This is a genomic window from Streptomyces sp. NPDC102259 (assembly GCF_044766465.1).
Classification (GTDB): Bacteria; Actinomycetota; Actinomycetes; order Streptomycetales; family Streptomycetaceae; genus Streptomyces.
Genome location: NZ_JBIWMA010000009.1, coordinates 1 through 54,596, shown reverse-complemented (window position 1 = coordinate 54,596; position 54,596 = coordinate 1). Strand labels below are relative to the sequence as shown.

59 protein-coding genes and 4 tRNA genes (1 of these 63 running past the window's edge) are annotated in these 54,596 nt (G+C 69.3%); 29 read left to right on the top strand and 34 right to left on the bottom strand.

The window, feature by feature from the left end; genetic code table 11:
- The 4 genes from fusA to ACIRPU_RS21715 all read right to left on the bottom strand — a co-directional run.
- A protein-coding gene (fusA, locus tag ACIRPU_RS21730; RefSeq protein ID WP_403869643.1) for an elongation factor G crosses the window boundary here: on the bottom strand, window positions 1-374 show its start. It extends 1,753 nt beyond the left edge of the window; only the first 374 of its 2,127 coding nucleotides appear in the window; the start codon lies at window positions 372-374; its stop codon lies beyond the left edge, outside the window.
- 39 nt (window positions 375-413) lie between these two features.
- Window positions 414-884, bottom strand: a complete 471-nt coding sequence (gene rpsG, locus ACIRPU_RS21725; RefSeq protein WP_020132641.1) for a 30S ribosomal protein S7 — start codon at window positions 882-884, stop codon at window positions 414-416.
- Window positions 885-887: 3 nt separating this feature from the next.
- Entirely contained in the window at window positions 888-1,259 is a 372-nt protein-coding gene (gene rpsL, locus ACIRPU_RS21720) for a 30S ribosomal protein S12 (protein ID WP_003948652.1), read from the bottom strand.
- 256 nt (window positions 1,260-1,515) lie between these two features.
- Window positions 1,516-2,634, bottom strand: coding sequence for a glycosyltransferase family 2 protein (locus ACIRPU_RS21715; RefSeq protein WP_403869640.1), 1,119 nt, complete (start codon window positions 2,632-2,634; stop codon window positions 1,516-1,518).
- 141 nt (window positions 2,635-2,775) lie between these two features.
- Between ACIRPU_RS21715 and ACIRPU_RS21710 the strand changes: the two genes are divergently transcribed.
- Window positions 2,776-4,053, top strand: a complete 1,278-nt coding sequence (locus ACIRPU_RS21710; protein ID WP_403869637.1) for a hypothetical protein — start codon at window positions 2,776-2,778, stop codon at window positions 4,051-4,053.
- 77 nt (window positions 4,054-4,130) lie between these two features.
- On the opposite strand, the gene ACIRPU_RS21705 is transcribed toward ACIRPU_RS21710, so the two are convergent.
- The 3 genes from ACIRPU_RS21705 to ACIRPU_RS21695 are packed head-to-tail and all read right to left on the bottom strand — an operon-like array spanning window position 4,131 to window position 5,366.
- Entirely contained in the window at window positions 4,131-4,397 is a 267-nt protein-coding gene (locus tag ACIRPU_RS21705) for a hypothetical protein (RefSeq protein ID WP_403870146.1), read from the bottom strand.
- Window positions 4,394-5,056 carry a hypothetical protein gene (locus ACIRPU_RS21700; RefSeq protein ID WP_384110776.1) on the bottom strand — a complete coding sequence of 221 codons (663 nt, stop codon included), beginning with the start codon at window positions 5,054-5,056 and terminating at the stop codon, window positions 4,394-4,396. Before ACIRPU_RS21700 ends, ACIRPU_RS21705 begins: the two co-directional genes overlap by 4 nt.
- On the bottom strand, window positions 5,049-5,366 hold the full coding sequence (locus ACIRPU_RS21695) for a WhiB family transcriptional regulator (RefSeq protein ID WP_403869634.1): 318 nt from the start codon (window positions 5,364-5,366) through the stop codon (window positions 5,049-5,051). The genes ACIRPU_RS21700 and ACIRPU_RS21695 overlap by 8 nt, the downstream gene beginning before the upstream one ends.
- Before the next feature lie 221 nt (window positions 5,367-5,587).
- Here ACIRPU_RS21695 and ACIRPU_RS21690 point away from each other — a divergent pair, with 221 nt between their 5' ends.
- From ACIRPU_RS21690 to ACIRPU_RS21670, 5 genes are all read left to right on the top strand, one after another.
- The gene (locus ACIRPU_RS21690; RefSeq protein WP_403869631.1) at window positions 5,588-6,073 is read left to right on the top strand and encodes a helix-turn-helix domain-containing protein; all 486 of its coding nucleotides are present in this window, start codon (window positions 5,588-5,590) and stop codon (window positions 6,071-6,073) included.
- Window positions 6,074-6,697: 624 nt separating this feature from the next.
- Window positions 6,698-7,111, top strand: coding sequence for a hypothetical protein (locus ACIRPU_RS21685; RefSeq protein WP_403869628.1), 414 nt, complete (start codon window positions 6,698-6,700; stop codon window positions 7,109-7,111).
- A 146-nt stretch (window positions 7,112-7,257) separates the two neighbouring features.
- Complete coding sequence (locus tag ACIRPU_RS21680; protein ID WP_355705269.1) at window positions 7,258-7,860, top strand: phage tail protein; 603 nt, start codon at window positions 7,258-7,260, stop codon at window positions 7,858-7,860.
- 94 nt (window positions 7,861-7,954) lie between these two features.
- Window positions 7,955-8,245, top strand: a complete 291-nt coding sequence (locus ACIRPU_RS21675) for a hypothetical protein (protein WP_384110762.1) — start codon at window positions 7,955-7,957, stop codon at window positions 8,243-8,245.
- Between the two features lie 116 nt (window positions 8,246-8,361).
- On the top strand, window positions 8,362-8,715 hold the full coding sequence (locus ACIRPU_RS21670) for a hypothetical protein (protein WP_403869625.1): 354 nt from the start codon (window positions 8,362-8,364) through the stop codon (window positions 8,713-8,715).
- Window positions 8,716-8,925: 210 nt separating this feature from the next.
- Here the strand turns inward: ACIRPU_RS21670 and ACIRPU_RS21665 are convergent, their stop codons facing one another.
- Complete coding sequence (locus ACIRPU_RS21665) at window positions 8,926-9,714, bottom strand: hypothetical protein (RefSeq protein WP_403869622.1); 789 nt, start codon at window positions 9,712-9,714, stop codon at window positions 8,926-8,928.
- A 435-nt stretch (window positions 9,715-10,149) separates the two neighbouring features.
- On the opposite strand from ACIRPU_RS21665, the gene ACIRPU_RS21660 reads away from it, so the two are divergent.
- Window positions 10,150-10,359 (top strand): hypothetical protein, encoded by a 210-nt coding sequence (locus ACIRPU_RS21660; RefSeq protein ID WP_384110755.1) that lies wholly within the window; start codon window positions 10,150-10,152, stop codon window positions 10,357-10,359.
- A gap of 92 nt (window positions 10,360-10,451) precedes the next feature.
- On the opposite strand, the gene ACIRPU_RS21655 is transcribed toward ACIRPU_RS21660, so the two are convergent.
- On the bottom strand, window positions 10,452-10,643 hold the full coding sequence (locus tag ACIRPU_RS21655; protein WP_403869619.1) for a hypothetical protein: 192 nt from the start codon (window positions 10,641-10,643) through the stop codon (window positions 10,452-10,454).
- 156 nt (window positions 10,644-10,799) lie between these two features.
- On the opposite strand from ACIRPU_RS21655, the gene ACIRPU_RS21650 reads away from it, so the two are divergent.
- From ACIRPU_RS21650 to ACIRPU_RS21585, 14 genes are all read left to right on the top strand, one after another.
- Window positions 10,800-11,513 carry a hypothetical protein gene (locus ACIRPU_RS21650; protein ID WP_403869616.1) on the top strand — a complete coding sequence of 238 codons (714 nt, stop codon included), beginning with the start codon at window positions 10,800-10,802 and terminating at the stop codon, window positions 11,511-11,513.
- 21 nt (window positions 11,514-11,534) lie between these two features.
- Window positions 11,535-12,728, top strand: coding sequence for a phage tail protein (locus ACIRPU_RS21645; RefSeq protein ID WP_403869613.1), 1,194 nt, complete (start codon window positions 11,535-11,537; stop codon window positions 12,726-12,728).
- Window positions 12,725-13,996, top strand: a complete 1,272-nt coding sequence (locus ACIRPU_RS21640; RefSeq protein WP_403869610.1) for a tape-measure protein — start codon at window positions 12,725-12,727, stop codon at window positions 13,994-13,996. Before ACIRPU_RS21645 ends, ACIRPU_RS21640 begins: the two co-directional genes overlap by 4 nt.
- A 19-nt stretch (window positions 13,997-14,015) precedes the next feature.
- Window positions 14,016-14,936: a phage distal tail protein gene (locus ACIRPU_RS21635; RefSeq protein ID WP_355705261.1), complete on the top strand. Its 921-nt coding sequence runs from the start codon at window positions 14,016-14,018 to the stop codon at window positions 14,934-14,936.
- Between the two features lie 4 nt (window positions 14,937-14,940).
- A complete protein-coding gene (locus tag ACIRPU_RS21630; RefSeq protein WP_403869606.1) occupies window positions 14,941-16,257 on the top strand; it encodes a hypothetical protein in 1,317 nt (438 codons plus the stop codon).
- A gap of 73 nt (window positions 16,258-16,330) precedes the next feature.
- Entirely contained in the window at window positions 16,331-17,545 is a 1,215-nt protein-coding gene (locus tag ACIRPU_RS21625; RefSeq protein WP_403869603.1) for a hypothetical protein, read from the top strand.
- 26 nt (window positions 17,546-17,571) lie between these two features.
- Complete coding sequence (locus ACIRPU_RS21620) at window positions 17,572-18,759, top strand: hypothetical protein (RefSeq protein WP_403869600.1); 1,188 nt, start codon at window positions 17,572-17,574, stop codon at window positions 18,757-18,759.
- Between the two features lie 43 nt (window positions 18,760-18,802).
- Window positions 18,803-19,906, top strand: coding sequence for a hypothetical protein (locus ACIRPU_RS21615; protein WP_403869597.1), 1,104 nt, complete (start codon window positions 18,803-18,805; stop codon window positions 19,904-19,906).
- On the top strand, window positions 19,903-21,096 hold the full coding sequence (locus tag ACIRPU_RS21610) for a hypothetical protein (protein ID WP_403869594.1): 1,194 nt from the start codon (window positions 19,903-19,905) through the stop codon (window positions 21,094-21,096). The genes ACIRPU_RS21615 and ACIRPU_RS21610 overlap by 4 nt, the downstream gene beginning before the upstream one ends.
- Entirely contained in the window at window positions 21,096-21,836 is a 741-nt protein-coding gene (locus tag ACIRPU_RS21605; protein WP_403869592.1) for a hypothetical protein, read from the top strand. Before ACIRPU_RS21610 ends, ACIRPU_RS21605 begins: the two co-directional genes overlap by 1 nt.
- A 29-nt stretch (window positions 21,837-21,865) precedes the next feature.
- The gene (locus ACIRPU_RS21600) at window positions 21,866-22,414 is read left to right on the top strand and encodes an ATP-binding protein (protein WP_403869589.1); all 549 of its coding nucleotides are present in this window, start codon (window positions 21,866-21,868) and stop codon (window positions 22,412-22,414) included.
- Window positions 22,415-22,514: 100 nt separating this feature from the next.
- Window positions 22,515-23,408, top strand: coding sequence for a peptidoglycan-binding protein (locus tag ACIRPU_RS21595; protein ID WP_403869586.1), 894 nt, complete (start codon window positions 22,515-22,517; stop codon window positions 23,406-23,408).
- A 15-nt stretch (window positions 23,409-23,423) separates the two neighbouring features.
- Window positions 23,424-23,672, top strand: a complete 249-nt coding sequence (locus tag ACIRPU_RS21590) for a hypothetical protein (RefSeq protein ID WP_403869583.1) — start codon at window positions 23,424-23,426, stop codon at window positions 23,670-23,672.
- Window positions 23,669-23,929 carry a hypothetical protein gene (locus tag ACIRPU_RS21585; protein ID WP_403869580.1) on the top strand — a complete coding sequence of 87 codons (261 nt, stop codon included), beginning with the start codon at window positions 23,669-23,671 and terminating at the stop codon, window positions 23,927-23,929. Before ACIRPU_RS21590 ends, ACIRPU_RS21585 begins: the two co-directional genes overlap by 4 nt.
- Before the next feature lie 80 nt (window positions 23,930-24,009).
- On the opposite strand, the gene ACIRPU_RS21580 is transcribed toward ACIRPU_RS21585, so the two are convergent.
- The 11 genes from ACIRPU_RS21580 to ACIRPU_RS21530 form a co-directional block, all read right to left on the bottom strand.
- Window positions 24,010-27,909 carry a DNA-directed RNA polymerase subunit beta' gene (locus ACIRPU_RS21580; protein WP_355705250.1) on the bottom strand — a complete coding sequence of 1,300 codons (3,900 nt, stop codon included), beginning with the start codon at window positions 27,907-27,909 and terminating at the stop codon, window positions 24,010-24,012.
- Between the two features lie 97 nt (window positions 27,910-28,006).
- Entirely contained in the window at window positions 28,007-31,492 is a 3,486-nt protein-coding gene (gene rpoB / locus ACIRPU_RS21575) for a DNA-directed RNA polymerase subunit beta (protein WP_384110718.1), read from the bottom strand.
- Between the two features lie 557 nt (window positions 31,493-32,049).
- Complete coding sequence (rplL, locus tag ACIRPU_RS21570; RefSeq protein ID WP_355705248.1) at window positions 32,050-32,436, bottom strand: 50S ribosomal protein L7/L12; 387 nt, start codon at window positions 32,434-32,436, stop codon at window positions 32,050-32,052.
- 111 nt (window positions 32,437-32,547) lie between these two features.
- On the bottom strand, window positions 32,548-33,078 hold the full coding sequence (gene rplJ, locus ACIRPU_RS21565) for a 50S ribosomal protein L10 (RefSeq protein ID WP_355705247.1): 531 nt from the start codon (window positions 33,076-33,078) through the stop codon (window positions 32,548-32,550).
- A 295-nt stretch (window positions 33,079-33,373) separates the two neighbouring features.
- On the bottom strand, window positions 33,374-34,195 hold the full coding sequence (locus ACIRPU_RS21560) for an LppX_LprAFG lipoprotein (RefSeq protein WP_403869575.1): 822 nt from the start codon (window positions 34,193-34,195) through the stop codon (window positions 33,374-33,376).
- 93 nt (window positions 34,196-34,288) lie between these two features.
- Entirely contained in the window at window positions 34,289-35,206 is a 918-nt protein-coding gene (locus ACIRPU_RS21555) for a hypothetical protein (RefSeq protein WP_403869572.1), read from the bottom strand.
- Window positions 35,207-35,352: 146 nt separating this feature from the next.
- On the bottom strand, window positions 35,353-36,078 hold the full coding sequence (gene rplA, locus ACIRPU_RS21550; RefSeq protein WP_171398899.1) for a 50S ribosomal protein L1: 726 nt from the start codon (window positions 36,076-36,078) through the stop codon (window positions 35,353-35,355).
- Window positions 36,079-36,164: 86 nt separating this feature from the next.
- Window positions 36,165-36,599, bottom strand: a complete 435-nt coding sequence (rplK, locus tag ACIRPU_RS21545; protein ID WP_020132675.1) for a 50S ribosomal protein L11 — start codon at window positions 36,597-36,599, stop codon at window positions 36,165-36,167.
- A 216-nt stretch (window positions 36,600-36,815) separates the two neighbouring features.
- Window positions 36,816-37,685, bottom strand: coding sequence for a transcription termination/antitermination protein NusG (gene nusG, locus ACIRPU_RS21540; protein WP_403869569.1), 870 nt, complete (start codon window positions 37,683-37,685; stop codon window positions 36,816-36,818).
- 80 nt (window positions 37,686-37,765) lie between these two features.
- Window positions 37,766-38,053, bottom strand: a complete 288-nt coding sequence (gene secE, locus ACIRPU_RS21535; protein ID WP_355705243.1) for a preprotein translocase subunit SecE — start codon at window positions 38,051-38,053, stop codon at window positions 37,766-37,768.
- Window positions 38,054-38,166: 113 nt separating this feature from the next.
- Window positions 38,167-38,239: transfer RNA gene (locus ACIRPU_RS21530), tRNA-Trp, on the bottom strand.
- Between the two features lie 216 nt (window positions 38,240-38,455).
- On the opposite strand from ACIRPU_RS21530, the gene ACIRPU_RS21525 reads away from it, so the two are divergent.
- Both ACIRPU_RS21525 and ACIRPU_RS21520 read left to right on the top strand, forming a co-directional pair.
- Window positions 38,456-39,682, top strand: a complete 1,227-nt coding sequence (locus tag ACIRPU_RS21525) for a pyridoxal phosphate-dependent aminotransferase (RefSeq protein ID WP_403869565.1) — start codon at window positions 38,456-38,458, stop codon at window positions 39,680-39,682.
- A 200-nt stretch (window positions 39,683-39,882) separates the two neighbouring features.
- The gene (locus ACIRPU_RS21520; RefSeq protein ID WP_403869563.1) at window positions 39,883-40,929 is read left to right on the top strand and encodes an adenosine deaminase; all 1,047 of its coding nucleotides are present in this window, start codon (window positions 39,883-39,885) and stop codon (window positions 40,927-40,929) included.
- Here ACIRPU_RS21520 and ACIRPU_RS21515 read toward each other — a convergent pair.
- The 8 genes from ACIRPU_RS21515 to ACIRPU_RS21480 all read right to left on the bottom strand — a co-directional run bounded on the left by ACIRPU_RS21515 (window position 40,926) and on the right by ACIRPU_RS21480 (window position 45,925).
- On the bottom strand, window positions 40,926-41,981 hold the full coding sequence (locus tag ACIRPU_RS21515) for a UDP-N-acetylmuramate dehydrogenase (protein WP_403869560.1): 1,056 nt from the start codon (window positions 41,979-41,981) through the stop codon (window positions 40,926-40,928). The two genes, ACIRPU_RS21520 and ACIRPU_RS21515, sit on opposite strands and share 4 nt — an antisense overlap.
- Before the next feature lie 166 nt (window positions 41,982-42,147).
- A complete protein-coding gene (locus ACIRPU_RS21510) occupies window positions 42,148-43,620 on the bottom strand; it encodes a DHA2 family efflux MFS transporter permease subunit (protein WP_403869557.1) in 1,473 nt (490 codons plus the stop codon).
- 134 nt (window positions 43,621-43,754) lie between these two features.
- Complete coding sequence (locus ACIRPU_RS21505) at window positions 43,755-44,324, bottom strand: TetR/AcrR family transcriptional regulator (protein WP_403869555.1); 570 nt, start codon at window positions 44,322-44,324, stop codon at window positions 43,755-43,757.
- 103 nt (window positions 44,325-44,427) lie between these two features.
- A complete protein-coding gene (locus ACIRPU_RS21500; RefSeq protein ID WP_403869552.1) occupies window positions 44,428-44,856 on the bottom strand; it encodes a MaoC family dehydratase in 429 nt (142 codons plus the stop codon).
- Between the two features lie 7 nt (window positions 44,857-44,863).
- Window positions 44,864-45,346: a MaoC family dehydratase N-terminal domain-containing protein gene (locus ACIRPU_RS21495; RefSeq protein ID WP_403869549.1), complete on the bottom strand. Its 483-nt coding sequence runs from the start codon at window positions 45,344-45,346 to the stop codon at window positions 44,864-44,866.
- Between the two features lie 134 nt (window positions 45,347-45,480).
- Window positions 45,481-45,645, bottom strand: a complete 165-nt coding sequence (gene rpmG / locus ACIRPU_RS21490; RefSeq protein ID WP_018834916.1) for a 50S ribosomal protein L33 — start codon at window positions 45,643-45,645, stop codon at window positions 45,481-45,483.
- An 88-nt stretch (window positions 45,646-45,733) separates the two neighbouring features.
- Window positions 45,734-45,806 (bottom strand) — tRNA-Met (locus ACIRPU_RS21485).
- A gap of 46 nt (window positions 45,807-45,852) precedes the next feature.
- Window positions 45,853-45,925, bottom strand: a tRNA-Thr gene (locus tag ACIRPU_RS21480).
- Window positions 45,926-46,212: 287 nt separating this feature from the next.
- On the opposite strand from ACIRPU_RS21480, the gene ACIRPU_RS21475 reads away from it, so the two are divergent.
- Window positions 46,213-47,481, top strand: a complete 1,269-nt coding sequence (locus tag ACIRPU_RS21475) for a hydrolase (protein WP_403869545.1) — start codon at window positions 46,213-46,215, stop codon at window positions 47,479-47,481.
- A gap of 96 nt (window positions 47,482-47,577) precedes the next feature.
- Window positions 47,578-48,234 carry an SDR family oxidoreductase gene (locus tag ACIRPU_RS21470; protein ID WP_403869542.1) on the top strand — a complete coding sequence of 219 codons (657 nt, stop codon included), beginning with the start codon at window positions 47,578-47,580 and terminating at the stop codon, window positions 48,232-48,234.
- A gap of 13 nt (window positions 48,235-48,247) precedes the next feature.
- On the opposite strand, the gene ACIRPU_RS21465 is transcribed toward ACIRPU_RS21470, so the two are convergent.
- A complete protein-coding gene (locus tag ACIRPU_RS21465; protein WP_403869539.1) occupies window positions 48,248-48,469 on the bottom strand; it encodes a hypothetical protein in 222 nt (73 codons plus the stop codon).
- Between the two features lie 98 nt (window positions 48,470-48,567).
- On the opposite strand from ACIRPU_RS21465, the gene ACIRPU_RS21460 reads away from it, so the two are divergent.
- Window positions 48,568-48,879, top strand: a complete 312-nt coding sequence (locus ACIRPU_RS21460) for a hypothetical protein (protein WP_403869537.1) — start codon at window positions 48,568-48,570, stop codon at window positions 48,877-48,879.
- 89 nt (window positions 48,880-48,968) lie between these two features.
- Here the strand turns inward: ACIRPU_RS21460 and ACIRPU_RS21455 are convergent.
- Window positions 48,969-49,050 (bottom strand) — tRNA-Tyr (locus ACIRPU_RS21455).
- Between the two features lie 225 nt (window positions 49,051-49,275).
- On the opposite strand from ACIRPU_RS21455, the gene ACIRPU_RS21450 reads away from it, so the two are divergent.
- Entirely contained in the window at window positions 49,276-49,764 is a 489-nt protein-coding gene (locus tag ACIRPU_RS21450; protein ID WP_355704917.1) for a YajQ family cyclic di-GMP-binding protein, read from the top strand.
- 145 nt (window positions 49,765-49,909) lie between these two features.
- On the opposite strand, the gene ACIRPU_RS21445 is transcribed toward ACIRPU_RS21450, so the two are convergent.
- On the bottom strand, window positions 49,910-50,176 hold the full coding sequence (locus tag ACIRPU_RS21445) for a GlsB/YeaQ/YmgE family stress response membrane protein (protein ID WP_020132690.1): 267 nt from the start codon (window positions 50,174-50,176) through the stop codon (window positions 49,910-49,912).
- Between the two features lie 185 nt (window positions 50,177-50,361).
- On the opposite strand from ACIRPU_RS21445, the gene ACIRPU_RS21440 reads away from it, so the two are divergent.
- A complete protein-coding gene (locus ACIRPU_RS21440; protein ID WP_403869533.1) occupies window positions 50,362-51,615 on the top strand; it encodes an APC family permease in 1,254 nt (417 codons plus the stop codon).
- Window positions 51,616-51,682: 67 nt separating this feature from the next.
- Here ACIRPU_RS21440 and ACIRPU_RS21435 read toward each other — a convergent pair whose 3' ends face one another.
- Together ACIRPU_RS21435 and ACIRPU_RS21430 are read right to left on the bottom strand one after the other, a co-directional pair.
- Window positions 51,683-52,255 (bottom strand): SMI1/KNR4 family protein, encoded by a 573-nt coding sequence (locus tag ACIRPU_RS21435; RefSeq protein ID WP_403869530.1) that lies wholly within the window; start codon window positions 52,253-52,255, stop codon window positions 51,683-51,685.
- A gap of 151 nt (window positions 52,256-52,406) precedes the next feature.
- On the bottom strand, window positions 52,407-52,706 hold the full coding sequence (locus tag ACIRPU_RS21430) for a YccF domain-containing protein (protein ID WP_403869527.1): 300 nt from the start codon (window positions 52,704-52,706) through the stop codon (window positions 52,407-52,409).
- 108 nt (window positions 52,707-52,814) lie between these two features.
- Between ACIRPU_RS21430 and ACIRPU_RS21425 the strand changes: the two genes are divergently transcribed.
- Window positions 52,815-53,216 carry a YccF domain-containing protein gene (locus tag ACIRPU_RS21425; protein WP_403869524.1) on the top strand — a complete coding sequence of 134 codons (402 nt, stop codon included), beginning with the start codon at window positions 52,815-52,817 and terminating at the stop codon, window positions 53,214-53,216.
- A gap of 6 nt (window positions 53,217-53,222) precedes the next feature.
- Here the strand turns inward: ACIRPU_RS21425 and ACIRPU_RS21420 are convergent, their stop codons facing one another.
- Complete coding sequence (locus ACIRPU_RS21420; RefSeq protein ID WP_403869521.1) at window positions 53,223-54,140, bottom strand: hypothetical protein; 918 nt, start codon at window positions 54,138-54,140, stop codon at window positions 53,223-53,225.
- Window positions 54,141-54,596 lie beyond the last annotated feature (456 nt).

Genomic DNA, 54,596 nt, shown 5'->3' with positions numbered 1-54,596 from the left:
CACACGGTCTCGGACTGGGGCTCGACACCCGCGACGCCGTCGAACACCGTCACGGCACCGTCGAGCACGCGAAGCGAACGCTCCACCTCGACGGTGAAGTCGACGTGGCCCGGGGTGTCGATGATGTTGATGGTGTGGTCGACGTCGGCCAGCGGCCAGTGACAGGTGGTGGCAGCAGAGGTGATCGTGATGCCACGCTCCTGCTCCTGCTCCATCCAGTCCATGGTCGCGGCGCCGTCGTGGACCTCACCGATCTTGTAGGAGACGCCGGTGTAGAACAGGATCCGCTCGGTGGTGGTCGTCTTGCCCGCGTCGATGTGGGCCATGATCCCAATGTTGCGGACCTTGGCCAGGTCAAGTGAAGTGGTAGCCATAAGGCTTTCGTCTTCTCTCGGTCTCGATGTGGGTAGCGACTACCAGCGGTAGTGCGCGAAGGCCTTGTTCGACTCGGCCATCTTGTGGGTGTCCTCGCGCTTCTTCACAGCGGCGCCGAGGCCGTTGGACGCGTCGAGAAGCTCGTTGAGGAGGCGCTCGGTCATGGTCTTCTCGCGACGGGCGCGGGAGTAACCGACGAGCCAGCGCAGCGCCAGGGTGCTCGCGCGACCCGGCTTGACCTCGATCGGGACCTGGTAGGTCGCGCCACCGACACGGCGGGACTTGACCTCGATGGTCGGCTTGATGTTCTCGAGAGCGCGCTTCAGCGTGATGACCGGGTCGTTGCCGGTCTTCTCGCGCAGGCCCTCCATGGCGCCGTAGACGATGCGCTCGGCGGTGGAGCGCTTGCCGTTCAGCAGCACCTTGTTGATGAGCGACGTGACAAGAGGAGAACCGTAGACCGGGTCGATGATGACCGGGCGCTTCGGGGCAGGGCCCTTACGAGGCATTGTTTACTTCTCCTTCTTGGCGCCGTAGCGGCTGCGGGCCTGCTTGCGGTTCTTGACACCCTGGGTGTCGAGCGAACCGCGGATGATCTTGTAGCGAACACCGGGCAGGTCCTTCACACGGCCACCACGCACGAGCACGATGGAGTGCTCCTGCAGGTTGTGTCCCTCACCCGGAATGTAAGCAGTGACCTCGATACCGCTGGTCAGACGCACACGCGCGACCTTACGCAGGGCCGAGTTCGGCTTCTTCGGGGTGGTCGTGAACACACGCGTGCAGACGCCGCGACGCTGGGGCGAACCCTCGAGTGCGGGCGTCTTGTTCTTCTCGACCTTGTCCTGCCGGCCCTTCCGGACCAGCTGCTGGATCGTAGGCACTACTTCTCCGGTTTCTGTGTGCCGAATGGTGAAGCTAACCTGGAACTCGCCGACCCACGCGGTCGGGTGTGTCGAATCCAGCGAACTTCCGCCGTAAGGCAGGAAGAGGCGCAGATCACGGTGGCCGCTAGCTAGGCCCCGTGTGCGGTTGAAGACACGCACGAGGGCCAGGGCACACCCCAGGCACAAGGTCTGAGCGTACCTAGCGCAATCACTCCGGTCAAAACAGAACCCCCGCTCCCGACACGCCGGAGGTTTACGAGCGCCGCCCCAGCCCCTGTGATACCGGGGTCGCCGGGTCCGCGGAGCCCTCCGGGGGCGACGCCGGGGAGGGCACGGCCGGGTCGCCGGCCCGCGACGTCCGCTTCGCGGCGCCCGCCGCCGGATCACCCGCCGCGTCCGCCGCCGTGTCCGCCGCGTCCGCCGCCGTGTCGTGACCGATGAAGTAGGTCGGACGGTTCTGGACGGCCGTGTAGATGCGGCCGACGTACTCGCCGAGCAGGCCGACGCAGATCAGCTGGACCGCGCCGATGAACAGCACGCCGATGAAGAGGGACGTCCAGCCGGGGACGGTGTGCTGGAAGGCGTGAGCGCTCAGGGTGTAGACCATCAGGCCCAGGCAGACCAGGAACGCGAAGCCGCCCAGCCAGGTGGCGATGCGCAGGGGCGCCGCGGAGAAGCCCGTGACGCTGTCGACGGCCAGCCGGATCATCCGGCCGAGGGGGTACTTGCTCTGGCCCGCCGGCCGCGGAGCGCGCTCGTAGCGGACCTCTCCGCTGGGGAAGCCCAGCCAGGGCACGAGGAGGCGGTAGACCCGCTGCTGGTCCGGCAGGGCCTTCAGGGCGTCCACGGCGGCCCGGCTCAACAGCCGGAAGTCACCGGCCTGGGCCGGCACCGACGGTCCGGCGAGTCGGCGGACGAGCCGGTAGTACAGGCCCGCCGTCCACCGCTTGAAGCCGGTGTCGCTGGCCCGGTCGGCACGGATGCCGTAGACGATGTCCAGGCCCTCGGCGCGGGCCAGCACGAGCATCTCGGGGATCTTCTCGGGCGGGTCCTGGAGGTCGGCGTCGATGCTGACGACGTACGCGCCGTGCGCGCGGTCCAGGCCCGCGGTGAGGGCGGCCTGGTGGCCGGAGTTGCGGCGCAGGCCGATGACCCGCAGTTCCGGCCAGCCGAGCCGGAAGGCGGCCAGCAGCTCGGCCGTGCGATCGGTGCTGCCGTCGTCGACCGCGATCACCTCGTAGCCGACGCCGAGGTCCGCGAGGACCGGTCGCAACCGGCTGACCAGCGCGGGAAGAACCTCTTCCTCGTTGTACATGGGTATGACGACCGACAAGACGGTCGCCGCGGCCGTGGCGTTCGGCGCTTCGGTCACCCGTCCTCCCCCAACCTGTGGCGCACATGTGCGACTCTGTTGCGATCTTATGACCGCACTCTTATGACCACACTTCACGATCATCCGGACAGCACTGCCGCCCCTGGGCGTCCGGCGATCGGCCGAGGGGGGACCCCAGCCATGAGCACGGCTTCCAGCGACACGGCGACGGACTCCGCCGTGCCCGACGGGCCACAAAAGCGCTCGCGGAGACTGCGCCGCCTCAGCCTGCCGGACGGTGTACGACCGTACCTCGCTCCGCTGCTCCTCTACGGCGTGACGAAGCTCGTGGGCCTGACCGTCTTCGCCTGGCTCCTGGAGTCGGCCGACGAATACCAGAAGAAGAACCCGCGCTTCGGCGGCGGCGCCCACTGGTGGGACGTCCTGGCCACCTGGGACGGCTGGTGGTACCTCCAGGTCGCCGAGAAGGGGTACGACCCCCGCCCGCTGGAACAGCTCGCCCCGGGCGGGCTGTTCACCGTCAAGCAGAACTCGGTCGCCTTCTTCCCGCTCTACCCGGGCCTGATCCGGGGCGTCTCCGAGATCACCGGGCTGGGACTGTTCGGCTCCGGGATCCTGGTCTCGGTGCTCGCCTCCTTCGTCGCGGCCGCCGGCATCTACGCCGTGGTCTCGACGCTCGCCGGGGTGCGGGCGGGCACGATCGCGGCCGGGCTGTGGGCGGTGGCCCCCGGGGCGGGCGTGGAGTGGGCGCTCTACTCGGAGTCGGTCTTCGTCGCCATCGCCTCCTGGTGCTGCTACTGCGTGATGAAGCGACGGTGGGTCGCGGCCGGGCTCCTCGCCTTCGTGGCCGGGCTCAACCGGCCGACCTCCGCCGCGCTCATCGGCGCGGTCGGGCTGGCCGCGATCGTCGCCCTGGCCCGGCGGGAGAGCAGGCGCGAGCACGGGGTGTCGGGGCCTCTGTACGCCATGTTCGCCGCGCCGCTCGGCCTGCTCACCTACGTCACCTGGGTCGGCCTCAGCATGGGCGACCTCACCGCGTACTTCACGCTCCAGCGCGAGGGGTGGGCGCACTACTTCGACTTCGGCTCCTACACGCTCGACGTGCTGGGCAACACGGCACTCGGTCGCCACAACTATCTGTTCGCGTTCTCGGTCCCCGATCTCCTCGGCGTACAGCTGGTGCTGGCACTGCCCTTCCTGATCGCGCTGATGCTCCGCAAGAAACCGCCGCTGGTGCTGGTGGCGTACACGCTGGCGAGCGTGATCACCGTGCTGGGCACCCAGCAGATGTTCGGCAACACGGGGCGATACCTGCTGCCGGTCTTCCCGCTGCTGCTGGCCCCGGCGGCGGCGCTGAGCCGGCTGAAGTGGCCGAGCCTGGCGGTGTTCTTCGGGACGGCGGCCCTCGCGTCGGGGTGGTACGCGCACTACGTGATCTTCGAATTGGGCATTCCGTAGACCCGGTTCGGTGACCCGTTCGGTGATCCGGTGCGGTGATCCGGTGCGGTGATCCGGTTCGGGGAAAGGGCCGGAGGTCACCGGGCCCGGCGGGTGGCTCGTTCGGCGGCGAACACGTCCTCCAGGCGGAAGAGCTGAGCCCGTCCCGCCTTGCCGGCCGGCTCGAGGTGGCCCAGCTGGACCCATTTGCGGATGGTGGCGGGGGCCACACCGACCTCCTGGGCCGCGAGGGGGCCCGGGATCAGGGTCGGCCGCCCGGAGGCGCTTCGGTCGGAGGCGCTTCGGTCGGGGGCGCCACGATCGGCAGCGCGTCGGTCCGGAGTGCGTCGGTCCGGGGTGCTCATGCGCGCGCCCACTCCCCTTCGTCCCAGGTGTGCCGGTAGGCAGGGTCGTCGTGGCAGCCGCAGTCCGGTTCCGGGCAGCGGCAGGCCGGATTGACGCAGAGGACGGCCGCGCGGTCGGGGAAGGCCCGCAGGGAGACGGATTCGCACCAGGGGCAGCGGCCGGCGACCCGTACGACGGTCTCGGTGTCGCCCAGCGCGCGGGCGCAACGGCGGGCCATGCGGCGGGTCTCGTCGCGTACGTGCGCGGCCAGAACGGCGTCGGCGGCCACCCGGTCGAGAAGGGACGCGATCCTGCGCAGCCGCTCGGGCACGGGTGCGCGGCGCGGACGCGGCAGGCCGAGCCGGTCGCGTACCGCCTCCTCCAGTTCGAGCACGCCGTCGGTGATGTCGCGGATGGCGTCGGAGACATGCAGGCGGAGCGGGGCCGCGCCATGGCCGGGAGCCACGAGGCCGTGCCGCTGCTGGAGGAGCAGCTGCTCCTCGCGCTCCTCGCGCAGGCGGGCGCCGAGATCGGCGGGGGGCCGCGGCGCGGCGGGGCGGTGGGCGGGGGCGGTGCGGCCGGGGACCAGTTCCGTGGACAGCTCGGGGAACTGCTGGAGAAGGGTGCCGATCCAGAGGGCGGCCTGGGCGGTGGGGCGGTTCTCGCAGGCTTCAGCCACGGCTGCCTCCCTGGGCCGGGAGTTGGGCGGGGCGGGCGGCCAGGGCCGCCGGGAGGAGGTGCGCGGGTACGGGGACCGGGCGGCCGGAGCGCCAGAGACGGCCGCCGCAGACGCCGTCGAACCAGTTGTCGGCCGGTGCCACCGCCTCCTCGCAGGCCCGCCGCACGCGGCAGCCGGCGCAGGCCCGGAGCGCCGGGGCGGCGACCTTGGCCTTCTTGGAGAAGACGACCCGCGGGGAGAGCCCGCCGCAGGCCGCCGCGGACTGCCAACCGGGGGCTGACGGGCAGGAGTTCGTTTCGGGCATGGGCATGGGACCCCCCTGGGTTCGTGATCGAGCCGTACTGGGTGAACGCGCCCCAGACTACAGATTGCGTGCGCGCCCGCAACGAAATTCGGACGAGCCAGGGCTGCAACGTCCCCCGAATCTCTACGAACGGCACAAAGTTTCCTCAGTGCTTGCTCGAGAGCACGTAATTCCGCGCGCGCAAGCAAGCTAAACTCTTGCCCACCCCCGAAGGAAGAGAGAAAGACATGACCAACCAGGGCTTGGACGCATTCGCCGCGTGGGTCGAAGACCTCATGCGCGAACGCGGCTACGACATCGACAGTCCACGCGGCGGCGGCAAGTCGAGAATCGCGGACGAGGCCGGCGTGCACCGCGCCGCGGTCACCCGCCTGCTCCAGCGGCAGAGCATGCCGGACCTCGAGACCACCCGCAGGCTCGCCCGCGTGCTCGGCGTGCCGGTGCGCGACATGCTCATCCGCTCCGGCCGGCTGACCGCGGAGGAACTGGCCGACCCCCACGACTACCTGGCCTCGCCCGCGCCCAGCGCCGAGTTCGGCCGCCGCCCCACGCTGGAGGAGGTCGCCGACCTGCTGGGCGTGCCCGTCGACCGGCGGGAGATGTTCGTCAGGGTGGTGGAGCAGTTCCTGCCGAGCGAGGCCGAGGCCGAGGTGACGCAGATGCGTGAGGACCGGCGGGTCCTGGTGGAGACGGCCGCGCCCACCGCCGACTGACCGAGCCGGAACCACCGGTCACGCATGCCGTACCGGTTCCGATCGAAGGGCGCCCGTGGGCCGACGGGAGCTCCGGTCGAGGGCACTACGACTCACACCCGCCCGCGCGACGACTGCCGCCGACACCACCCACGCACGACGGCTTGGCCTGCACCGCGCCTGCGCGACGACTCAAGCCCGCACCCCAGCTCGCGCCCGCACCCGCGCCCGCACCCGCGCCTGCGCCTGCGCCTGCGCCCGCGCGACGGCTGACGCCCGCAGCCGCGCCCGCGCCACAGCTCGCGCCCGCAGTGGGGCTGGGGCCCGCACTCCCGCTCGTGCCCGCCCCTCGGCTGCACCACGAGTGCACTCCGCTCCCTCTCCCCTCTCCCCCCTCCTGACCTGCGCTCGCCCCTGCACCCCCCGCCCCTCCCGCACCTCGTCTCACATCTCCCTCGCCGATTTAGTTGCGTGCGCGCACGCTCGTCTGTCACAGTTGGTGCAGCGGCGGAGCTGTGACCGCGAGCCCCGAGCGGGCCGCACCCGCCGCCGTACGCCGGGCCGAGGCGCCGCGCGCCTCCCCTTCCCCGCCCCCGCGCGGCGCCCGCCCGGCGACTTCCCCTTCTTCCGGCGAGGTGACCCGGCATGACCACACCCACCCCACCGAGCGCCTTCCCCGACGTCGAGGCCCTGGTCGTCGACATCCTGGAGGCCGACTCGGCGCTCTCCACGGCGCTCGTCGCCGTCGAACCGCCCGCGAACTTCGACGGCACGACCGCCGCCGTCCTCGTCAACCGGCGCGGCGGCGCGTGGATCGGCGAACTGCACGTCGACCAGCCGCTGATCGAGCTGGAGGTGTACGGCCCGACCAAGCAGGCCGCGCACGTCCTGGCCAACTCGGCCCGCCGCGCGCTGCTGGCCGCGGCCGGCAACCGGTACGGCACCAACCTCATCACCGAGGCGGAGGAGCAGGACGGGCCGCGCTGGCTGCCCGACTACCTCTACCGCGCGGCCAACCGCTACGTGACCGTGATCAAGGTGTATCTGGACGTCTACTGACAGGTCCGCGCGGGCAGCCCGCCCGCCACCGCACCCCCACAGACCGAAGGCCCCGCCCTCGCATCCGCGAGACGGCGGGGCCTTCGCCGTACCCGGAACGGCCGGGAACGGCCCCCGCATCACCCCCTATATAAGGAGATCCACCCATGGCAGGCACCAATTCCTCCGAGATCCGCATCGCCGGCGTCGGCCGCCTCTACGTCGGCGCCGCCGACACCAAGGTTCCGACGACCTTCTCCACCGACCCGTCCACCGACTGGGCCACCGGCTGGAAGAACCTCGGCTTCACCACCGGCGACGGCGTCACCTTCAGCAAGAAGGACAAGCTGGAGCCGGTCGACGTGTGGCAGGCCGTCAGCCCGGTGCACTTCGTGTACTCGGACCGCGACCTGACCCTGAAGTTCTCGCTGATGCAGTTCAACGAGGACACGCTGCCGCTCTTCATGGGCGGCGGCGCGGTCGAGGCCGTCACCGGCTCCACGGGCGTCTACAAGTACGAGATCGCCGACCGTCCGTACGCCGACGTGCGTGCCCTCGGCCTGGAGTTCACCGACGTCCGCGCGAGCGACGGGACCGCCGTGACCTACCGCTTCGGCATCCCGCGCGGCCAGGTCACGGCGGCGGACGACATCAAGCTGGCCCGCAAGTCGCCGGCCCAGCTCGGCATCACCTACACGGCGATGGCCGCCGCCGACGGTTCGGCGCTGGCCAGCTTCGTGATGAAGGACGCCGCGTACGCCGCGTCCTGACGCACCGGGGTGGGGCGGGCTCCCCGCCTGCCCCACCTCGGAGCCCCGTTCCCCTTCTCATCACGCTGCACGGACCCAAGGAGCACCCATCACCATGGCCCGTTTCGACGTCAACGCCGCCCGCGCCCAGCGCCTCGAAGCCCTCGGACGCACCTGGTCGTTCGAGCTCGACGGCGAGAGCTTCACCCTGCCCACGGAGCTGACCCGCGCCACCGCGAAGGCGCTGCGCAAGCTCGACGACAACGACGTGGACGGGCTGCTCGGCCTGCTCATGGGCGAGCAGCAGTTCGCCCGCTTCGAGCGGTACGAGGTGACCATGCAGGACATCGCCGCCATCCTGGAGGCCTACGGCTCGGAGACCGGGCTCGGCCTGGGGGAAGGCTGAGCCTCGTCGGGTTCGTCGACGAACACGCCGAGGCCCTCGAGGCGGACCTGCTCCGCTACTACAGCGTCGACCTGCTCGACTGGCACCGCGACCACCTCTCGGCGCGGCGGCTCGCGGTGCTCATCAAGCATCTGCCGCGCGACAGCGCGCTCAACCGGGAGCTGCACGGCGAGGCCGCCGACTGGTCCGTGACCGACCATCTGCTGGCCGCCACCGTGGACCACCTGGCGGCCGCCAACTGGATGTTCCTGTGCGTCAACTCCGAGGAGGGGGACCAGCCGGAACCTCCGGCGCCGGTCCCGCGGCCGAGCTACACGGCGGAGGAGTCGGAGGGGGACGAGGTCTCTCCCGGAGGGTTCGGGGCGCAGGCCCCACCAGGCGTCCAGCCGGGCGACCGGGCGGAAGACCAAGCCGGCGACCGTGGCGACGCGTCACCGTCCGCCGTCCAACTGGCACGGTTCTTCGCCTGACCGGCACGGTTCTCGCCCGACCGGCACGGTTCTTCGCCCGACCGGCACGGTTCTTCGCCTGCCCCGCACCCTTCTTCGCCCGACCGGCACCGTTCTCGCCCGACCGGCACGGTTCTCGCCCGACCGGCACCGTTCTCGCCTGACCGGCACCGTTCTCGCCCGACCGGCACGGCGACCCGTCGCTGCCGGACGCTGTGGCGGGCGCCCGGTTCAGCCGGCTCCCGGTGCCCCGGGCTGTTCGCCCCGGCGCCGTCCGGCCCGGCCCTCCAGATCCTCGGCGAGGGCGCGGGCCTTGTCGGAGAGGCGGCGGCGCTTCTCCGCTCGGGCGGCGGCCCGTTCCGGCGCCTCCTGCCCGGTCCGCTCCACCGGCTCCGGCCGCCGTCCCTTGTCCCGGCCCGCCCCCGCCTCGCCCGACCGGGCCAGCGGAGGCACGCTGGGCCGCCCGTTGCGCCGGACGACGGGCCGCCGCTTCGACGACGTGGACGGCTCCGACACCGACCGCTTCTCGCGCCCCTCACGCACCTCTCGCGCGGAGAGCAGGATCTCGCCCGAGGAACCTGCCGAGGCGCCCCGGTCGTCCTGCTCCCGGTCGGGTGCCTCCTGGACAACGTTGGCGTCGGACACCGGTACCGAGGTGGGCGCCGGTACCGGCGTCCCGTCCGCCACGGACCGTTCCCGTTCGCCGCGCTCCTCCACTCTCGTCACCTCCGAGGGGGGCCGCAGAAGTTGGAGGTAGGGCAGCTGGATGACCTCGCCGCGCTCGCCCTCGGTCCTGCGGGCCCGGCGCGGGCGGCGGCCGGTGCGGGCGTCCTCCTGGCCATGGAGGTAGGCGGCGGTGATCCGTTCCTCGTAGGCGTGCCGGACGGCGGGCAGTTGCTCGGCGACCACGTCGGCCCAGCCCGCGCTGTAGGCGGCGAGTTCCCGTCGGTCGAGTTCGGCGCGGGGAAGGACGACGAGCTCGTCCGGGTCGTAGCCCAGGCGCAGGACGAGCTCGGACACGCGGGCGATGAGATGTGGCAGATCGGAGGCCTGTTCCAGCCAGTCGATCACATGATCATTCCGCGCGTCGCTCGCGTCACCGTCCACCCCGCTGGCCCTGCCCTCATCCCCTGCCCCATCGCGCCCCCCGCGTGAGGACGGCCGCCCGTCACCGTTCCTCCGTCGCCTGGCGGACCCTCAGTTCGCTTACGGAGCCCCGCCGTTCACCGCTTTCCCGCCGACGTGAGAACGGCCGGATCCTACTCCACGAACCTGGCACGACTTTCGGCGCACCCCGCATCACCGCAGGTCCGGACCGCGGACCGCGGAGGGTTCTCGGCAAACACGGAACGACACCAGGGCACTACTCGTACACTAGTTCGAACAGGCGCTTCGAACACCCCAGGAGCGTCATCTGCACCACAGCCCAGCGGACAGACCGGAAAGCAGGCCGACATGGTGACTGGCACGAGCAACTCCCCGAAGCAGCCGATCGACACCTACACCCGCCTCTCCCACCTCCTGCGCACCACGGCCCCCGACCGCGAGGCCGTGCTCGACCGGGTGTACGAAGAACTGCTCGCCCGGGAGTCGCGTGCCTACGCGGCGGGGTGGTCGGACGCCCTGACCGAGGCGCGGCGGGGACGCGCGGGGCGCCGTCCGTAGGCGCCGGGACATGCTTCGGCCTGCGCCGGCAACCCCGCCCTCCAGGAGCGAGGCAGAGATCGAGGCGAAACCCGCGGCGAAAGCTCAGAGCATCACAGCGAAAGCAGGTAGATGCCGAACGCCACGCACGCCGCACCGACCCCCGCCCACAGCGCGGCGAGCTTGGGCTTCCGCCGGTAGCTCGGGTCGGACCGCGACCCCTCCAAGAGCGCGAAACAAGCGAAGAAACAAAGCAGCGCAATGAGCCAAAGACCCACCGAAAAGAAGAAGTACCAGACCCGCATATACCCCCCGTTCAACCGAAAGACCCCGGTGAAGGCTACCGGAGGCAGGTAACCCGAACAAGAACGGAATCACCCCATAACACCGCCAACTCCGGCCTGTTTTGGGGTCATTAGGCGTACTCCGGAAGTGCTCGACCCCCGAGAAGGAGTCAACCCATGGGACAGCACACCACGGATGAGGTGTACGACAAGGTCACGGACGTCGAGTCGACACTCGACGGTCATTCCAAGTCCACCGTGACGATCACGCATTTCGACAAGACGATCCAAGACCTCAAGACGGCGATCGAAAAGGGGGGTAAAGGAGAGGAAGAGGAACCACAGTCATGGCGGGATATGGTCAAAGAAATTTCCCCCGTCAAGGAGTTCCTCGCCATCTTGAAGGGCCAGGACCTCATTACCAAGATCGTCCTGACCGGCGCCGCCGTTGCCGCCGCCGTCGGCCTCGTCGCCGGCCTCCTGGCGAAGGTCAAGGAGATATCCCTCGCCGTCACGGGCCGGCAGCGGATGTTCGGCTCCTTCGGCCCGCTGAGGCCGGAGGCCGATCGCGAGCCGAGGTCCTTCGGCCGGGGCGAGGACGGGCGTTGGGGGCTCCAAGCGGAGCAGCAGCCGGACGCCCGGCAGCCGAACCTTCCCTCGGTCGAGCAGATCAACGAGGTCAAGGAGGCGATGAGCCACCTCAACTCGCAGGTCGGCACCTACCGGGACAAGGTCCGCGGCCTCGCCACCCCCCGCGCCATGAAGCAGATGGCCTCCGCGGCCAAGAAGCTGGAGAGCGCGGCGAAGAACCACCAGGCCATCGACACACTCGCCAGCTCGATCAATGGCCTCAACAGGGAAATGCGCGAACTGGCCGGGACCGCGAGCTGACCGACACCGAGGAGACAACGCATGAGCCTCGTCAGTTCACTGAAGAAGGCGTCCGGTTCCCTCCAGGACTTCAAGGCAAAGGCCTCGGTGGCGTCCACCGCCGCCAAGGAGATCGGAAGCGCGGGACAGAAGGGCGCCACGCAGCTCAAGGCACTCAAGTCTGCCGCCCAGGACTCCGAGAAAGAGCTGAAGGACCTCAAGACGGCCTCCGACCAGGCCGAGAAGTCGCTCGGCAAGGCCGGCAAGACCGGCTCCAGCGCCGGGAAGAACCTCGGCAAGTACGAGTCGGGGGCGAGCAAGGCGGCCAAGGGCCAGGACAAGATGAACAAGTCGATGAAGGGCAACTTCTTCGGCATGCTCATGAGCCTGCTCCAGCCGCTGATCGAGAAGGTCGTCGACATGGCGGCCAACTCCAAGACCATGCAGAAGGTCCTGAAGACGGCCTTCGAGGTCATCAAGTCCGTGATCGGCAACGTCATGAAGGCCATCGGGCCGATCATGAAGAACGCGGCCAAGCTCATCAAGTCGGTCTGGGACGGCATCAAGAAGGCGATCTCGGCCGTCGTCAAGGCCGTCGCCACGGTGATCAAGACCTACGTCGCCATCTGGAAGAAGGTCATCACCACCGCGCTGAACGCGATCAAGACGGTCGTCTCCAGCGTGTGGAAGGGCATCAAGGCCGTCATCTCGCCGGTCGTGAACTGGGTCAAGTCCGCGATCCCGAACGCCTTCAAGGCCGTCAAGGACAAGCTGTCCAGCATCTGGGGCGGCCTCAAGGGCATCGCCGGCCGTGCCTTCGACGGCATCACGAGCGCGGTGAAGGGCCCGATCAACGCGGTCATCGGCATCATCAACCGCGCGATCGGCGCCCTCAACGGCATCAAGGTGTCGATCCCGGGCTGGGTCCCGGGCGTCGGCGGCAAGACCTTCGGCGTCAGCCTGCCCAGGATCCCGATGCTGGCCACCGGCGGTGTCGTCATGCCTCGCTCCGGCGGTGTCCCGGCGATCCTCGCCGAGGCCGGTGAGGCGGAGGCCGTGCTGCCGCTGAGCAAGCTGGACCGGCTGCTGCGGCGGGCCGCCGCCCAGGGCTCGGCGTACGCCGGGGCGGCCGGGGCGGGCGGCGCGCTGCACATCGAGCACTACTACGCGGCCGAGGGCAACAGCCCGCAGCGGACCGCCGACGCGCTGATGTTCCTGGCGAAGGCCCGCGGATGAGTGCCGCGAGCGTGCCGGCCGATCCGCTCGCCGGGTTCGCGTCGGCGGTCAACGCCTTCCGGTCCCGGGTGGTGGAGAGCGGCACGGCACTGCGTACCCTCACCGGCCGGATCAAGAGCGCCGCCACCGGGGTCGACCGGCTCCACACCGCGGTGTCCGAGGCCGCCGGCACCGTACGCGGGATCAAGGCCAACGCCGACACAGCCGCCCGCTCGGTCACCAGGACCGGCCGGACCGCCACCACCGCCGCCTCCGGCATCAAGTCGGCCGGCGCGAGGGGCAGAAGCGCCGGTAAGCCCCTCGGCGCCCTCAAGTCCGCCCTCGGCGGTGTCTTCGCCATCGTCGGCGCGCTCATCGAGGCCTCCGGTGTGCTCGGCGACCTCATGGGCGCCTTCGGCACCGCCATGACCATCGGCTCCGGCGTGATGCTGATCGTCAACGCCCTCACCCGCGCCAACCCCATCGGGTTCGTCACCGGCCTCCTCCTCCCGGTCGCCGGCTGGCTGCTGGACCTGGCGATGAACTCCGAGAAGGGGCAACGGCTGATGGAGCAGCTCGCCACCCTCGTCCTGAAGTACGTCGAGGGATACCTGACCGTCATGACCCCGCTGCTCAAGGCCATCGCGAGCGCGGTGAACACGTACGTCACCGGATACCTGGCCGTCATCACGACCGCGCTCACCGTCATCGGCGCGCTCCTCGGTGCCGGCTTCGCCGTGCTGAAGGCGCTCACCACCGGCGACACCCGCGCGCTCAGCGGCAGGGTGTCGTCGATCTGGCGGGGGTTCAAGGACGCGGTGAAGCCGGCGCTGGACTGGATCACCAAGGACGTCCCCCGGATGTTCACCCGGATCAAGGAGGCCGCCTCCAGCACCCTGGGCGCGATGGGGAAGTTCGTGACGACCGGCGCGCAGACCGTCGCCGGCGTGGTCAAGGGGCCGATCACCGGGCTCATCGCCTTCGCCAACTGGGTCATCGACGGGCTCAACTCCCTGAGCTTCTCGATCCTCGGCAAGAAGTTCGGCATCCACCTGGACAAGGTCCCGATGCTCGCCGAGGGCGGCATCGCCGTCCCGGGCGCCTCCCGCCAGGCGGGCCGGGTGCTGCCGCTGGCCGCCCTGGACCGGCAGCGCGCGCTCGCTCGACGCCACCGGACGACCCCCCGACCGCCCCACCAAGTGAAGGAGTTCCACGAGAGCGCGGGCACGGGCGCCCGCGGCACCGCGGAAGACCTGCTCTTCCTCGCCTCCGCCCACGCCCGCACATGAGAGTGAGGTGACGGCCCCCATGGCCGAGATCACGACAACCGCATACACCGACGACGTAGCCCCCGGCTCACTCATCGCCCGCGACGGGCAGATGCAGTGGGCCGGACTGCTGATGGGCCCCGGCACCCCCTACGAGATCGACCGCGGCGGCCTCAGCGGCTGGGAGGACCTGCCGGAGTACGACTCCTCCGACGCCGATCACCCCACCGCGCACGGCGCCTGGCCGGGTGCCCGCTACGCCAAGCCGCGCAAGGTCGGCGGCACGGTGTGGACCGTCCCGGCACAGGACGACACCGCCTCCTCGCTCGCCGCCACCCGCGTCCTGCGCCAGGCCCTGCTGCTCGGCGACCAGGAGCGCTGGCTGGCGGTGCGGCTGCACGGCGAGACGCTGGCCGTAAGGGCCCGGGTCAGCCAGCGGGTGCTGGCCGCCGACCGGACGTACACGACACAGGGCGTCTCCCGGGCGTCCGTGCAGTGGTACGCCACCGACCCGCGGCGCTACTCGGTCACCGAGCAGACCGCCGTCACCGGCGCCCCGCAGCCGGAGAGCGGTCTGACCTGGCCGCTGACCTGGCCGCTGTACTGGGGGCAGGCGGCCTCCACCGGCGACGTCAACGCCGACAACGGCGGTTCCGCGCCCACCCACCCGGTGATCACCTTCACCGGCCCGTGCGCCAACCCGACGGTGACCGACCGCACGTCGGCGCAGCGGCTGCGCTACGAGATCGCGCTGGCCTCGGGCGACGAGCTCGTCGTCGACACCGCCGCCGGCACGGTCACCCTCAACGGCACCGCCTCCCGCCGGCACACCGCGGCCGCGGACAGCAGCCCCGAGGAGCTCTTCGCCTTCGCCCCGGGCCGCGCCCAGCTGGCCTTCCGACCCGACACCTACAGCACCGGCGCCCAGATGACGGTGCGCTGGCGAGAAGCGGAGTGGTGATCCCATGACCGTGCGAGCCGCCTGGCTCACGGAGACCGGCCAGACCCGGGAGGACACCCGGGTCACCCTGTCCGGACTCCTCACCCCGAACGCCCTGGTCGCGGAGAACATCCCGCTCAAGGCCCGCGGCGGCATCGTCCCCGGCGGCCTCGCGCTCACCGGCGCCGCCGGGGGCATGACGTTCACGATCGGCACCGGCCGCGCCTTCGTGCAGGGCGGCCGGACCGGCCAGGGCGCCTACCCCGTGGCGGTGACCGAACCCGAGAGCCTCACGATCGACGACGGCGACCCCACGCACCGGCGGATCGACCTGGTCGAACTCGTCGTCCAGGACAGCGCCTACGACGGCACCGCGGACACCGTGGCACGCGTGCGCCTGGTCAAGGGCACCCCCGCGGCCACGCCCCAGCAGCCGGTCGGCCCCGACGGCAGCACCCTGCCGCTCTACCGGGTCCTGGTGCCCGCCGGCGCGTCGGCCGGCTCCGGCGGACTGGCCTGGGACTCCGCCGTCACCGACCTGCGCTATCCCACGGTGGCCCTGGGCGGCATCGTCCCCGCCGCCGGCTTCGGCGGCGCCTACGCCGGCCAGTACCGGGACAACGCCGGCGTCCTGGAGCGCTGGGACGGCGCCGCCTGGGTCGCGTACCCCAAGGGCGTCGGCGGGATCCCGCCGGCCGGCACCCTGACCGCGGGCAGCTACGCCGGCCAGTACCAGGAGGATCCCACCGGTCCGCTCCAGCGGTGGAACGGCAGCGCCTGGGTCGCGTACCCGAAGTCCGTCGGCGGCATCGCCCCCTCCGGCACCGTCGCCACCGGCGGCTACCCCGGCCAGTACCGCGAGGACTCCGCCGGTCTGCTCCAGCGCTGGAACGGCTCGGCCTGGACCTACGCGGAGGGCCGCACGACCGTGCTGCTCAGCGTCTCGCAGTCCGCCGCGCAGTCCGTGGCCCACAACACGTGGACGCAGATGAGCCTGCAGAGCACCGACGTGGACGACGCGGCCGGCTGGTCGGGGTCCAACACCTACACGGTGCCGAGGGCCGGCTGGTGGCGGGTGTCGGCCAACGTCACCTGGTACACGGAGTCCACCTCGGGCTCGCGCGGCGCCCGCGTCTACCTCAACGGCGGCGGCGTCGCGCGCGCCACCTGGCTGATCGGCGCCGGCCCCGGCGCGACCTCGGTCGGCGGCACCGCCCTGATCAGGGGCGCCGCCGGCGACAAGCTCGCGCTCTACGGACTCCAGAACTCCGGCTCGACCATCACCACCCTCGGCGGCTCCGGCTACTACACCAACTTCGCCGCCGAATGGCTCAGGTCCTGACGCGTCCTGACGGATCCTCACCTCACCCATTTCCTCCCGGAGTTCGCCTCCGAAGACCACAGGAGACCAGCAGATGAACCTGCGCAGCTCATGGGTGGCCGAGACCGGCCAGACCCGCGAGGACACCCGTCTCACCCAGCTCGGCGCGACCACCCCGGCCAACCCGCTGGACGTCCGCTCCGGCATCCTGCCAGGCTCCTACGACGGCCAGTACCGCCTCTCGGGCTTCTGGCTGGAGGGCGGCGCGGGCACCATGACCGCCACCGTCCACGAGGGCCGGGCCGTCGTCCAGGCCGACAGCAACCAGGGCGCCTACCCGGTCACGCTGGCCGAGCCGATCACCCTCACCTTCGCCGACGGCGACGCCTCCTACGGCCGGATCGACGTCGTCGTCCTGCGCGTCTACGACGACCTGTACGACGACTCCGGCTTCACCAAGGCCGCCGTGGAGATCGTCCGGGGGACCCCGGCGGCCACCCCCGTCGTGCCCGCGCTCCCGGAGATCGCGCTGCCGGTCTACCAGGTCGCCGTCCGGGCCGGCATCAGCGCCGGCAAGGGCGGGGTCAACTGGAGCACCGACGTGACCGACCTGCGCACGCCCACCGTCGCGGTCGGCGGCATCCTGCCCGTCTACGGCGACACCGGCAACGGCGCCTACCCGGGCCAGTACCGCGACTCCGGCGGCGCCCTCCAGCGCTGGGACGGCTCGGCCTGGGTGTCCTACCCCAGCGCCCTGGGCGGCATCGCCCCCTCCGGCGCGGTCGCCACGGCCAGCTACACCGGCCAGTACCGCGACAGCCCGGCCGGGCTCCAGCGCTGGAACGGCACCGCCTGGGTGACGTACCAGCCGGTCCCGACCTGGACGAACTACACGCCGGTCTGGCGCTGCGAGACCGGCGTGGCGCCCGTCCTCGGCAACGGCACGCTGGCCGGGGCGTATGTGAAGACGGGCACCGTCGTCACCTTCCGGATCTATCTCAAGATCGGTTCGACGACCAACCTGTCCGCCCAGGACGCCAACGGCGACTGGACCTTCTCGCTGCCGGCCGCACCGGTCTCCACCGCCTGGAAGCTGGACGGACGCGTGCTGAACGCGGAGGCCTTCGACGAGACCACCGGCCTCACGTACCAGGGCAGCGGACTCCTCGCGGTGGCCAACGGCGGAGTGGTCCGCTCGCTGCGCGACACCCTCAAGACCAGCGGCAGTTCGTGGGACAAGTCGCTCCCGTTCGCCTGGGCCGTCAACGACATCCTCTCCGTCCACGGCACCTACGAGTCGGCCTCCTGACCGGCCTCCTGACGAAGGGAACCACCATGGCCGTACGTTCCGCCTGGCTGTCGCCCGACGGCCAGACCCGGGAGGACACCCGGGTCACCCAGATCGGGGCGGTCACCCCGGTCACCGACATCAAGGGACGCTCCGGTGTCCTGCCCGGCTCCGAGAACGGCCTGTACCGGGTCACCGGACTCTGGCTGAACGGCACCACCGGCGGCATGACCGCCACCGTCGGGGTGGGCCGGGCCGTCGTCCAGACGTCCGTCGCCCGCGGCGCCTACCCGGTCGCCGTCACCGAGCCGGTCCCGCTGACCTTCGAGGCCGGCGACCCCCTGTTCGGCCGCGTCGACCTCGTCGTCCTGCGGATCTACGACAACGAATACGACGGCTCCGGCCGCACCGAGGCCGCCGTCGAGATCGTCAAGGGCGTCGCGGCCGCCACCCCGGTGGCCCCCGCCACCCCGGACGCCTCCCTCGTCCTGTTCACCGTCGCCGTGGCCAAGAACGCCGGCGCCGGCAGCGGCGGCATCGACTGGGACAGCGCCCGCGTCGATCTGCGCCCCACCACCGTCCCGCTCGGCGGCATCCTGCCGACCCGCTCCGACGACACCGCGCCCGGCGGCTACCCCGGCCACTACCGGGACGTCAACGACACGCTCCAGCGCTGGAGTTCCACCGCCTGGGTGCCCTACCCCAAGGGCGTCGGCGGACTCGTCCCGGCCGGGGTGCTGACCACCGGCGGCTACGTCGGCCAGTACCGCGACTCCTCGCTCGGCCAGCTCCAGCGCTGGAACGGCAGCGCCTGGCAGCCGGCCGTTCCGGGGCCCGCCTTCGTGCAGTCGCTGGACGCCGGGACCACCGCCTCGACGACGTACACGGCCGCCCTGGCCTCCACCGCCGTCACGGCGCTCACGCTGAACTTCACCGCTCCGCCGTCCGGCTCCGTGATCATCGGCCTGGGCGCCCGGATGTCCTCGGGCGGCGAGACCGCGCAGGCGCACATGTCCCCGCAGGTCACGCTGGGCTCCACGGTGGTCTGGGCGGCGGACGACGAGCGAGCCGCTTCCGGTTCGGGCGCCGTGGCCAAGTCGACGTCGACGCAGCTGCGACTGAACTCCCTCACCGCCGGCTCGACCTACACCGTCACCGCGATGCACCGGTCGAGCAGCGCGAGCTTCACCTGCGCGTTCGACACCCTCTTCCTGCGCGTCGACCCGATCGCCTGAACCACCGTCCCGCTCCCGCCCGTTCTCCCGAAAGGAGTCGACCATGCCCCTGCGCTCCGGCTGGCTCTCCCCCGACGGCCAGTCCCGTGAGGACACCCGCCACGTCTCGCTCGGCGCCCTGACCCCCACCTCGCCCGTCGCGACCCGCTCCGGTGTCCTGCCGGGCTCCTCCGACGGCGCCTCCCGCATCTCCGGCTTCACGCTCACCGGCACGGCGAACAGCATGAGCGCCACGGTCGCCCCCGGCCGTGCCGTGCTCCAGAGCACCGACGCCAGGGGCGCCTACCCGGTCGCCCTCACCGAGTACCTGCCCGTGACGTTCGCGGACGGCGACGCGCTGTACAACCGCGTCGACCTGCTCGTCCTGCGGATCTACGACGACGCCTACGACGGCCTCGGCCGCACCGAGGCCGTCGTCGAGATCGTCCCGGGCACCGCCGCCGCCACCCCGACGGTACCGGCGGCGCCCGGCCTGTCGCTCCCGCTGTACGAGGTCACCGTGCCGGCCAGGGCGAGCGCGGGCACCGGCGGCATCGCCTGGGGCTCGGCACTGGTCGGCCGCCGCACCACCACGGTCGGCGTCGGCGGCATCCTCCCGGTGACCACGGACACCTCCAACGGCGCCTACCCCGGCCAGTACCGGGACCTCGGCGGTCAGCTCCAGCGCTGGAGCGGCACCGCCTGGGCGGACTACCCGGCACTGCCGACCTGGCAGAGCTGGACGCCGGCCTGGACGACCGGCTCCGGCCTCGCCACCCCGTCGTACGGCAACGCCGTCCTCAACTGCCGGTACGTGAAGTTCGGCACCACCGTGCACCTCAACTTCTCGATCCAGTTCGGCACCACGACCAACTTCGGCACCAGCCCCACCACCGCGGACAACTGGCGGTTCGCGCTGCCGACGCCCGCGTCCACCGTCCAACAGATTCTCGGCTGGGCCGAAGTGGGCGCCTCCAACGCCGCGCGCGCCGTCTGCCGGATCTACCTCGGCACGACCGACACCTTCGAGCTGGGCATCGCCTCGGGCCGGCCCGACGCCACCCCGATCGTCACCCCCACCTGGGGCACCGTGGACTCCCTGACGCCATGGACCTGGACCAGCGGTCTGGCCGTCCGCGGCACCGCCACCTACGAGGCCGCGTCATGACGGGCACGAACACGCCGTACCGGGCGATCTTCTGCGATCTGCGCACCGACGACACCATCGACATCCTGCCGCTGCGGGACGTCACCGTCGACGACTACATCGGCAAGGCCGGATCCCTCTCCGGCACCATCCCCGTCCCCAACGCGGAGATGGCCGCCCGCGTCCGCCGCATCGAGGAGGGCCGCACCTCGGTCTACCTCCAGCGCGGCAACGACCTGTGGTGGGGAGGCATCATCTGGACGTCCACCCTGCAGAGCGACGACCGGGGCGTGCTCACCCTCGGCATCCAGGCGGCCACCTTCGAGTCGTACGCGGGCCGCCGCCGCATTCGGGCCGACCTCACCTTCTCAGGCCTCGACGACCAGCTGACGGTGGCGCGGAAGCTGTGGCGGCACCTCCAGACCGGCGAGCTCGTCGAGGTGGTCGACGACGACAACGGCGACGGCAAGACGGAAGGCAGGGGCGAAGAGGGCGATGTCACCACCGTCGTCGGCGGCGACATCGGCGTCACCTTCGGGGACGAGCTCTCCGGGGTGAAGCGCTCGGGGTCGTACCGCGACGGCGACGAAACCGTCTACCTGGAGGCGATCGACGCCCTGGCCGCCCTGGAGAACGGTTTCGAGCACTACATCGCCGTCTACCGCGACCCGGTCACCGGCACCCGGGTCCGCCGGCTCCGGCTGGGCAGCCCGAAGATCATCACCGGCAGCACCGACCTGGTGATGGACCGGCCCGGCACGATCCTGTCGTACACCTTCCCGCGCGACGCCACCCGCGGCGGGACCACCGCCCGGGCCCGCGGCGCCACGGACAACACCAACCAGGCCGTCGAGTCCCGCCCGCTCTTCGCCGACGCCGACATCCCCGACGGCGAGAACCTGATCAAGGTCGGCTATCCGCGTATCGACCTCGCCTCGGACCACAACGACATCGCGAGCACGACGATCCTGCGGTCCCTGGCCAACGCCGAACTCGCCGAGGGCACCGGCGCCGTCGTCATCCCCGAGATCAGCGTCCGCCTCGACGACCTGGTGCCGTCCGCGCTGCTGGGCCGCACCGTCCGCCTCCGGATCACCGACGAGTGGTGGACCGAGGGCCTGGACGCCCGCTACCGGATCATCGGCGTCAAGGTCAGCCCCGCCCAGCGCGGCCGCCCCGACACCGCCGAGCTCTACCTGGAGGACGCCTGATGCCCCAGCTCCCCGAAGACATCATCGACCGGCTCACCCAGATGGAACGCCGCATCCAGCAGTTGTCCACCGCCGTCAACACCCGCCCCGCCCTCAACACGATCACCGGCGGCGAGGTGGAGATCAAGGACGGCACCCTGAAGGTCACCGACGGCGGCACCCTCCTGGTCCAGCGGCCCGGCAGCACCGACACGATGTTCCGGGTCGGCTCGTGGAAGGACGCCGAGTACGGCCTGGAGATCCACCGCCAGACCGGCAGCCTCGCCATGACCCTGTTCAACGGGGACGGCAGCGCCAACTCGCTTCAGCCACTGCGGATCTACGACAGCGGCAACCGGGAGATCTTCTCCGACGACGTCAACAGCGGCGGCCTGGCCCGGCCCTGGCTGGCCATGCTGCCCCCGCAGGACTCGGCGCAGACGCGCTGGCCGCAGACCGCCTCGACGTCCTGGGTGACGATCGCGATGTCGTACAACCCGGTCTGGCAGCCGAAGATGCGGCTGCGGCTGAGCACCGCGGCCGGTTCCGGCGCGGCCGGCCAGGTCCGGGTGCTGGTGAACAGCGCCCAGTGGGGCCCCACGGTCGCCGCGGGCACCGAGTTCGACTACACGGACCTGATCAGCACCACTTTCTCGTCCGTGTACACGACCACGCTCAAGGTGGAGATCCAGGCCATCGTCACCAGCGCCTCCGGCACCGTCTACGCCACCCCGGTCCTCATGCACGGCCGCCAGAGCTGACCCGGACACCACAGGAAGGCAGCACGTCCATGGACATCGACCCCACCCAGCCCTGGGGCCTCGCGATCGACTACGCGGGCCGGGCCACCCTCACCGAGAGCGGCCACACGATCCACGTCAACGTCTCCGACACCAGCCTCAGCTCGGTCATCGGCCCCGACTCGATCAGCGGCGCCTACTCGCCGGTCAACGTCACCGCCCAGTTCACCGAGACCGGTGAGTACGGCGCGGTCCTGCGCGGCACCGGCCGCATCACGATCATGCCCGTCGGCGCCGACCCGGTCGCCCCCGACCCGACGGCCGTCCAGCGAGCGGTCGCCGCGGCCCTGACCGACTTCGAGACCAACTCGGCGGCCTACGTCGCCCTGTGCGCCCGCTGGCAGCCGGACGACGGCGCCGGGGACGGCGACGGCACCACCCCGGACCCCGGGACCGAACCGGCCCCGGACACGGAGTCCGATCCCGAGACCACGGCCGGGACCACCGCCGAGACCTCCACCAAAGCCTCCGCCGAAACAGACACCGCCACCAGCACCAGCACCAGCACCAGCACCGACGGTGACCCCGCCATGGTCTGAGGCCACCGCACCGACAGCAGAACCACCCCCGCCGCCCCGAGCCGCTCCCCCGCCGGCCGGGGTTTTCTCATGCCCGCACACTCCCCAGGGAGGCACCACCATGGCCAATCCCCTCTCCGCCGACGCCCTCGTGTCCGCACTGCGGGCCGAGGGCGTCACCGTCGTCGAGCACTCCGGCTGGCGCACCAACAACCGCAACCAGAAGGGAAGTTGGGGTCCGGTCAATGGCGTGATCGTCCACCACACCGTCACCTCCGGCACCAGCGACAGCGTGAGCCTCTGCTTCAACGGCCACTCGGCCCTGCCCGGCCCCCTCTGCCACGGAGTGATCGCCAAGGACGGCACGGTCCACCTGGTCGGCAACGGCCGCGCCAATCACGCGGGGAGCGGCGACGGCGACGTCCTGAAGGCCGTCATCGCCGAGAAGGCGCTGCCCGCGCCGAACGAGAACGACACGGACGGCAACGTCCACTTCTACGGCTTCGAGTGCGTCAACCTCGGCGACGGCAAGGACCCCTGGCCGGCGGTCCAGCTGGACGCCATGGTCCGCGCCTCCGCCGCGCTGTGCCGGGCCCACGGCTGGTCCGCCGCCTCCGTGATCGGCCACAAGGAGTGGACCAGCACGAAGATCGACCCGCGTGGCTTCACCATGGCCGACTTCCGCGCCAGGGTCGCGACCCGGCTGGGCAAGCAGACCACCCCGAGCCCCGGCACCGGCACCGGCACCGGCACCGGCACGCCGCAGTACCAGCCCTTCCCGGGCGCCGCCTGGTTCCGGAAGAACCCGAAGTCGGCGATCGTCACCGCGCTGGGCAAGCGCCTGGTCGCCGTCGGCTGCTCCGCCTACACCTCCGGCCCCGGCCCGCAGTGGACCGAGGCCGACCGTCTCTCCTACGCCAAGTGGCAGCGCAAGCTCGGCTACACCGGCTCCTCCGCCGACGGCTGGCCGGGCGCCAAGTCCTGGGCGGCCCTGAAGGTCCCGTACAGCTCCTGAGAATCGAGGATCCCGATGTCAGAGGCCGCCAAGCGCACCCTCCGTACCGTTCTCCAGACCGCTGTCGGCCTGTGCGTCCTGCTGCCCACGGCCGTCGACACCGCCGGCCTCCCGGGCACCCTGCCCTGGGTCGCCGCAGCTCTCACCGCCGCCGCCGGTGTGACCAGGGCCATGGCCCTGCCCGCCGTGCAGGCCCTGCTGCCCACATGGCTGCGCACGGACACCCCGGCCGGCGGAAAGCCCAGCGAATCGAGCGACGCGTGAACGAACCCTTCTCCGACCCGGCCGCCGTGGCCCTGGAACTGGAGCGGCTGCGCGGCACCGTCGAGGCCGGCTTCGCCCGTGTCGACGGCTCGCTCGCCCTGCTGGTCCAGCGCAGCGACCAGACCGACAAACAGATCGCCGACCACGAACAGCGCCTCGACGCCCTGGAACGCTCCCGCTGGCCGCTCGCCAGCATCGGCGCCCTGGCCGCCCTGGCGACGGTCGCCGTCACCGCCTGGGAGACGACCGGCCGCTAGACCGGATCCCCGCACATGCCGAAGGGCGGCCACCCCGTGCGCAACGGGGTGACCGCCCTTCAGTACTTCAGACGTACGCCTTACTGGTTGTACGGACCGTAGTCGTAGTCCTCCAGCGGAACGGCCTGGCCGGAGCCCGTGCCGAACGGCGAGTAGTCGATGTCGTCGTAGCCGACGGCCGAGTACATCGCGGCCTTGGCCTCCTCGGTCGGCTCGACCCGGATGTTGCGGTAGCGGGACAGACCCGTACCGGCCGGGATGAGCTTACCGATGATGACGTTCTCCTTGAGGCCGATCAGGGAGTCGGACTTGGCGTTGATCGCCGCGTCCGTCAGCACCCTGGTCGTCTCCTGGAAGGACGCCGCCGACAGCCAGGACTCCGTGGCCAGCGAGGCCTTGGTGATACCCATGAGCTGCGGACGACCGGAGGCCGGGTGACCGCCCTCCTGCACCACACGACGGTTCTCGACCTCGAACTTCGAGCGCTCGACGAGCTCGCCGGGCAGCAGCTCGGCGTCGCCGGACTCGATGATCGTCACCCGGCGCAGCATCTGCCGGATGATGATCTCGATGTGCTTGTCGTGGATCGACACACCCTGCGAGTTGTAGACCTTCTGGACCTCGCCGACCAGGTGGACCTGGACGGCACGCTGACCCAGGATGCGCAGCACGTCGTGCGGGTTGGTGGCACCCACGGTGAGCTTCTGGCCCACCTCGACGTGCTCGCCCTCGCTGACCAGAAGACGGGCACGCTTCGAGATCGGGAACGCCGTCTCGTCGCTGCCGTCGTCCGGCGTGATGACGATCTTCTTGGTCTTCTCGGTCTCCTCGATCCGCACGCGGCCCTGGGCCTCGGAGATCGGGGCGACACCCTTCGGGGTACGGGCCTCGAAGAGCTCGACGACACGCGGCAGACCCTGGGTGATGTCGTCACCGGCCACACCACCGGTGTGGAAGGTACGCATCGTCAGCTGGGTACCGGGCTCACCGATGGACTGGGCGGCGATGATGCCGACCGCTTCACCGATGTCGACCAGCTTGCCGGTGGCCAGCGAGCGGCCGTAGCACATGGCGCAGGTGCCGACCTGGGACTCACAGGTCAGGATCGAACGGGTCTTGACCTCCTCGACACCGTGACGCACGAGCTGGTCGATGAGCACGTCGCCCAGGTCCACGTTGGCCGGCGCGATCACCTTGCCGTCGATGACGACGTCCTCGGCGAGCATGCGGGCGTAGACGCTGGTCTCGACGTCCTCGGCCTTGCGCAGCACGCCGGCCTCGTCGTGCGAGGCGATCCGCAGCTTCAGACCGCGCTCGGTGCCGCAGTCCTCCTCGCGGATGATGACGTCCTGCGAGACGTCCACCAGACGACGGGTCAGGTAACCCGAGTCGGCGGTACGCAGGGCGGTGTCGGCCAGACCCTTACGGGCACCGTGCGTCGAGATGAAGTACTCGAGGACGGACAGGCCCTCACGGAACGAGGCCTTGATCGGACGCGGGATGGTCTCGTTCTTCGCGTTCGACACCAGACCACGCATACCGGCGATCTGCCGCATCTGCATCATGTTTCCTCGGGCACCCGAGTCAACCATCATGAAGATGGGGTTCGTCTTGGGGAAGTTCGCGTTCATCGCCTCGGCGACCTCGTTGGTCGCCTTGGTCCAGATCGCGATGAGCTCCTGCGTGCGCTCTTCCTTGGTGATCAGACCGCGCTCGTACTGCTTCTGGACCTTCTCGTCCAGCTCCTCGTAGCCCTTGACGATGGCCTTCTTGGCCTCGGGCACGACGACGTCGGAGATGGCCACGGTGACACCGGAGCGGGTGCCCCAGTAGAAGCCGGCCGCCTTCAGGTTGTCGAGCGTCGCCGCCACGATGACCTTGGGGTAGCGCTCAGCGAGGTCGTTGACGATCTCGCCGAGCTGCTTCTTGCCCACCGAGTAGTCGACGAACGGGTAGTCCTCGGGCAGCAGCTCGTTGAAGAGCGCGCGGCCCAGGGTGGTGCGCAGGCGGAAGGTGTCCCCCTGCTGCCACTCCGGCTCGCCCTCTTCGCGGGCCGGCGGGGTCCAGCCGCGCGGCGGGATGGTGCCCACCGGGAAGCGGATGTCGATCGCCGACTGCAGCGCGAGCTCGCCGTTGTCGAACGCCATGGTCGCCTCGGCCGTGGAGCCGAACGCGCGGCCCTCGCCCTTGACGTCACGCAGTTCACCGTCGGTGGTGAGGAAGAACAGACCGAGGACCATGTCCTGGGTCGGCATCGTCACCGGACGGCCGTCGGCGGGCTTCAGGATGTTGTTCGAGGACAGCATCAGGATGCGGGCCTCGGCCTGCGCCTCCGCGGAGAGCGGCAGGTGGACGGCCATCTGGTCACCGTCGAAGTCCGCGTTGAACGCGGTGCAGACGAGCGGGTGGATCTGGATGGCCTTGCCCTCGACCAGCTGCGGCTCGAAGGCCTGGATGCCGAGGCGGTGCAGGGTGGGCGCACGGTTCAGCAGAACCGGGTGCTCGGCGATGACCTCTTCGAGGACGTCGTACACGACCGTGCGGCCGCGCTCCACCATGCGCTTGGCGCTCTTGATGTTCTGCGCGTGGTTCAGGTCGACCAGGCGCTTCATCACGAACGGCTTGAAGAGCTCCAGCGCCATCGCCTTCGGCAGGCCGCACTGGTGCAGCTTCAGCTGCGGACCGACGACGATCACGGAACGCGCGGAGTAGTCCACGCGCTTGCCGAGGAGGTTCTGACGGAATCGACCCTGCTTGCCCTTCAGCATGTCGCTGAGGGACTTCAGCGGGCGGTTACCGGGACCGGTGACCGGACGACCACGACGGCCGTTGTCGAACAGCGCGTCGACGGCCTCCTGGAGCATGCGCTTCTCGTTGTTCACGATGATCTCGGGCGCACCGAGGTCGAGAAGGCGCTTCAGGCGGTTGTTCCGGTTGATCACACGGCGGTACAGGTCGTTCAGGTCGGAGGTCGCGAAGCGGCCACCGTCCAGCTGCACCATCGGGCGAAGGTCCGGCGGGATGACCGGCACGCAGTCCAGCACCATGCCCTTGGGGCTGTTGCTGGTCTGCAGGAACGCGGAGACGACCTTGAGGCGCTTGAGCGCACGGGTCTTCTTCTGGCCCTTGCCGGTACGGATGATCTCGCGGAGACGCTCGGCCTCCTCGTCGAGGTCGAAGGACTCCAGGCGCTTCTGCAGCGCCGCGGCACCCATCGAACCGTCGAAGTACGTGCCGAAGCGGTCACGCAGCTCGCGGTAGAGCAGCTCGTCGCCCTCGAGGTCCTGGACCTTGAGGTTCTTGAAGCGGGCCCACACCTCGTCGAGGCGGTCGATCTCGCGCTGGGCGCGGTCACGGAGCTGCTTCATCTCGCGCTCGGCGCCTTCGCGCACCTTGCGGCGCACGTCGGCCTTGGCGCCCTCGGCCTCGAGCTCGGCCAGGTCGGTCTCGAGCTTCTTGGCGCGGGCCTCGAGGTCGGAGTCGCGACGGTTCTCGATCTGCTGACGCTCGACGGAGACGTGCGCCTCCAGCGAGGGCAGGTCACGGGTACGGCGCTCGTCGTCGACGTACGTGATCATGTACGCCGCGAAGTAGATGACCTTCTCGAGGTCCTTGGGAGCCAGGTCGAGCAGGTAGCCCAGACGGCTCGGGACACCCTTGAAGTACCAGATGTGCGTGACGGGCGCGGCCAGTTCGATGTGGCCCATCCGCTCACGACGCACCTTGGCGCGGGTCACCTCGACGCCGCAGCGCTCACAGATGATGCCCTTGAAGCGGACACGCTTGTACTTGCCGCAGTAGCACTCCCAGTCCCGGGTCGGACCGAAGATCTTCTCGCAGAAGAGTCCGTCCTTTTCGGGCTTGAGCGTGCGGTAGTTGATCGTCTCGGGCTTCTTGACCTCGCCGTGGCTCCACTGACGGATGTCGTCAGCGGTAGCCAGACCGATCCGGAGCTCGTCGAAGAAGTTGACGTCGAGCACTATGCGTCAATCCCTCTCAGGGTTGTAAGTCTTGGGGTCTGATACGGGGGTCCTGGGGCCGGCAGGGCTCAACGTCGTGAGCCCTGCCGAACTCCCGTCAGACCTCTTCGACGCTGCTCGGCTCACGCCGGGACAGGTCGATGCCGAGCTCCTCCGCTGCGCGGAAGACATCCTCGTCGGTGTCACGCATCTCGATGGACATACCGTCACTGGACAGCACCTCCACGTTCAGGCAGAGAGACTGCATCTCCTTGATGAGCACCTTGAAGGACTCGGGGATGCCGGGCTCGGGGATGTTCTCGCCCTTGACGATGGCCTCGTAGACCTTCACGCGGCCGGTGACGTCGTCGGACTTGATCGTCAGCAGCTCCTGGAGGGCGTACGCGGCGCCATAAGCCTCCAGCGCCCACACCTCCATCTCACCGAAGCGCTGACCGCCGAACTGCGCCTTACCACCCAGCGGCTGCTGGGTGATCATCGAGTACGGACCGGTCGAGCGGGCGTGCAGCTTGTCGTCGACCAGGTGGTGCAGCTTCAGGATGTACATGTAGCCGACCGAGATCGGCTCCGGGAACGGCTCGCCGGAGCGGCCGTCGAACATCCTGGCCTTACCGGTCGGGAGCACCATGCGCTCGCCGTCACGGTTCGGGATGGTGTGGTTCAGCAGACCCGCGAGCTCGTCCTCACGCGCACCGTCGAAGACGGGGGTGGCGACGTTGGTACCCGGGGAGACCTGGTCGGCACCGATGGCCTGCAGGCGCTTGGCCCAGTCCTCGCCGAGACCGGAGACGTCCCAGCCGCGGCTGGCGAGCCAGCCGAGGTGGATCTCCAGCACCTGTCCCGGGTTCATTCGGGACGGCACACCCAGCGGGTTGAGGATGATGTCGACCGGGGTCCCGTCCTCGAGGAACGGCATGTCCTCGATGGGCAGGATCTTGGAGATGACACCCTTGTTGCCGTGCCGGCCGGCGAGCTTGTCACCGTCCGTGATCTTGCGCTTCTGCGCCACGTAGACCCGAACCAGCTGGTTCACGCCCGGCGGCAGCTCGTCGCCTTCCTCACGGTCGAAGACGCGGACGCCGATGACCTTGCCGATCTCGCCGTGCGGCACCTTCAGCGAGGTGTCACGGACCTCACGGGCCTTCTCACCGAAGATCGCGCGCAGCAGGCGCTCCTCCGGGGTCAGCTCGGTCTCACCCTTGGGCGTGACCTTGCCGACGAGGATGTCACCGGCGACGACCTCGGCACCGATACGGATGATGCCGCGCTCGTCGAGGTCGGCGAGGACCTCCTCGGAGACGTTCGGGATGTCCCGGGTGATCTCCTCGGGGCCGAGCTTGGTGTCACGGGCGTCGACCTCGTGCTCCTCGATGTGGATCGAGGAGAGGACGTCGTCCTGCACGAGGCGCTGCGACAGGATGATCGCGTCCTCGTAGTTGTGACCCTCCCACGGCATGAACGCCACGAGCAGGTTCTTGCCCAGGGCCATCTCGCCGTTCTCGGTGGCCGGGCCGTCGGCGAGGACCTGACCGGTGATGATCCGGTCGCCCTCGTTGACGATGACCTTCTGGTTGACCGAGGTGCCCTGGTTGGAGCGGGAGAACTTGGCCAGGCGGTACGTGATGTACGTGCCGTCGTCGTTGGTCGTGGTGATGTAGTCCGCGGAGACCTCCTGGACCACACCGTCCTTCTCGGCCCTGACCACGTCGCCGGCGTCGACGGCGGAGCGGTACTCCATGCCGGTGCCGACGAGCGGGGCCTCGCTCTTGATGAGCGGCACGGCCTGACGCATCATGTTCGCGCCCATGAGGGCACGGTTGGCGTCGTCGTGCTCGAGGAACGGGATCATGGCGGTCGCGACCGACACCATCTGGCGCGGCGAGACGTCCATGTAGTCCACGTCGTCACCGGGGACGTAGTCGACCTCTCCGCCACGGCGGCGGACCAGGACGCGGTTCTCGGTGAAACGCAGGTCGTCGTCGAGCGTGGCGTTGGCCTGCGCGATGACGAACCGGTCCTCTTCGTCGGCCGTGAGGTAGTCGACCTCGTCGGTGACGACACCCTCGGTGACCCGGCGGTACGGCGTCTCCACGAAACCGAACGCGTTGACGCGGCCGTAGGAGGCGAGCGAACCGATCAGACCGATGTTCGGGCCTTCGGGAGTCTCGATCGGGCACATGCGTCCGTAGTGGGACGGGTGCACGTCACGGACCTCGAAGCCGGCCCGCTCACGGGAGAGACCACCCGGGCCGAGGGCGTTGAGACGACGCTTGTGCGTCAGACCCGACAGCGGGTTGTTCTGGTCCATGAACTGGGACAGCTGGCTGGTGCCGAAGAACTCCTTGATGGAGGCGACGACCGGCCGGATGTTGATCAGGGTCTGCGGCGTGATCGCCTCGACGTCCTGAGTCGTCATGCGCTCACGCACGACGCGCTCCATACGAGCCAGACCCGTACGGACCTGGTTCTGGATGAGCTCGCCGACGCTGCGGATACGACGGTTGCCGAAGTGGTCGATGTCGTCGGTCTCGACCATGATCGAGCGACCGGACTCGCCGACCGTCTCGGTCTCCCCGGCGTGCAGCTTGACCAGGTACTTGATGGTCGCGATGACATCCTCGACGGTCAGGACACCCGCGTTGAGCGGGGCCTCGCCGCCGAGCTTCTTGTTGACCTTGTAGCGGCCGACCTTGGCCAGGTCGTAGCGCTTGGGGTTGAAGTAGAGGTTCTCGAGCAGCGTCTGCGCGGCCTCACGCGTGGGCGGCTCGCCCGGACGCAGCTTGCGGTAGATGTCCAGCAGCGCGTCGTCCTGGCCCTGGGTGTGGTCCTTCTCCAGGGTGGCGCGCATGGACTCGTACTCGCCGAACTCCTCGAGGATCTGCTCGGTGGTCCAGCCGAGAGCCTTCAGAAGGACGGTGACGGACTGCTTGCGCTTGCGGTCGATGCGCACACCGACCATGTCGCGCTTGTCGATCTCGAGCTCCAGCCAGGCGCCCCGGGAGGGGATGACCTTGGCGGAGAAGATGTCCTTGTCGGACGTCTTGTCGATCGAGGAGTCGAAGTAGACGCCCGGCGAACGGACCAGCTGCGACACCACGACACGCTCGGTGCCGTTGATGACGAAGGTGCCCTTGTTGGTCATGAGCGGGAAGTCGCCCATGAAGACCGTCTGGGACTTGATCTCGCCGGTCTCATTGTTGGTGAACTCGGCCGTCACGAAGAGCGGGGCCGCGTACGTGAAGTCGCGGTCCTTGCACTCGTCGATGCTGTTCTTCGGAGGCTCGAAACGGTGGTCGCGGAAGGTCAGCGACATCGACCCGGAGAAGTCCTCGATCGGGGAGATCTCCTCGAAGATCTCTTCCAGACCGGACTTGGTGGGGACGTCCTGACCGGACTCCAGAGCGGCCTCGACGCGACCCTTCCATGCGTCGTTGCCGAGCAGCCAGTCAAAGCTCTCGGTCTGCAGCGCGAGAAGGTTCGGAACCTCGAGGGGCTCCCTGATCTTTGCAAAGGAGATGCGCAGCGGGGCGGTGCTGGCGGCGTTGTTCGTATTCGCGATCGAGGCGTTGCGCGAGGCGGCCAAGAGGGGGTCCTTCCGAGGGCTCGGACTCACTACGCGCGTACCGGCTCCCCTCCTGGGCACAGAGACAGAAATCCCAGGTGAGGGATTGTCTGGTCGTCCGGGCTCAAGTGAGGGCATGCCCCTGGTGACGGGCAGGGAACAGCTAACAGGCAGCGCAAAGGGTCAGTGTAGCCACTTGGCACACTGATGTCCAGTGCGGGTTTTTCGAGACCCTCGTAGTTCTCAACGCCCTCGGTCTGCTAGTCCTCAACGCACGGTGATACTGCCCTCTCCGCCGTCGATCCATGCCTCGGATTCGGATCCTTGTGACGACGCGTCCTGAGAATTGCGCGCTGCGTGCGGTTCGTCAAGGCCCCCCTGCGCGAACTCGGGCGCCGGAGACACAATGAAGATCACCATACCCCCCGGTCAAGCGGGTGTGAGGCAACCGTGGCCGCGCTCCCAGGAACGCCGAAGAGCGACCACCCAGATGGATGATCGCTCTTCGGTGCGTGAGCGTTACAGCCCCGGAGGGACTGATTCAGCCTTCGCGTCCGGTCGTCGCCGACCGGGAGGTGTTACTTGACCTCGACGGAGGCGCCGGCAGCCTTGAGGGACTCGGCAGCCTTCTCGGCGGCCTCCTTGGCGACCTTCTCGAGGACGGGCTTCGGAGCGCCGTCGACGAGGTCCTTGGCCTCCTTCAGACCCAGGGAGGTCAGCTCGCGCACGACCTTGATGACCTGGATCTTCTTCTCGCCGGCGCCGGTGAGGACGACGTCGAACTCGTCCTGCTCCTCGACAGCCTCGGCGGCGGCGGCCGGACCGGCCGGACCGGCAACGGCGACGGCCGCGGCGGCGGTGACGTCGAACTTCTCCTCGAACGCCTTCACGAACTCGGAGAGCTCGATGAGGGTGAGGGACTCGAACTGCTCGAGCAGCTCTTCCTGGGACAGCTTCGTCGCCATGGTGGGCGATCCTTCCATTCAATTCGGCAGGTGCCGGATGTACATGTCGGCGGGCGTACGTTCGGCCCGCGTCGACCGCTGCGTCAGGCAGCGGTCAAAGTGCGAGCCGAGTTACTCGGCACCGCCCTGCTCGTCCTGCTTGGCGCGAAGGGCGTCCACGGTGCGGACGAACTTCGAGGGAAGCGCCTGGAAGAGCTGCGCAGCCTGAGTCTGCTTGCCCTTGAAGGCACCCGCCAGCTTGGAGAGCAGAACCTCGCGGGACTCGAGGTCCGCAAGCTTCTTGATCTCGTCGGCGGACAGCGCCTTGCCGTCAAGGACACCGCCCTTGATGACGAGGTTCGGGTTGTCCTTGGCGAAGTCACGAAGACCCTTCGCCGACTCCACCGGGTCACCGGTGATGAAGGCGACTGCCGTCGGACCATTGAACAGGTCGTCGAGCGTCGTGATCCCGGCCTCGTTGGCCGCAATCTTGGTCAGCGTGTTCTTCACCACGGCGTACTGGGCGTTCTCACCGAGCGAACGACGCAGCGTCTTGAGCTGCGCCACGGTGAGACCCCGGTACTCGGTCAGCACGGCGGCGTTCGAGCTGCGGAACGCGTCCGTCAGCTCGGCTACCGCGGCAGCCTTGTCGGGCCTTGCCATAGAGCGTCGGCCTCCTTCCGGGTGATGAGGACCGCTCAGAAGGGGCTGGGACAAACGAAACGCCCCGGCGCAGGCGCACGGGGCGTAACTCGACCGAATGAATTCCGTGGGAGGATTTCCGTCCGGGAGCGTATCCACTGACACCTGCGCGGGTCGTCCGCATTGCAGCGGATCCTTCGGCCACCGCCCCCTCTTGCGAGAGCACGGCAACGACCAGCGGTCTTTGGCTTCTCGAGGAGAGTACGTGAACGGGGCGCCGTCAAGCAAATCCGCCCGTACGGGGCCGGTGCGGACCTCAGTCCCGGGCCTTCTTCAGCTCCTCGGCCATGTCCAGGGTGTCCGAGGCGGGCGGCGCCTTCACCGTCACGGGCTTGCCGAAGTCGAGGAACGTGATGGTCAGGTCGAGCTCGCCGTGCCGCCCGAAGCCCTGCACCCGCAGCTGCCGCGTGCGGTCCTCGGCGTCCACCCACAGGTCCATGGTGAGTTCGTCGACACCCTGCTTCTCGTACTGGGCGAGGCTCCTCTCGGTCCGCTGCCGGACGCTCTTGTCCTCGTCCTCGTAGGAGGCGCGGATGTCGTCGACGGTGGCCGTGCCCGTGTAGTGGGTGGTGCCGACGCCGTCGACGGTCTCGGAGCCGACCTTCTTCAGGTCGTCGGCCGCGGCGAGGAAGCCGCCCTCGTGGGAGGGGTTGTCCCGGACCCGGTCGACCATCGTGCCGGTGTCGACCTTGATCCCGCTGGGGGTGTCGGAGCTGCCCGGCGCCCCGAACTTGATCCAGTGCTTGCCGTCCTCGCCGGCTTCGTCGGAGCCCACGTACAGCACCCCGCCGACCAGCCGGAACTCACCCGTGCCCTGCTCGGGCCCGGTGAGCACGGTGGACTTCAGGCTCATGACCGGCGGCGCGGTGCCGATCGCGGCCTCGGCCTTGATACGGCCCTCCTCCGGCGTCCGGCCGGTCATGCGGTAGCGCAGGGACACGGCCTGCTCCGCCTTCTCCGCGGCCCGGGTGACGGCGGCCTCGGCGGCGGAGCCGCCCCCGCCCTCCGTGCCGCCCGCCGCCGCACACCCGGCGACGAGCAGCGCGGACAGCCCGAGGACACCCACGGAAAACCTCATCCAACTTCCCCCAGAACCCGATACAGCGAACACACGGTCGATTCACAGCAAGACCGCGAAGGTATCCCAGGGGCTCGGCGGAGGTCCCGTGAATTACGAGCCGGTACCCGCCCCCTGCTGCTTCACCAGCTCGGAGAAGTCCGCGGTGTCGCTCGCCGGAGGCACCTCGGCGGAGACCTCGGTGCCGTAGTCGGTGTAGTACGCGGTCTGGTTGTAGGCGCCTGCCGTGGTCTCGCCCTTCTCGACCTTCTTGACCAGCAGATCCCGGTCGTCGACCCAGATGTCGACCGTCTCGGTGGTGACGCCGGCCTGCTCCAGCGTCTTCCTCAGGTCGTCGAGCTGGCTCTGGCTGAGGTTGGAGTTCTTCTCGGCGAGGTCCGCCACCTCGACCGTCCCCGAGTAGTGCCTGGTTCGCTGTCCCCGCACCTTCTCCTCGCCGACCTCCCGCACGTCCCCGGAGGCCAGCAGCAGCTTCACCGACTGGTTCGGGGTGGTGTTCTGCATCTGGTCCTTCAGATACGCGCCGGAGCTGCCGCCGAGGCTCTCCAGGTCGTCGTACGCGTATCTGATCCAGTGCTTGCCGCCGGCCTGCTCGGCGAAGGTGTCGCCCATCCTGGCGTAGTAGGCGTCGGGCAGGTAGCGGGCCTCCATCGACGTGGTGCCCATCTGGCGCATGGTGTCGGCCATGGTCCCGCCGGTGTACGTGATGGTGAGGGTGCCGGTGAGCCCGTCCCCCCAGCCGAGGGCGCCGTCGGCGGTCATCGACATCACCGAGCCCATGGTCGTGGTCGACTCGACCTTCGCGGAGTCGGCGCCGTCGGTCGACTTCTCGGCGGTGCGCAGGGCCGCGACGGGGCTGAGCCGGGGACTGCTGTCCCCGCTCTTCTCGGAGCCGCCGAAACCGTCGGAACCGCTGGAACCGTTGGAGCCACCGCTACAGGCCGTCACGCCCGTCAGCAGGGCCGCCGCGGCGACCGAGAGGCCCGCACGGCGCAGGGTCGTGCACTTCATTCGTCCCACCCCCATGGATTCCTGTCACTGAACGCTAACGCACAGCACTGACAGTCGTACGAAAAAGAGACGTACGGCAAAAGGGACGAGCCCCGCACCTCGAAAGGTTGCGGGGCTCGTCACCGACTGAGGGTGAGCTGTGGGGCTCAGACCGCGGCCGGGTCCTCCTCGACGAGAAGGTTGCGGGTGCGGTTCGGGTCCACCAGGATGCCGGGGCCGATCGTGGAGCTGATCGCGGCCTTCTTGATGTAACGACCCTTGGCGGCGGACGGCTTCAGACGGAGGATCTCCTCCAGGGCCGCGCCGTAGTTCTCCACCAGCTTCGTGTCGTCGAAGGACACCTTGCCGATGATGAAGTGCAGGTTCGAGTGCTTGTCGACGCGGAACTCGATCTTGCCGCCCTTGATCTCCGTGACGGCCTTGGCCACGTCGGGGGTGACCGTGCCGGTCTTCGGGTTCGGCATCAGACCACGCGGACCGAGCACACGGCCGAGGCGGCCGACCTTGCCCATGAGGTCCGGGGTGGCGACGACGGCGTCGAAGTCCAGACGGCCCTTCGCGACCTCGTCGATCAGTTCGTCGGAGCCGACGATGTCGGCGCCCGCGGCCTCCGCGGCCGCAGCACGGTCACCGGTCGCGAAGACCAGGACCCGGGCGGTCTTGCCGGTGCCGTGCGGCAGGTTCACGGTGCCACGGACCATCTGGTCGGCCTTGCGCGGGTCGACACCCAGGCGGAAGGCGACCTCGACGGTGCCGTCGTACTTGCTGGTGGAGGTCTCCTTGGCGAGACGGACGGCCTCGAGCGGGGCGTAGAGCTTCTCCCGGTCGACCTTGGCGTCCGCAGCGCGGAGGGACTTGCTGCGCTTGCTCACTACTGCTCCTGATGTGTTCTGAGGAGTCGTGGTACGGGCCGAGCAGGCCCTCCCACGGTGCTACGAAGGTGCTACGGGGCTGGGGATCAGCCCTCGACCGTGATGCCCATGGAACGGGCGGTGCCGGCGATGATCTTCGACGCGGCGTCCAGGTCGTTGGCGTTCAGGTCGGGAAGCTTGGTCGTGGCGATCTCACGGACCTGCGCCTCGGTGATCTTGGCGACCTTGGTCTTGTGCGGCTCGCCCGAGCCCTTCTCGACACCAGCGGCCTTGAGGATCATCTTCGCGGCCGGCGGCGTCTTGGTGATGAAGGTGAAGGAGCGGTCCTCGTAGACCGTGATCTCCACCGGGATCACCCAGCCACGCTGCGACTCGGTCGCGGCGTTGTAGGCCTTGCAGAACTCCATGATGTTGACGCCGTGCTGGCCGAGCGCGGGGCCGACCGGCGGGGCGGGGTTAGCCGCACCAGCGTTGATCTGGAGCTTGATGAGCCCCGTGACCTTCTTCTTCTTGGGAGGCATTCCGGGTCCTCTTTCGTTTTCGCCTTCCTACGTCCGAGTCTCCCCGGACGGCTGCCCCATCCGTGATGAAGATGCGAATGGAGGCATACCGCACAACGATAACGGGTATCTGTGCGCGGCCAAAAACCGAGCAGGTCAGACCGTCCCCCGCGAGCGGGAGGTGCCCTCAGTGAGAGCGTGGTCTGACCTGATCGGAGGCTTGTGCTCCAGAGAAGGCTAGTTCTTCTGGATCTGGTCGAAGCTCAGCTCGACCGGGGTCTCGCGACCGAAGATCTCGACAAGGCCCTTGACCTTCTTCGAGTCGGCGTTGATCTCGTTGATCGTGGCCTGGAGCGTGGCGAACGGACCGTCGGTGACGGTGACCGAGTCGCCCACCTCGAAGTCGAGCACCTGGACCTCGACCTTGCGGGCCGGAGCCGGCTTGCCCTCGGCCTCGGCGGCCTCACGCGCGGCCTTCTCCTCGGCCTCCGGAGCGAGCATCTTGACGATCTCGTCCAGGGTCAGCGGGTACGGGTCGTACGCGTTGCCCACGAAGCCGGTGACGCCGGGAGTGTTGCGGACGACGCCCCAGGACTCGTTCGTCAGGTCCATGCGCACCAGCACGTAGCCGGGGAGCTTGTTCTGACGGATGGTCTTGCGGTCGCCGTTCTTGATCTGGACGACCTCTTCCTGCGGCACCTCGGCCGCGAAGATGTAGTCCTCGACGTTCAGCGAGACGGCGCGCTGCTCCAGGTTGGTCTTCACGCGGTTCTCGTAGCCGGCGTACGTGTGGATGACGTACCACTCGCCGGGGAGGGTGCGCAGCTCCTCGCGCAGGGCGACAACGGGGTCGACGGGCTCGGCCGGCGCTTCTTCCTCGGCGTCGGCCTCAACCTCAGCCTCGGCGTCGTCGACGACGTCCTCATCCTCGACGGCCTCGTCGGCTTCCTCGTCCTCGACGTGGAGTGCGGCTTCCTCCGCGGGTTCGCCCGCTTCGGCCTCGGCAGCCTCGAACTCGTCCACCTCGTCCGCGCCCTCGACGATGTCGAGCTCGTCGTCCACGGACTCGTCCGGCTCGATGGCGTCGTTCAGGTTCTGGTCAGACACGGTGGCTGCTTCTTCCTGGATACATAGGGGTGGAACATGCGAAAGGGGCGCCGGATACCTCGGCGCCCTTCGCACTAGGCTCAGCCAAAAACGTACTTGGCGGCGTGGCTGAGTCCATAGTCAATCACGGTCACCAGGCCGATCATGATGACGACGAAGACGATCACCACGGTCGTGTACGTCGTCAGCTGACTCCGCGTGGGCCATACGACCTTGCGGAGCTCGGCGACGATCTGGCGATAGAAGAGCGCGAGACGCTTCAGCGGGCCCTTCTTGGCGCGCTTGCCGCCCTTGCGGGACTTCTTCTGCGCCTCAGGCAACTCGTCCTGGGCATCAGGCGTGTCGATGGAGCCCACGGCATCCGCCATTCGTCCTCACCTGTTCCCGGGTCGTGGCCGTGCCGCGCCCGGTCTGAGCCGCACGGCGGTGCATTGCTGTACGTACATGCGCTGCGCACACGTCCTGATGAAGGAGTGTGTAGCAGGGCCGGAGGGACTTGAACCCCCAACCGCTGGTTTTGGAGACCAGTGCTCTACCAATTGAGCTACGACCCTTTGTGTGTTCCCCAACGTACCGCATCCGGCCGGGTGCTCGGTGTGCACCTGTTGGGGCGCGGCTGTCGAAGGCCAACGACGTGTGAGTGTACGTGGTCTTGAGCGCCTCGTCGAACGGAAAGCGGCCTTGATCGGAATCACTCTGATGTTCAGTCGGCTGACCAGTCCGTGAAACCCATGTGCCGGGCCGGTTTCCGGTCTGAAACCATAGGTGCCATGAGCGCTGCAATCCCTCCCACCGAGCGCCGGGTCTCCGCCCGCGTCGGCGCGATCTCCGAGTCCGCCACCCTTGCCGTGGACGCCAAGGCCAAGGCCCTGAAGGCCGCCGGGCGTCCGGTGATCGGCTTCGGCGCGGGTGAACCCGACTTCCCGACCCCGGACTATGTCGTCGAGGCGGCCGTCGAGGCCTGCAAGAACCCGAAGTACCACCGCTATACGCCGGCCGGTGGTCTCCCTGAGCTGAAGGCCGCGATCGCCGCGAAGACGCTGCGTGACTCGGGCTACGAGGTGGACGCCTCGCAGATCCTGATCACCAACGGCGGCAAGCAGGCGATCTACAACGCCTTCGCCGCGATCCTCGACCCGGGCGACGAGGTCATCGTGCCGGCGCCGTACTGGACGACGTACCCGGAGTCCATCCGGCTGGCCGGCGGCGTCCCGGTGGAGGTCGTGGCCGACGAGACGACCGGTTACCGGGTCTCGGTCGAGCAGCTGGAGGCGGCCCGCACGGAGAACACGAAGGTCGTGCTCTTCGTCTCCCCGTCCAACCCGACCGGCGCGGTCTACAACGCCGAGGACGCCGAGGCGATCGGCCGCTGGGCCGTCGAGCACGGCCTGTGGGTGATGACGGACGAGATCTACGAACACCTCGTCTACGGCGACGCGAAGTTCACCTCGCTGCCGGGGATCCTCCCCGAGCTGCGCGACAAGTGCATCGTGGTCAACGGCGTCGCGAAGACGTACGCGATGACCGGCTGGCGGGTGGGATGGATCATCGGCCCGAAGGATGTCGTCAAGGCCGCCACGAACCTCCAGTCGCACGCCACCTCGAACGTCTCCAACGTGGCGCAGATCGCCGCGCTGGCCGCCGTCTCCGGTGATCTGTCGGCCGTCGAGACGATGCGCGAGGCCTTCGACCGCCGCCGCAAGACCATCGTGCGGATGCTGAACGAGATCGACGGCGTCCTCTGCCCGGAGCCCGAGGGCGCGTTCTACGCGTACCCGTCCGTGAAGGCGCTGCTCGGCAAGGAGATCCGCGGCAGGCGTCCGCAGGACTCGGTCGAGCTGGCCGCGCTCATCCTGGAGGAGGCGGAGGTCGCGGTGGTCCCGGGTGAGGCCTTCGGCACCCCGGGCTATCTGCGGCTGTCGTACGCGCTGGGCGACGAGGACCTCGTCGAGGGCGTGAGCCGCATCCAGAAGCTGCTGGCGGAGGCCAGGGACTGACGTCCTCGTCCTCACGCGCGCGGGCCGTCTCCCCCAGGGGAGGCGGCCCGCTTCCTCATGTCCGCCTCTTCGCGTCCCCCATGCCCGCCTCTTCGCGTCCCCCTTTTCGTGCCCGCACTTTCTTCGAGTCTGAGTGCGAGCAAGACCACGATCGGGGAAAGCGCTACCGGGACGACCGGAAGGTACGGCAGGATCCTGGAATGGAGCGTGTACGTGATGTCTCTGAGCTGCCGAAAGCCCATCTGCACCTGCACTTCACCGGGTCGATGCGGGCCACCACCGTGCTGGAACTGGCCGACAAGTACGGCGTGCACCTGCCGGAGGCGCTGACCGAGGCGCTGACCAGCGGGGAGCCGCCGAAGCTGCGGGCCACGGACGAACGGGGCTGGTTCCGCTTCCAGCGCCTGTACGACGCGGCGCGGTCGTGCCTACGGGAGCCGGAGGACATCCAGCGGCTGGTGCGGGAGGCCGCCGAGGAGGACCTGAAGGACGGCTCGGGCTGGCTGGAGATCCAGGTGGACCCGACGTCGTACGCGCCCCGGCTGGGCGGGCTGATCCCGGCGCTGGAGGTCATCCTGGACGCGGTGGAGACGGCCTCGCGCGACACCGGGCTCGGCATGCGGGTACTGGTCGCGGCGAACCGGATGAAGCACCCGCTGGACGCCCGCACACTGGCCCGGCTGGCCGTGCGGTACGCCGACCGGGGAGTGGTCGGTTTCGGGCTGTCGAACGACGAACGCCGGGGCATGGCGAGGGACTTCGACCGGGCCTTCGCGATCGCGCGGGAGGGCGGGCTGCTGTCCGCCCCGCACGGCGGCGAGTTGACCGGCCCCTCGTCCGTCCGTGACTGCCTGGACGACCTGGACGCGAACCGGCTGGGGCACGGGGTGCGCGCGGCCGAGGACCCGCGGCTGATGAAGAGGCTCGCCGACCGGGGCGTGACCTGCGAGGTGTGCCCGGCGTCGAACGTGGCGCTGGGGGTGTACGAGAAGCCGGAGGACGTGCCGCTGCGGACGCTCTTCGAGGCCGGGGTGCCGATGGCCCTGGGCGCCGACGACCCGCTGCTGTTCGGCTCCCGTCTGGCGGCCCAGTACGACATCGCCCGCCGCCACCACGCCTTCACGGACGAGGAGTTGGCGGAACTGGCCCGGCAGTCGGTACGGGGATCCGCGGCACCGGAGGACGTCAGGGCGAAGCTACTGGCGGGCATCGACGACTGGCTGGCGTACGAGCCCTGGGCCGGCTAGAGCCCGGCGCCCACCATCACGGGCTCGTTGACCAGCGTGACCCCGAAGGCCTCGCGTACCCCGGCCACGACCTCGCGGGCCAGCGCCAGCAGGTCCTCCGTGGTGGCCGCGCCGCGGTTGGTGAGGGCGAGGGTGTGCTTGGTGGAGATACGGGCGGGCCCACTGCCGTACCCCTTGGTGAAGCCCGCCTTGTCGATCAGCCAGGCCGCGGAGGTCTTGATGTGCCCCTCCCCCGCCGGGTAGGCGGGCGGCTCCGCGCCGTCGCCCAGCCGCTCCTTCACGCGCGCGTGGAACACGGCGTAGTCGGCGTCGGTGAGGATCGGGTTGGTGAAGAAGGAGCCGGCCGACCAGGTGTCGTGGTCCTCGGGGTCGAGGACCATGCCCTTCCCGGCGCGCAGCTTCAGCACGGTCTCGCGGGCCTCGGCGAGCGGCACCCGGTCCCCGGGCCCGACGCCCAGCGCGCGTGCCGTCTCGGCGTACTTCAGGGGCGCCGACAGTCCGCCCGCGTCCTCGAGTTCGAAGCGGACGCGCAGGACGACATAGCGCTCGGGGTCGGCCTTGAAGCGGCTGTGCCGGTAGGAGAAGGCGCACTCCTCGTTGGTGAGCGCGACCGTCTCGCCCGCCCGGCGGTCGTAGGCGATCACCTCGGTGATCGTCGTGGAGACCTCCTGGCCGTACGCCCCGACGTTCTGGATCGGCGTCGCGCCGGCCGAGCCGGGGATGCCGGCCAGGCACTCGACGCCGGCCAGCCCGGCCTCCACCGTGCGGGCGACGGCGTCGGTCCAGATCTCGCCCGCGGCCAGCTCCAGGCGTGTCCCGACGAGTTCGCAGCCGCGCGTGGCGATCCGCAGGGCGGTGCCCTCGAAGCCCTTGTCGCCGATGACGAGGTTCGAGCCACCGCCGACGATCAGCAGCGGCGTACCGTCGGCGTCGGCCTGGCGCACGGCGGCGACCACCTCGGCGTCGGTCGTCGCGGTCACCAGCCTGGTGGCGGGACCGCCCAGCCGGAAGGTGGTCAGCGGGGCGAGCGGGGCATCGTGGAGTTCCTGCACGCGCCCAAGCCTACGAGACACCACCGACAGCCCCGCCCTCCCCCGGCTCCGACCGCCCGATCCCCCGCCCACCCGACCCGGCACGCGCGCGTACGGCCCCACCGAGGTGGACGGGACCGTACGCGCGCGTGCCGGACGAATCCGGGCACCTCATGTGCCGTGTGCCTCAGCGGGCGGCGGGCTCCAGCACGGGCGCCGCCTCGGAGTCCGCCTTGGAGGCCGTCTCAGGCTCCGCCTCGGAGTCCGACGTCGCGAGGTCCGCTCCCCGCCGGGCCGGTATCAGCAGGGCGGCGATCCCGGCGAGGGCCACCACGGCCGAGCCCGTGACCAGCGCGGGTCGCAGTCCGTCGACGAAGGCCGGGCCGGACTCGTAGCCGCCCTGCGCCGAGAAGATCGACGCCATGATCGCGATACCGAGGGCCCCGCCGACCTCCCGCAGCGCGTTGTTGGCGCCGGAGGCGATCCCCTGTTCCTGCGGTCGGACGCTGGACATCACCAGGTTGGAGGCCGGGGCGAAGAACAGCGCCATGCCGATGCCGCTGACGATCAGGCCGGGCAGCTGGACGGCGTAGGAGGCGTCGACGGTCGCCACGGCGGCCATCCAGCCGAGTCCGGCGGCCTGGAGGAAGAGCCCGGTGGCGACGACCGGCCGGCCTCCGACACGGTCGGAGAGGATGCCGGCGATCGGCGCGACGAGCATCGGCATACCGGTCCAGGGCAGCATCCGCAGGCCCGCCTCGGTGGGCGAGTAGCCGAGGACGCCCTGCATGTACTGGCTGAGCAGGAAGATCGAGCCGAACATCCCGAGGAACATCAGCAGGCTCGCCGCGTTGATCCCCGCGAAGGCGCGGGACCGGAAGAGGCGCATCGGCAGCATGGGGTTCTTGGCCCGCAGCCCGTGCAGGACGAACCCGACGAGCAGGACGGCGCCCGCGAACAGACCGGTCAGCACGAGCGGGCTGGTCCAGCCGTCGGCCGGCCCGCGCACCAGGCCGTAGACGACCCCGAAGAGGCCACCGCTGGCGAGCAGGGTGCCGGGGAAGTCGAGCGGGGCACCGGTGCCGTGGGACTCGGCGAGACGCAGCCGGGCGAGCGGCAGCAGGGCGAGACCCAGCGGAACGTTCAGCCAGAAGATCCAGTGCCAGGACACGTGTTCGGTGAGGCTGCCTCCGATGAGCGGCCCGGAGGCGACCGCGAGCCCGTTGACGGCTCCCCAGATGCCGTAGGCCATCCCGCGCTTCGCGGCGGGCACGGCGGCTGTGAGCAGGGTGAGCGTCAGCGGCATCATGACGGCGGCGCCGACGCCCTGGACCGCGCGGGCGGCGATGAGGGAGCCGATGCCGGGCGCCATGGCCGCGGCGGCGGAGGCGGCGGTGAAGACGGTGAGCCCGGCGATGAACATCCGCCGACGGCCGAACCGGTCGCCGAGCGCCGCGCCGAACATGAGCAGCACGGCGAAGGTGAGCGTGTAGGCGCTCACGGTCCATTCGAGGTCGCCCAGCCCGCCGCCGAGATCCTTGCGGATGGACGGCAGGGCGGTGGTGACGACGAGGTTGTCGAGGGCCGCCATGAATCCGGCGACGCTGGTGATGACGAGGGCCCAGACGGCTCCCCCGCGACGTGCTGTCTGCTGTGACATCGCTCCCCCAGCGGGTGATCTGACTTCAATTAGTAATTGATGACTAACTTTTGCGCACATAAAAATGGCGTCCACCGAAAGCACACCAGAAGCATCTGCCGGAGGCGACGGTGCGCCGAACCGCCTCGCCCGCGCTACTTCTCCAGTCGGCCCTTGAAGCGAGCCGACGGATACAGCCCCTCCCAGACCCGGTGCTCGGGCGGGAACCCCATGGCCACCAGGCAGTTGATGAGCATGCCGTACGCCATGAAGGTCGTCGTCTCGTTCACGTCGGCACCGAGCGGCAGATGGACGGTGTCCCAGAGCCGCATCCACCCGGCCCGCACGGCCTCGCCGAACGCCCGGTCTCCCTCCGCCTCCGCGGCGGCCACCGCGACGTACATCTGCATCTGCATCATCAGCCGTTCGGGCTGCTCCGCGATGACCTTGACGTACGCGTTCGCCATGGCGTGCAGGGCCTCTTCGCCCTCCAGCCCCTCGGCGGCCTCCTCGAACATACGGATGGTGTCGTCCATGCAGCGCTCGGCCGCCGCGAGGAAGATCGCTTTCTTGCCCGGGAAGAGTCGGAAGAGATACGGCTGCGAGACACCCACCCGCTTGGCGATCACCTCGGTGGAGGTGCCGTGATAGCCGCCACGGGCGAACTCGCTCTCCGCCGCGCGGATGACGCTCTCGCGCCTCTCGTCTGCGCTCATCCTGACCATGCGACCAAGTTAGTACTTAATCACTAACTACGTCAAGGTGCGGCAACGCGTAAGGGACGCCTCCCCATGGAGAGCGCCCCTTACTTCGTCTGCCGCTTCGCGATCAGGCCAGCCGTACGACCGCCCGGGACATCCCGAGGACCTTCAGCCCACCACTCGTCACGGTCAGGTCGACCCGCACAGTGTTGTCGCCGAGCTTGGCAGCCACCTTGCCGGTGACCTCGATCACGGCGCCCCGGTCGTCGTTCGGGACGACGACCGGCTTGGTGAAGCGGACGCCGTAGTCGACGACCGCGCCCGGGTCGCCGGTCCAGTCGGTGACGACGCGGATCGCCTCGGCCATGGTGAACATGCCGTGCGCGATGACGTCCGGCAGACCCACCTCCTGGGCGAACTTCTCGTTCCAGTGGATGGGGTTGAAGTCCCCGGAGGCGCCCGCGTACTGCACCAGCGTGGCGCGGTTCACAGGGAAGGACTGGGCCGGCAGTTCGGTGCCGACCTCCACGTCGTCGTAAGCGATCTTCGCCGTCATCGGTTCCTCACGCCTTCCCGTCCGTGGCGTCCACGGATTCCGCCGGCTCCGCCGCGCGGGCGACGAGCTTGGTCCAGGCGGTCACGACGTGCTCGCCGCTCTCGTCGTGGACCTCGCCACGGATGTCCAGGATGTCGTTGCCCGCCATGGACTTGACCGCCTCGATGGTCGAGGTGACCGTGAGCCGGTCGCCGGCCCGCACCGGGCGCCGGTAGGCGAACTTCTGGTCGCCGTGCACCACTCGGCTGTAGTCGAGGCCCAGCTGAGGGTCCTGGACGACCTGTCCCGCCGCCTTGAAGGTGATCGAGAACACGAAGGTCGGCGGCGCGATCACATCGGCGTACCCGAGCGCCTTGGCGGCGTCCGGGTCGGTGTACGCCGGGTTGGCGTCGCCCACGGCCTCGGCGAACTCGCGGATCTTCTCCCGACCGACCTCATAGGGATCGGTGGGCGGGTAGACCCGCCCGACGAAGGACTGGTCGAGCGCCATGGCCTCGGCACCTCCTGGTTGCTCTGCTGCTTGTCACTGTGCCGCTCAGCGTTGCTCTACTGACCGGTACAGGTCGTTCAACGACACGAGGCCGCCCCCGATCACTCGGGGACGGCCTCGCATACGAGCCTGATTTATCGCGTTTCGCGGTGCGCGGTGTGCGCGTTGCAACGCGGGCAGTGCTTCTTCATCTCCATTCGATCCGGGTTGTTACGCCGGTTCTTCTTGGTGATGTAGTTCCGCTCCTTGCACTCCACGCAGGCCAGCGTGATCTTCGGGCGGACGTCGGTGGCAGCCACAGGAGTGCTCCTTGACGAACGGATGGGACGTATTACGCATGAAAGAGTAGCCGATCGAAGGACCGACCCCGCAATCGGCTACTGTCAGTAGCGGTGACCGGACTTGAACCGGTGACACAGCGATTATGAGCCGCTTGCTCTACCGACTGAGCTACACCGCTTTGATGGGATCAGGTCCCGCCTTGCGACGGGAACCTCACCCACCAGAGCCCCAATACGGAATCGAACCGTAGACCTTCTCCTTACCATGGAGACGCTCTACCGACTGAGCTATTGGGGCGAGCGATGAAGACATTACACGGTCCGCAGCCCTTCACCCAAATCCGTTTCGCGAGGCCTCCCGGGACCGCCCGAGGGCCCATTTCCCAAGGTCCCAGCAGCCTCCCGAGCCCCTCGCGCACACCGGACCACACCGGTACGACTATTGCGCTCCTCCCCGCTCGCGCCGAAACGCCGTCCTAGGCTCGACGCACTCTGCGTGATCTTGCGTCCCGCGACCGCGTGTCCCCCGCGTCACCCGCGTCATCCGCGTCCCCGCGCAGTCCCGAGCCGAGCCCCTGGAGCGCGATGCCCGACAGCCAGCCGCAGCCGCCCCCTTGGCCGTCGTCCTCGTCCGGCGCCTCGGGAGGTTCGCCGGACCCGGCCGCCCTCCTGCTCTGCGGGGCGCGCCTGACGGACGGCCGGACCGTGGACGTACGGCTGGGCCGCGGGCGCATCGAGGCGGTCGGCACGGCGGGCAGCCTGACGACCGGCCCCGCCCGCGGCGGCACGCGCGTGGACCTCTGCGGCTACCTCCTGCTCCCCGCCCCCGCCGAGCCGCACGCGCACGCCGACACCGCGCTCACGGCCGACGCCGACGGCCCGGTCTCGTACGCCCCCGAGGACGTCCAGCGCCGTGCCACGGAAGCCGCGCTGCTGCAACTGGGCCACGGCGCGACGGCGCTGCGCGCCCACGTGCACGTGGGCGACGTCCAGGGCCTCGGCGCGCTGGCCGCCGTCCTGCAGGCCCGGCGTTCGCTGCGCGGGCTGGCCGAACTGACGGCGGTGGCGATGCCCCGGGTACTGACCGGGGCGGCCGGGGCGGACGGGCTCGCGATGCTGCGGGACGCCGTGAAGATGGGCGCCTCGGCGGTGGGCGGCTGCCCGGACCTGGACCCCGACCCGACGGGCTACGTGGAGACCGTCCTGGAGGTCGCCTCCGAACACGGCTGCCCCGTCGACCTGCACACCGACGCCGCCGACCCGGCCCGCCTCGCCCGCCTCGCCGCGATGGCCGGCGGCCTGCGCCCCGGCGTCACCCTGAGCCCCTGCGGCGGCCTCGACGATCTCCCCGCCGAAGCGGCCACCCGCACCGCCGACCAACTCGCCGCCTCCGGCGTGACGGTGATCTGCCTCCCCCAGGGCGGCTGCGGCACCGTCGACCACCGGGACGCGGCGCCCGTACGGCTGTTGCGCGCGGCGGGCGTACGGGTCGCGGCGGGCAGCGGGGCGTTGCGGGACGTCTCCAACCCGGTCGGCCGCGGCGACCCCCTGGAGGCGGCCTACCTGCTCGCCTCCCGCCACGGTCTGCGTGCCGAGGACGCCTACGACGCCGTGAGCACGTCCGCGCGGGCCGCGCTGGGCCTCCCCGAGGTCCGGGTGGAGGCGGGCTTCCCGGCCGACCTCCTGGCCGTCCGCGGGGACCGACTGGCGGGCGCCCTGTCCCTGGCGTACAGCAGGATCGTGATCCACCAGGGCCGCGTGGTGGCCCGCACGAGCGCGGTCCGCGAATACCGCGGCTCGACGGCCGCCCCGGAGTGGGGCCTGCCGAGGCAGGGACGAGGCGGACTGTCGTAGGACATCGGGGACGGTACGGGGAGTTGGGTGGAGCCGGGCCGGGTCCCGGGTGAAGTCATGCGGCGGATGCGGTTGTCCGGGCGTACGGTCGGAAGCATGCGCATTGTCATCGCTGGTGGTCATGGTCAGATCGCGCTGCGGCTGGAGCGCCTGCTCGCCGCGCGCGGGAACGAGGTCGCGGGGATCATCCGCAAGCCCGAACAGGGCGACGACCTGCGGGCGGCCGGCGCCGAACCGGTCGTCCTGGACCTCGAGTCGGCGTCCGTCGAGGCGGTCGCGGAGCGGCTGCGCGGCGCGGACGCGGCGGTGTTCGCGGCGGGTGCCGGCCCGGGCAGCGGGGTGGGCCGCAAGAACACCGTGGACAAGGGAGCGGCGGTCCTGTTCGCGGACGCGGCGGTCCGGGCGGGCGTACGGCGCTTCGTGGTCGTGTCGTCCATGGGCGCGGACCCCGGACATCAGGGCGACGAGATCTTCGACGTCTATCTGCGCGCCAAGGGCGAGGCGGACGCGTACGTGCAGAGCCTGGACTCCCTCGACTGGACGATCCTGCGCCCCGGCGCGCTGACGGACGACCCCGGCACCGGTCTGGTCCGTCTGGAGGCCCGTACGGGCCGCGGCTCCGTCCCGCGCGACGACGTGGCCGCCGTGCTGGCCGAGCTGGTGGACACCCCGGCGACGTCAGGTCTCACCCTGGAGCTCATCAGCGGGTCGGCGCCGGTAGCGGTGGCGGTCAAGGCGGTGGCGGGGAACTGAGGAACCCCACCCGCTAGAAGAGGGGCAGCTGCCCCGGAAACTCCGGAACCACATACCCGTCCAACGACGGCTGGGCCGCGCCCAGTTGTGCCGCACTGCGCGAGCCGGGGCAGGAGACGAGATCCCCGGTTCCGCGCGCACCCGGCGGGTCGTGCCGGGCGAACCGTCCGGCGACGACGGCGATCTCGCGACGGCATACGGGGCAGGTTCTACGACGGCTGGACGCGCTGGACATGTGGTCAGTCTGCCCCAGTGGGCCACGCGGGTATCCCACGGCGGGACGCGCCCCGCTCGCCGCGCGGAAGTGCGATCACCTTCGTAGCATCCGTACACGTGGCACATACCTTCGAGGAACTCGTGGAGAAGCAACGCGCGGCCGACGAGGCACACGCGAGGGTCGAAGCGCTGCGGGACACGTACGGCGCACCCACGGCCACCCCCTGGCCGGAGATCCAGACCGACACCTACGAAACCGCCTGGCGCGCCTGGCGCGACCTCGCCCGCGACGTACAGGCCGCGGTGACCGAACACGCCAAGGACGAGAACAGGCCACGCAACGACATCGAGGCAGAGGTGAAAAGAGCGGCGAAGACCCCCTCGCCGGAAACCTCCGAACCCCCGGAAGACTCCGCCGAAGGAAGGTGAGGCACGCCGCGGTCCAAGGTTCTCCCCGCACACGAAAAAACCCCTCCGCCCTGCGTTTCCGCAGTTCGGAGGGGTTCCTTCTCTCAGCGTGGCGGCGCCAGGGTTCGAACCTGGGTAGGCTGAGCCGGCAGATTTACAGTCTGCTCCCTTTGGCCGCTCGGGCACACCGCCGGGCTTGCTGCCTGTTCGAACCGCTTTTCGGCGGCGCTCCCTGGCAACGACGTAAACGATACCCGATGCCCAGGGGTGCTTCGCCACCTGATTCCTCGCCTACCGGAGGGAGCGGGGTGACTAGGCTTGTGCGGATGCGGCCCGGGATCACGCCGGGCTCGGCGGTCGCCCCCACGCACGCCGATACGCACTTGCCACGCACCCCGATACAAGGAGCCACAGGACATGGCCGACTCCAGTTTCGACATCGTCTCGAAGGTCGAGCGGCAGGAGGTCGACAACGCCCTCAACCAGGCCGCCAAGGAGATCTCGCAGCGCTACGACTTCAAGGGCGTCGGCGCCTCGATCTCGTGGTCCGGTGACAAGATCCTGATGGAGGCGAACTCCGAGGACCGTGTGAACGCCGTCCTCGACGTCTTCCAGTCCAAGCTGATCAAGCGCGGGATCTCCCTCAAGGCGCTGGAGGCGGGCGAGCCCCAGCTCTCCGGCAAGGAGTACAAGCTCTTCGCGGAGATCAAGGAGGGCATCTCCCAGGACAACGCGAAGAAGGTCGCGAAGCTCATCCGCGACGAGGGCCCCAAGGGCGTGAAGGCCCAGGTGCAGGGCGAGGAACTGCGTGTCAGCTCCAAGAGCCGTGACGACCTCCAGACCGTCATCACGCTGCTCAAGGGCCAGGACTTCGACTTCGCTCTTCAGTTCGTGAACTACCGGTAGTCGACCGAAGGACCGGGCGGACGACCGGGCGGACGCGGACGACCGACCGGACGGCCGGCGGACGGACTCGAGCCGGACGGCCACGAGCAAGGGTGGGCCCCTGTCGGGTGCCCACCCCTTCTCGTCTGGCCCGCCGCAGGGGCGCTCAGTCGCGCGAGTTGCCGAACAGCAGGCGATAGACGATCAGCAGCACCAGCGAACCGCCGATCGCCGCGGCCCAGGTCGCGCCGTCGTAGAAGTCCTTGGTGATGGGGTGGTCCAGCCAGCGGGCCGATATCCAGCCGCCGATGAACGCGCCCGCGACGCCGATGAGGGTCGTGCCGATGAAGCCGCCCGGGTCGCGACCCGGCAGCAGGACCTTGGCAATGACTCCGGCCAACAACCCCAGGATGATCCAGCTGATGATGCTCATGCCCTGAACCTGCCCTTCCGTGCTGTGCCCGCGCTGTCCGGGCACTGTGATGTCGCTCGCTCCGGACGGGCTGTGCTCGTTTCCGTCGCGCCCCGCGTCCTACGTCGCACGCGGTTCGGGTCGTGTTGATGAGAACGACGTCCCGACGGCACCCGGTGGTTCCGTCGCTCAGTAGGCTGCGGCCCATGACACAGTCCGGACCACGCGCCGAGCTGCGGCGAACGCTGGGCGTCGGCGACGCCGTGGTCATCGGGCTCGGCTCGATGATCGGTGCCGGCGTCTTCGCCGCGCTCGCTCCCGCCGCGCAGGCCGCGGGCTCCGGGCTGCTGCTCGGACTCGCGCTCGCCGCACTGGTCGCCTACTGCAACGCCATGGCGTCGGCGCGACTCGCCGCCCTGTATCCGGCCTCGGGCGGCACGTACGTGTACGGGCGCGAGCGGCTCGGCGCGTTCTGGGGGTATCTGGCGGGCTGGTCGTTCGTGGTCGGGAAGACGGCCTCCTGTGCGGCGATGGCTCTGACGGTCGGGGCGTACGTCTGGCCGGAGCAGGCGCACGCGATGGCGGTCGCGGCCGTGGTGGCCCTGACCGCGGTGAACTACGGCGGCGTCCAGAAGTCGGCCCTGCTGACGCGGGCGATCGTGGCGGTGGTCCTGGCGGTCCTCGCTTCCGTGGTGGTCGTGTGCCTGGGGTCCGGCGCGTCCGACGACGGGCGGCTGGACGTCGGGGTCTCCGGGGGCGTCGGCGGAGTGCTGACGGCCGCCGGTCTGCTGTTCTTCGCCTTCGCCGGGTACGCGCGCATCGCGACCCTGGGCGAGGAGGTGCGTGACCCGGCGCGCACCATCCCCCGCGCGATCCCCCTGGCCCTGGGGATCGCTCTGGTCGTGTACGCGTGTGTGGCGGTCGCCGTCCTTTCCGTGCTGGGGTCGGGCGATCTCGGACGGGCGGCGGCTCCGTTGGCCGACGCGGTGCGGGCGGCGGGGGTGCCCGGGCTGGTGCCGGTGGTACGGATCGGGGCCGCCGTGGCGGCGCTGGGCTCGCTCCTCGCCCTCGTCCTGGGCGTCTCACGTACGACCTTGGCCATGGCCCGGGACCGGCATCTGCCGGGCGCCCTGGCCGCCGTACATCCACGCTTCCAGGTACCGCACCGGGCCGAGCTCACCGTGGGCGCGGTGGTCGCGGTCCTGGCCGCCACGGTGGACGTCCGCGGCGCGATCGGGTTCTCCTCCTTCGGTGTGTTGACGTACTACGCGGTGGCCAACGCGTCGGCCTGGACGCTCGATCCGGCCTCGGCGAAGCGGGTGCTGCCCGCGGTGGGGCTCCTGGGCTGCGTGGTCCTCGCGTTCGCACTGCCGAGGACCTCGGTGGTCGTGGGGGCGGGGGTGCTGGCGGTGGGCGTGCTCGCTTACGGGGTACGGCGGCGCCGGGCGGGCGCGCGCTAGCCGTACCGGGGCCGCTACGGAGCCGGCGCGGCGGCGCCCCGGGCGACGGGTGCGTGTCAGCAGGCCGCTACGACCTCGTCGCCCCGGACGCCGCCGTGCGTATGCGGAACTCGGTCCAGGGGGTCGGTTCCAGGGCGTCGTCCAGGGTGTCGTACCAGCCCGTGCCGTCGACCCAGGCGTGCAGCCAGGCGGTGAGGCTGGGGGCGTCGACGAACCAGGCGTGGTCGGGGTCGCCGGGGTTCGGTTCGAAGAGCAGGACCGTCGCCTGCGGGGAACGACAGTCCACGCATGCGTACATCGCGCAGCCCCAGTGGGATATCGGCAGGACGCCCTCGGGCCAGGGCCAGTCGGGGTCTTCGCGACCGCTTTCGCGATAGGCGAGGTACTGGGTGACGGCGGCGGGTTCACCGGCCGGAGAGCTGTCGAGCAGGGGCAGCAGGCCGTACTCCGGGCCGAATCCGCCGTCCCCTATACGCAGGTAGAGGTCGGCGAGCAGTGGTGGCAGGCGGAAGCCGAGGGCGGCCTCGGCGCGGGCCACGATGGCCGCGTCCACGGGGTCGGGGAGCGAAGGCCAACCCCAGGGGCGGGTGGTGGCCGCCTTGGCCGCCACCCCTGCCCACAACTGCTCGTTCTCGGTCATGCGTTCATGATGCGCGCCGCCACTGACAACCGGGCCGGCCTGTGGACAACCCCCCGCCTGTGGACAACCGAGGGGCGGCGGTCTGCCGTCCGGCGGCGGTCTGCTGGGTCACTGACGGGTTGTGGGCGACGGGCGGATCGGGCCCGGCCCGTCAGCGCGCCGCGAAGGGCTGGTCCGTGGGCACGATTTCGCGGCCCAGCGGGAACAGCGAGACCGGAATCAGTTTGAAGTTCGCGATGCCGAACGGGATGCCGATGATGGTCAGGCAGAGAAGGAGGCCGGTGACGATGTGCCCGATGGCCAGCCACCAACCGGCGAGGACCAGCCAGAGCACGTTGCCGAGGCAGGAGGGCGCGCCCGCGTCACGACGCTCGATCGTCGTGTAGCCGAAGGGCCAGAGGGCGTAGACGCCGATGCGGAAGGCAGCGATGCCGAACGGGATCGTCCCCAAGGGTTCTCGATCACGCTACAAGGGCGCTGCGGTTCCGCCTGAACGCCTGACCGGCTGATACTGGTGAGAGCAGGCATGCCAATGGACCGACCTGGAGAGGTACCGACCATGAAGCTCTTCAACCTGCTGTTGAACATCATCTGGCTCGTGTTCTGTGGAATCTGGATGGCGATCGGCTACCTGATCGCGGCGCTGATCTGCTTCGTCTTGATCATCACCATCCCCTTTGGCATCGCGTCCCTACGCATCGCCGGCTTCGTCATCTGGCCGTTCGGCCGCACCACTGTGGATCGGCGGGACGCTGGAGCGGGATCGTTCATCGGGAACGTGATCTGGGTGATCTTCGCGGGGTGGTGGCTGGCCTTGGCTCACCTGGTCACGAGCATTCCGCTGTTCCTGTCGATCATCGGGATCCCGTTCGGTTGGGCCAACCTGAAGCTGATCCCGATCTCGCTCATGCCGCTGGGGCGTGAGGTCGTATCGACAGACCGTGGATTTGGCGAACGCTGAGGATCACTACATTACCCGCGTCACGCCAACTTCATCCTCATACAGATCAGGCGCGAATTGATTATATACATCACGGCTTCGCCTTCTCCTTACCAGGACGAACCCTTCCCAGGCTTCCGAGAATCCACCGATCCGAGACTCGAAGATTGCCAGAGAGCAGTAGGCGGCCTCGAAGGCTGACGCAAGAGATTCGAAACTTTGCGCGTTGCGTGTCGACTCTTCTGGAAAATCTTGCCCCTCAGAGCGCCTGCCCCAGTCAGCAGAACCAAATCGGGAGAAGAAAGATCGCCGACCTGCTGCTTCGGGCGTCGGCAAAGGAAAGGACGACTCCGCAAGCTCGCGGCAAATTTTCGCGGCGGCCAGGGCCATCAATCGGCAACATAGCCGTTCATTTCGATGCGGAGCTTCCTTGACGGGGGCTACTGCGGCCCTCGAATAGCTGATTGCCACAGCCTGCCCAATTGCTTGAACCACGGCGCCCAAGTCGGAACGCAACTCCCTGGTCAACGCAGGCTCTGGGCCGAACGCGAAGGTTAGAACCTCCTGCCACGCAGATTCTACGTGCCTCCGAAGCGCCCCAAGATCTAGAACGCGGACGAATTGCCAAGCTTCCAGAAGATTGTGATTTTCTCTGGAACTACGATCCCATACAGCCGACAATCGCTCCTTAGTCAACTGATGTGCTATATCAAGACCTGCATCATCAGCAATGCATTCCCTCTGCTCATCGTTCGCCACAAACTCTACAGCCTGACAATCGCGCAAGATTTGATCCACCAGGATCTGTAGATTCGGCTCAAAGCCATCAATCTCCAAGAACTTGACGCTTATCGTCTCGCGATCCAGCACTGCCAGAGCCCCCAAGCCATCCAATTTCAGTCGACTCAGTACCTCAGGGTCCTTGGCTTGCTCACTTTCAAGCAAATCGTAGCTCCATTGATCGTCATAGAGTCTCTCAACCCAACGACAGAATCCCCGCGCCACCTCTGGCCGTATTCCAGCTACCGGGCGACTCTCACACCCTTGAGGATAGACTCCCTCGACCCAATGGTCCGGAATAACGGACTCCGCAACTTCTCCTTCGTCAATGTAAAGCTGATACTCCAGACACGTGATCGGCGTTACGCAGACATACTCGTCCTCGCCGAATCGCAGAAATCCCCTTCCTCGCTGGAATATCCTGATCCCTCCGGCCGCTCTCCTCGTGTTTACCCGCTCACGCAGAGACCCACTAAGGAATTCGTCCAGCGCGTGACGGGCCCTAAGGCTGACTTCCTTACTATGCGGGAGTGTAAATCTAACGGCGGATCCGACGATCATGGGAGAGACGTCAAGTGACTGACACCGCCGTGGAGTTGGAGACCGTGGAACCTGTCGAGA

What these genes read in the sequence shown, in the direction of transcription:
- ACIRPU_RS21505 (WP_403869555.1), bottom strand. Translation starts at nt 44,324, where the DNA reads ATGGTCAGGATGAGCGCAGACGAGAGGCGCGAGAGCGTCATCCGCGCG.
- ACIRPU_RS21615 (WP_403869597.1), top strand. Translation starts at nt 18,803, where the DNA reads ATGCCCCTGCGCTCCGGCTGGCTCTCCCCCGACGGCCAGTCCCGTGAG.
- ACIRPU_RS21595 (WP_403869586.1), top strand. Translation starts at nt 22,515, where the DNA reads ATGGCCAATCCCCTCTCCGCCGACGCCCTCGTGTCCGCACTGCGGGCC.
- ACIRPU_RS21475 (WP_403869545.1), top strand. Translation starts at nt 46,213, where the DNA reads ATGCCCGACAGCCAGCCGCAGCCGCCCCCTTGGCCGTCGTCCTCGTCC.
- ACIRPU_RS21675 (WP_384110762.1), top strand. Translation starts at nt 7,955, where the DNA reads ATGGCCCGTTTCGACGTCAACGCCGCCCGCGCCCAGCGCCTCGAAGCC.
- ACIRPU_RS21705 (WP_403870146.1), bottom strand. Translation starts at nt 4,397, where the DNA reads ATGAGCACCCCGGACCGACGCACTCCGGACCGACGCGCTGCCGATCGT.
- ACIRPU_RS21445 (WP_020132690.1), bottom strand. Translation starts at nt 50,176, where the DNA reads ATGAGCATCATCAGCTGGATCATCCTGGGGTTGTTGGCCGGAGTCATT.
- rplL (WP_355705248.1), bottom strand. Translation starts at nt 32,436, where the DNA reads ATGGCGACGAAGCTGTCCCAGGAAGAGCTGCTCGAGCAGTTCGAGTCC.
- ACIRPU_RS21440 (WP_403869533.1), top strand. Translation starts at nt 50,362, where the DNA reads ATGACACAGTCCGGACCACGCGCCGAGCTGCGGCGAACGCTGGGCGTC.
- ACIRPU_RS21500 (WP_403869552.1), bottom strand. Translation starts at nt 44,856, where the DNA reads ATGACGGCGAAGATCGCTTACGACGACGTGGAGGTCGGCACCGAACTG.
- ACIRPU_RS21645 (WP_403869613.1), top strand. Translation starts at nt 11,535, where the DNA reads ATGAGCCTCGTCAGTTCACTGAAGAAGGCGTCCGGTTCCCTCCAGGAC.
- ACIRPU_RS21660 (WP_384110755.1), top strand. Translation starts at nt 10,150, where the DNA reads ATGGTGACTGGCACGAGCAACTCCCCGAAGCAGCCGATCGACACCTAC.
- secE (WP_355705243.1), bottom strand. Translation starts at nt 38,053, where the DNA reads ATGGCGGATGCCGTGGGCTCCATCGACACGCCTGATGCCCAGGACGAG.
- ACIRPU_RS21555 (WP_403869572.1), bottom strand. Translation starts at nt 35,206, where the DNA reads ATGAAGTGCACGACCCTGCGCCGTGCGGGCCTCTCGGTCGCCGCGGCG.
- ACIRPU_RS21600 (WP_403869589.1), top strand. Translation starts at nt 21,866, where the DNA reads ATGGACATCGACCCCACCCAGCCCTGGGGCCTCGCGATCGACTACGCG.
- rpsG (WP_020132641.1), bottom strand. Translation starts at nt 884, where the DNA reads ATGCCTCGTAAGGGCCCTGCCCCGAAGCGCCCGGTCATCATCGACCCG.
- ACIRPU_RS21630 (WP_403869606.1), top strand. Translation starts at nt 14,941, where the DNA reads ATGACCGTGCGAGCCGCCTGGCTCACGGAGACCGGCCAGACCCGGGAG.
- ACIRPU_RS21435 (WP_403869530.1), bottom strand. Translation starts at nt 52,255, where the DNA reads ATGACCGAGAACGAGCAGTTGTGGGCAGGGGTGGCGGCCAAGGCGGCC.
- ACIRPU_RS21470 (WP_403869542.1), top strand. Translation starts at nt 47,578, where the DNA reads ATGCGCATTGTCATCGCTGGTGGTCATGGTCAGATCGCGCTGCGGCTG.
- rplK (WP_020132675.1), bottom strand. Translation starts at nt 36,599, where the DNA reads ATGCCTCCCAAGAAGAAGAAGGTCACGGGGCTCATCAAGCTCCAGATC.
- ACIRPU_RS21495 (WP_403869549.1), bottom strand. Translation starts at nt 45,346, where the DNA reads ATGGCGCTCGACCAGTCCTTCGTCGGGCGGGTCTACCCGCCCACCGAT.
- ACIRPU_RS21605 (WP_403869592.1), top strand. Translation starts at nt 21,096, where the DNA reads ATGCCCCAGCTCCCCGAAGACATCATCGACCGGCTCACCCAGATGGAA.
- ACIRPU_RS21625 (WP_403869603.1), top strand. Translation starts at nt 16,331, where the DNA reads ATGAACCTGCGCAGCTCATGGGTGGCCGAGACCGGCCAGACCCGCGAG.
- ACIRPU_RS21680 (WP_355705269.1), top strand. Translation starts at nt 7,258, where the DNA reads ATGGCAGGCACCAATTCCTCCGAGATCCGCATCGCCGGCGTCGGCCGC.
- ACIRPU_RS21635 (WP_355705261.1), top strand. Translation starts at nt 14,016, where the DNA reads ATGGCCGAGATCACGACAACCGCATACACCGACGACGTAGCCCCCGGC.
- ACIRPU_RS21465 (WP_403869539.1), bottom strand. Translation starts at nt 48,469, where the DNA reads ATGTCCAGCGCGTCCAGCCGTCGTAGAACCTGCCCCGTATGCCGTCGC.
- ACIRPU_RS21640 (WP_403869610.1), top strand. Translation starts at nt 12,725, where the DNA reads ATGAGTGCCGCGAGCGTGCCGGCCGATCCGCTCGCCGGGTTCGCGTCG.
- ACIRPU_RS21695 (WP_403869634.1), bottom strand. Translation starts at nt 5,366, where the DNA reads ATGCCCATGCCCGAAACGAACTCCTGCCCGTCAGCCCCCGGTTGGCAG.
- ACIRPU_RS21655 (WP_403869619.1), bottom strand. Translation starts at nt 10,643, where the DNA reads ATGCGGGTCTGGTACTTCTTCTTTTCGGTGGGTCTTTGGCTCATTGCG.
- ACIRPU_RS21525 (WP_403869565.1), top strand. Translation starts at nt 38,456, where the DNA reads ATGAGCGCTGCAATCCCTCCCACCGAGCGCCGGGTCTCCGCCCGCGTC.
- ACIRPU_RS21690 (WP_403869631.1), top strand. Translation starts at nt 5,588, where the DNA reads ATGACCAACCAGGGCTTGGACGCATTCGCCGCGTGGGTCGAAGACCTC.
- ACIRPU_RS21450 (WP_355704917.1), top strand. Translation starts at nt 49,276, where the DNA reads ATGGCCGACTCCAGTTTCGACATCGTCTCGAAGGTCGAGCGGCAGGAG.
- ACIRPU_RS21590 (WP_403869583.1), top strand. Translation starts at nt 23,424, where the DNA reads ATGTCAGAGGCCGCCAAGCGCACCCTCCGTACCGTTCTCCAGACCGCT.
- ACIRPU_RS21425 (WP_403869524.1), top strand. Translation starts at nt 52,815, where the DNA reads ATGAAGCTCTTCAACCTGCTGTTGAACATCATCTGGCTCGTGTTCTGT.
- ACIRPU_RS21510 (WP_403869557.1), bottom strand. Translation starts at nt 43,620, where the DNA reads ATGTCACAGCAGACAGCACGTCGCGGGGGAGCCGTCTGGGCCCTCGTC.
- ACIRPU_RS21710 (WP_403869637.1), top strand. Translation starts at nt 2,776, where the DNA reads ATGAGCACGGCTTCCAGCGACACGGCGACGGACTCCGCCGTGCCCGAC.
- ACIRPU_RS21560 (WP_403869575.1), bottom strand. Translation starts at nt 34,195, where the DNA reads ATGAGGTTTTCCGTGGGTGTCCTCGGGCTGTCCGCGCTGCTCGTCGCC.
- ACIRPU_RS21620 (WP_403869600.1), top strand. Translation starts at nt 17,572, where the DNA reads ATGGCCGTACGTTCCGCCTGGCTGTCGCCCGACGGCCAGACCCGGGAG.
- ACIRPU_RS21685 (WP_403869628.1), top strand. Translation starts at nt 6,698, where the DNA reads ATGACCACACCCACCCCACCGAGCGCCTTCCCCGACGTCGAGGCCCTG.
- ACIRPU_RS21650 (WP_403869616.1), top strand. Translation starts at nt 10,800, where the DNA reads ATGGGACAGCACACCACGGATGAGGTGTACGACAAGGTCACGGACGTC.
- ACIRPU_RS21520 (WP_403869563.1), top strand. Translation starts at nt 39,883, where the DNA reads ATGGAGCGTGTACGTGATGTCTCTGAGCTGCCGAAAGCCCATCTGCAC.
- rplJ (WP_355705247.1), bottom strand. Translation starts at nt 33,078, where the DNA reads ATGGCAAGGCCCGACAAGGCTGCCGCGGTAGCCGAGCTGACGGACGCG.
- ACIRPU_RS21610 (WP_403869594.1), top strand. Translation starts at nt 19,903, where the DNA reads ATGACGGGCACGAACACGCCGTACCGGGCGATCTTCTGCGATCTGCGC.